At 71.8% G+C, this 56,657-nt stretch carries 49 protein-coding genes and 2 pseudogenes (2 of these 51 cut by a window edge); 31 read left to right on the top strand and 20 right to left on the bottom strand.

Going from position 1 to position 56,657, the window contains the following annotated elements; all coding sequences use genetic code 11:
• The 3 genes from IG90_RS0131765 to IG90_RS0131755 all read left to right on the top strand — a co-directional run.
• Positions 1-180, top strand: partial view of a hypothetical protein gene (locus IG90_RS0131765; RefSeq protein ID WP_030592366.1) — the end only. Its footprint begins 210 nt before the window's first position; only the last 180 of its 390 coding nucleotides appear in the window; the start codon falls outside the window, past its left edge; the stop codon is at positions 178-180.
• Between the two features lie 794 nt (positions 181-974).
• Complete coding sequence (locus IG90_RS46275; protein WP_411572656.1) at positions 975-2,450, top strand: protein phosphatase 2C domain-containing protein; 1,476 nt, start codon at positions 975-977, stop codon at positions 2,448-2,450.
• A gap of 111 nt (positions 2,451-2,561) precedes the next feature.
• Positions 2,562-4,304 carry a pyruvate dehydrogenase gene (locus tag IG90_RS0131755; RefSeq protein ID WP_030592362.1) on the top strand — a complete coding sequence of 581 codons (1,743 nt, stop codon included), beginning with the start codon at positions 2,562-2,564 and terminating at the stop codon, positions 4,302-4,304.
• Positions 4,305-4,639: 335 nt separating this feature from the next.
• Here IG90_RS0131755 and IG90_RS0131750 read toward each other — a convergent pair whose 3' ends face one another.
• Positions 4,640-5,071, bottom strand: coding sequence for a guanyl-specific ribonuclease (locus IG90_RS0131750; RefSeq protein WP_030592360.1), 432 nt, complete (start codon positions 5,069-5,071; stop codon positions 4,640-4,642).
• A 356-nt stretch (positions 5,072-5,427) separates the two neighbouring features.
• Here IG90_RS0131750 and IG90_RS0131745 point away from each other — a divergent pair, with 356 nt between their 5' ends.
• Entirely contained in the window at positions 5,428-5,793 is a 366-nt protein-coding gene (locus IG90_RS0131745) for an ATP-binding protein (protein ID WP_030592358.1), read from the top strand.
• Positions 5,794-5,817: 24 nt separating this feature from the next.
• On the opposite strand, the gene IG90_RS0131740 is transcribed toward IG90_RS0131745, so the two are convergent.
• On the bottom strand, positions 5,818-6,918 hold the full coding sequence (locus IG90_RS0131740; protein WP_030592355.1) for a DUF2637 domain-containing protein: 1,101 nt from the start codon (positions 6,916-6,918) through the stop codon (positions 5,818-5,820).
• Positions 6,919-7,110: 192 nt separating this feature from the next.
• Positions 7,111-7,959, bottom strand: a complete 849-nt coding sequence (locus IG90_RS0131735; RefSeq protein WP_030592352.1) for a (2Fe-2S)-binding protein — start codon at positions 7,957-7,959, stop codon at positions 7,111-7,113.
• A 146-nt stretch (positions 7,960-8,105) separates the two neighbouring features.
• Here IG90_RS0131735 and IG90_RS0131730 point away from each other — a divergent pair, with 146 nt between their 5' ends.
• Complete coding sequence (locus IG90_RS0131730) at positions 8,106-8,894, top strand: GntR family transcriptional regulator (RefSeq protein WP_030592349.1); 789 nt, start codon at positions 8,106-8,108, stop codon at positions 8,892-8,894.
• Between the two features lie 39 nt (positions 8,895-8,933).
• Here the strand turns inward: IG90_RS0131730 and IG90_RS0131725 are convergent, their stop codons facing one another.
• Together IG90_RS0131725 and IG90_RS0131720 are read right to left on the bottom strand one after the other, a co-directional pair.
• Positions 8,934-9,719 carry a hypothetical protein gene (locus IG90_RS0131725; protein ID WP_030592346.1) on the bottom strand — a complete coding sequence of 262 codons (786 nt, stop codon included), beginning with the start codon at positions 9,717-9,719 and terminating at the stop codon, positions 8,934-8,936.
• A gap of 173 nt (positions 9,720-9,892) precedes the next feature.
• Complete coding sequence (locus tag IG90_RS0131720; RefSeq protein ID WP_030592343.1) at positions 9,893-11,644, bottom strand: PucR family transcriptional regulator ligand-binding domain-containing protein; 1,752 nt, start codon at positions 11,642-11,644, stop codon at positions 9,893-9,895.
• 300 nt (positions 11,645-11,944) lie between these two features.
• Here IG90_RS0131720 and IG90_RS0131715 point away from each other — a divergent pair, with 300 nt between their 5' ends.
• From IG90_RS0131715 to IG90_RS0131695, 5 genes are all read left to right on the top strand, one after another.
• The gene (locus IG90_RS0131715) at positions 11,945-12,835 is read left to right on the top strand and encodes an FAD binding domain-containing protein (RefSeq protein ID WP_030592339.1); all 891 of its coding nucleotides are present in this window, start codon (positions 11,945-11,947) and stop codon (positions 12,833-12,835) included.
• Between the two features lie 2 nt (positions 12,836-12,837).
• Positions 12,838-13,437: a (2Fe-2S)-binding protein gene (locus IG90_RS0131710; protein ID WP_030592321.1), complete on the top strand. Its 600-nt coding sequence runs from the start codon at positions 12,838-12,840 to the stop codon at positions 13,435-13,437.
• Positions 13,434-15,869, top strand: a complete 2,436-nt coding sequence (locus tag IG90_RS0131705) for a xanthine dehydrogenase family protein molybdopterin-binding subunit (protein ID WP_030592319.1) — start codon at positions 13,434-13,436, stop codon at positions 15,867-15,869. Before IG90_RS0131710 ends, IG90_RS0131705 begins: the two co-directional genes overlap by 4 nt.
• A gap of 332 nt (positions 15,870-16,201) precedes the next feature.
• Positions 16,202-17,662 (top strand): NCS2 family permease, encoded by a 1,461-nt coding sequence (locus tag IG90_RS0131700; RefSeq protein WP_030592316.1) that lies wholly within the window; start codon positions 16,202-16,204, stop codon positions 17,660-17,662.
• Positions 17,663-17,701: 39 nt separating this feature from the next.
• Positions 17,702-18,844 carry an XdhC family protein gene (locus IG90_RS0131695; protein ID WP_030592313.1) on the top strand — a complete coding sequence of 381 codons (1,143 nt, stop codon included), beginning with the start codon at positions 17,702-17,704 and terminating at the stop codon, positions 18,842-18,844.
• Here the strand turns inward: IG90_RS0131695 and IG90_RS0131690 are convergent.
• The gene (locus IG90_RS0131690; protein ID WP_078585482.1) at positions 18,805-19,800 is read right to left on the bottom strand and encodes a DUF3626 domain-containing protein; all 996 of its coding nucleotides are present in this window, start codon (positions 19,798-19,800) and stop codon (positions 18,805-18,807) included. The two genes, IG90_RS0131695 and IG90_RS0131690, sit on opposite strands and share 40 nt — an antisense overlap.
• A gap of 74 nt (positions 19,801-19,874) precedes the next feature.
• Here IG90_RS0131690 and IG90_RS0131685 point away from each other — a divergent pair, with 74 nt between their 5' ends.
• The gene (locus IG90_RS0131685; protein ID WP_030592307.1) at positions 19,875-20,546 is read left to right on the top strand and encodes a hypothetical protein; all 672 of its coding nucleotides are present in this window, start codon (positions 19,875-19,877) and stop codon (positions 20,544-20,546) included.
• Positions 20,547-20,567: 21 nt separating this feature from the next.
• On the opposite strand, the gene IG90_RS0131680 is transcribed toward IG90_RS0131685, so the two are convergent.
• The 4 genes from IG90_RS0131680 to IG90_RS0131665 all read right to left on the bottom strand — a co-directional run bounded on the left by IG90_RS0131680 (position 20,568) and on the right by IG90_RS0131665 (position 24,116).
• Positions 20,568-20,939 carry a hypothetical protein gene (locus tag IG90_RS0131680; RefSeq protein WP_030592304.1) on the bottom strand — a complete coding sequence of 124 codons (372 nt, stop codon included), beginning with the start codon at positions 20,937-20,939 and terminating at the stop codon, positions 20,568-20,570.
• An 83-nt stretch (positions 20,940-21,022) separates the two neighbouring features.
• Entirely contained in the window at positions 21,023-22,576 is a 1,554-nt protein-coding gene (locus tag IG90_RS0131675; RefSeq protein WP_030592301.1) for a peptidoglycan-binding protein, read from the bottom strand.
• Between the two features lie 249 nt (positions 22,577-22,825).
• A complete protein-coding gene (locus tag IG90_RS0131670; protein WP_030592298.1) occupies positions 22,826-23,557 on the bottom strand; it encodes a nitroreductase family protein in 732 nt (243 codons plus the stop codon).
• A gap of 112 nt (positions 23,558-23,669) precedes the next feature.
• Positions 23,670-24,116, bottom strand: a complete 447-nt coding sequence (locus tag IG90_RS0131665) for a nitroreductase family deazaflavin-dependent oxidoreductase (RefSeq protein ID WP_030592296.1) — start codon at positions 24,114-24,116, stop codon at positions 23,670-23,672.
• Positions 24,117-24,359: 243 nt separating this feature from the next.
• Here IG90_RS0131665 and IG90_RS0131660 point away from each other — a divergent pair, with 243 nt between their 5' ends.
• From IG90_RS0131660 to IG90_RS0131650, 3 genes are read left to right on the top strand one after another with little or no spacing between them, the layout of a single operon-like run.
• Positions 24,360-24,593 carry an acyl carrier protein gene (locus IG90_RS0131660; RefSeq protein WP_030592293.1) on the top strand — a complete coding sequence of 78 codons (234 nt, stop codon included), beginning with the start codon at positions 24,360-24,362 and terminating at the stop codon, positions 24,591-24,593.
• Positions 24,590-25,855: a beta-ketoacyl-[acyl-carrier-protein] synthase family protein gene (locus IG90_RS0131655; protein WP_030592291.1), complete on the top strand. Its 1,266-nt coding sequence runs from the start codon at positions 24,590-24,592 to the stop codon at positions 25,853-25,855. The genes IG90_RS0131660 and IG90_RS0131655 overlap by 4 nt, the downstream gene beginning before the upstream one ends.
• Before the next feature lie 22 nt (positions 25,856-25,877).
• Positions 25,878-26,777, top strand: a complete 900-nt coding sequence (locus IG90_RS0131650) for an alpha/beta fold hydrolase (protein ID WP_030592290.1) — start codon at positions 25,878-25,880, stop codon at positions 26,775-26,777.
• A gap of 63 nt (positions 26,778-26,840) precedes the next feature.
• Here the strand turns inward: IG90_RS0131650 and IG90_RS0131645 are convergent, their stop codons facing one another.
• The 3 genes from IG90_RS0131645 to IG90_RS0131635 form a co-directional block, all read right to left on the bottom strand.
• Positions 26,841-29,273, bottom strand: coding sequence for an endonuclease/exonuclease/phosphatase family protein (locus IG90_RS0131645; RefSeq protein WP_030592289.1), 2,433 nt, complete (start codon positions 29,271-29,273; stop codon positions 26,841-26,843).
• Between the two features lie 769 nt (positions 29,274-30,042).
• Positions 30,043-31,137 (bottom strand): glycoside hydrolase family 5 protein, encoded by a 1,095-nt coding sequence (locus tag IG90_RS0131640; protein ID WP_030592288.1) that lies wholly within the window; start codon positions 31,135-31,137, stop codon positions 30,043-30,045.
• Between the two features lie 169 nt (positions 31,138-31,306).
• Entirely contained in the window at positions 31,307-31,702 is a 396-nt protein-coding gene (locus IG90_RS0131635) for a VOC family protein (protein WP_030592287.1), read from the bottom strand.
• Between the two features lie 156 nt (positions 31,703-31,858).
• Between IG90_RS0131635 and IG90_RS0131630 the strand changes: the two genes are divergently transcribed.
• From IG90_RS0131630 to IG90_RS0131605, 6 genes are all read left to right on the top strand, one after another.
• Positions 31,859-33,358 carry an MFS transporter gene (locus IG90_RS0131630; RefSeq protein WP_030592285.1) on the top strand — a complete coding sequence of 500 codons (1,500 nt, stop codon included), beginning with the start codon at positions 31,859-31,861 and terminating at the stop codon, positions 33,356-33,358.
• Positions 33,355-34,359 carry a glutathione S-transferase family protein gene (locus tag IG90_RS0131625; protein WP_030592283.1) on the top strand — a complete coding sequence of 335 codons (1,005 nt, stop codon included), beginning with the start codon at positions 33,355-33,357 and terminating at the stop codon, positions 34,357-34,359. Before IG90_RS0131630 ends, IG90_RS0131625 begins: the two co-directional genes overlap by 4 nt.
• Positions 34,360-34,441: 82 nt before the next feature.
• Complete coding sequence (locus tag IG90_RS0131620; RefSeq protein ID WP_030592280.1) at positions 34,442-35,596, top strand: right-handed parallel beta-helix repeat-containing protein; 1,155 nt, start codon at positions 34,442-34,444, stop codon at positions 35,594-35,596.
• Between the two features lie 106 nt (positions 35,597-35,702).
• Positions 35,703-36,227 (top strand): SigE family RNA polymerase sigma factor, encoded by a 525-nt coding sequence (locus tag IG90_RS0131615; protein WP_030592277.1) that lies wholly within the window; start codon positions 35,703-35,705, stop codon positions 36,225-36,227.
• The gene (locus tag IG90_RS0131610; protein WP_030592274.1) at positions 36,224-36,961 is read left to right on the top strand and encodes a hypothetical protein; all 738 of its coding nucleotides are present in this window, start codon (positions 36,224-36,226) and stop codon (positions 36,959-36,961) included. The genes IG90_RS0131615 and IG90_RS0131610 overlap by 4 nt, the downstream gene beginning before the upstream one ends.
• A gap of 169 nt (positions 36,962-37,130) precedes the next feature.
• A complete protein-coding gene (locus IG90_RS0131605; RefSeq protein WP_030592270.1) occupies positions 37,131-38,267 on the top strand; it encodes a winged helix DNA-binding domain-containing protein in 1,137 nt (378 codons plus the stop codon).
• Between the two features lie 19 nt (positions 38,268-38,286).
• Here the strand turns inward: IG90_RS0131605 and IG90_RS0131600 are convergent, their stop codons facing one another.
• Positions 38,287-39,129, bottom strand: a complete 843-nt coding sequence (locus IG90_RS0131600; protein WP_030592267.1) for a response regulator transcription factor — start codon at positions 39,127-39,129, stop codon at positions 38,287-38,289.
• Positions 39,130-39,259: 130 nt separating this feature from the next.
• On the opposite strand from IG90_RS0131600, the gene IG90_RS0131595 reads away from it, so the two are divergent.
• Together IG90_RS0131595 and IG90_RS0131590 are read left to right on the top strand one after the other, a co-directional pair.
• A complete protein-coding gene (locus tag IG90_RS0131595) occupies positions 39,260-40,936 on the top strand; it encodes an AMP-binding protein (RefSeq protein WP_030592264.1) in 1,677 nt (558 codons plus the stop codon).
• Positions 40,933-42,558, top strand: coding sequence for an AMP-binding protein (locus tag IG90_RS0131590; protein WP_030592262.1), 1,626 nt, complete (start codon positions 40,933-40,935; stop codon positions 42,556-42,558). Before IG90_RS0131595 ends, IG90_RS0131590 begins: the two co-directional genes overlap by 4 nt.
• Before the next feature lie 68 nt (positions 42,559-42,626).
• On the opposite strand, the gene IG90_RS0131585 is transcribed toward IG90_RS0131590, so the two are convergent.
• The 3 genes from IG90_RS0131585 to IG90_RS0131575 form a co-directional block, all read right to left on the bottom strand.
• Positions 42,627-42,824: a hypothetical protein gene (locus tag IG90_RS0131585; RefSeq protein WP_030592259.1), complete on the bottom strand. Its 198-nt coding sequence runs from the start codon at positions 42,822-42,824 to the stop codon at positions 42,627-42,629.
• A gap of 9 nt (positions 42,825-42,833) precedes the next feature.
• Positions 42,834-43,493 carry a GNAT family N-acetyltransferase gene (locus tag IG90_RS0131580; RefSeq protein WP_030592255.1) on the bottom strand — a complete coding sequence of 220 codons (660 nt, stop codon included), beginning with the start codon at positions 43,491-43,493 and terminating at the stop codon, positions 42,834-42,836.
• A gap of 88 nt (positions 43,494-43,581) precedes the next feature.
• On the bottom strand, positions 43,582-44,277 hold the full coding sequence (locus tag IG90_RS0131575) for a hypothetical protein (RefSeq protein WP_030592252.1): 696 nt from the start codon (positions 44,275-44,277) through the stop codon (positions 43,582-43,584).
• 261 nt (positions 44,278-44,538) lie between these two features.
• Here IG90_RS0131575 and gcl point away from each other — a divergent pair, with 261 nt between their 5' ends.
• Positions 44,539-46,323 carry a glyoxylate carboligase gene (gene gcl, locus IG90_RS0131570; protein ID WP_030592249.1) on the top strand — a complete coding sequence of 595 codons (1,785 nt, stop codon included), beginning with the start codon at positions 44,539-44,541 and terminating at the stop codon, positions 46,321-46,323.
• Between the two features lie 631 nt (positions 46,324-46,954).
• Here gcl and IG90_RS0131565 read toward each other — a convergent pair.
• The 3 genes from IG90_RS0131565 to IG90_RS0131555 form a co-directional block, all read right to left on the bottom strand.
• Positions 46,955-48,412, bottom strand: coding sequence for a catalase (locus IG90_RS0131565; protein WP_030592246.1), 1,458 nt, complete (start codon positions 48,410-48,412; stop codon positions 46,955-46,957).
• A gap of 186 nt (positions 48,413-48,598) precedes the next feature.
• Positions 48,599-49,492: a 2-hydroxy-3-oxopropionate reductase gene (locus tag IG90_RS0131560; protein ID WP_030592243.1), complete on the bottom strand. Its 894-nt coding sequence runs from the start codon at positions 49,490-49,492 to the stop codon at positions 48,599-48,601.
• 87 nt (positions 49,493-49,579) lie between these two features.
• Positions 49,580-50,419 carry a TIM barrel protein gene (locus IG90_RS0131555; RefSeq protein WP_030592240.1) on the bottom strand — a complete coding sequence of 280 codons (840 nt, stop codon included), beginning with the start codon at positions 50,417-50,419 and terminating at the stop codon, positions 49,580-49,582.
• Positions 50,420-50,779: 360 nt separating this feature from the next.
• On the opposite strand from IG90_RS0131555, the gene IG90_RS0131550 reads away from it, so the two are divergent.
• The 8 genes and pseudogenes from IG90_RS0131550 to IG90_RS0131515 form a co-directional block, all read left to right on the top strand.
• Positions 50,780-51,031 carry a YkoF family thiamine-binding protein gene (locus IG90_RS0131550; protein ID WP_078585477.1) on the top strand — a complete coding sequence of 84 codons (252 nt, stop codon included), beginning with the start codon at positions 50,780-50,782 and terminating at the stop codon, positions 51,029-51,031.
• Positions 51,028-51,465, top strand: a complete 438-nt coding sequence (locus tag IG90_RS0131545; protein WP_030592233.1) for a helix-turn-helix domain-containing protein — start codon at positions 51,028-51,030, stop codon at positions 51,463-51,465. The genes IG90_RS0131550 and IG90_RS0131545 overlap by 4 nt, the downstream gene beginning before the upstream one ends.
• Positions 51,466-51,629: 164 nt before the next feature.
• Complete coding sequence (gene uraD, locus IG90_RS0131540; RefSeq protein WP_030592230.1) at positions 51,630-52,166, top strand: 2-oxo-4-hydroxy-4-carboxy-5-ureidoimidazoline decarboxylase; 537 nt, start codon at positions 51,630-51,632, stop codon at positions 52,164-52,166.
• A gap of 20 nt (positions 52,167-52,186) precedes the next feature.
• Positions 52,187-52,576 carry a hydroxyisourate hydrolase gene (uraH, locus tag IG90_RS0131535; protein WP_030592227.1) on the top strand — a complete coding sequence of 130 codons (390 nt, stop codon included), beginning with the start codon at positions 52,187-52,189 and terminating at the stop codon, positions 52,574-52,576.
• Between the two features lie 7 nt (positions 52,577-52,583).
• Positions 52,584-53,507, top strand: a complete 924-nt coding sequence (gene pucL / locus IG90_RS0131530) for a factor-independent urate hydroxylase (protein ID WP_030592224.1) — start codon at positions 52,584-52,586, stop codon at positions 53,505-53,507.
• 90 nt (positions 53,508-53,597) lie between these two features.
• Positions 53,598-54,121, top strand: a pseudogene (locus IG90_RS39930) (solute carrier family 23 protein); the annotation flags it as partial.
• Between the two features lie 45 nt (positions 54,122-54,166).
• A pseudogene (locus IG90_RS0131520) lies at positions 54,167-55,435 on the top strand (8-oxoguanine deaminase); the annotation flags it as partial.
• Positions 55,436-55,616: 181 nt separating this feature from the next.
• Positions 55,617-56,657, top strand: the 5' portion of a protein-coding gene (locus tag IG90_RS0131515) for a nucleobase:cation symporter-2 family protein (RefSeq protein WP_030592202.1). 417 nt of this gene lie beyond the right edge of the window; the window shows 1,041 of its 1,458 coding nt (coding positions 1-1,041); the start codon lies at positions 55,617-55,619; its stop codon lies off the right edge, out of view.

The raw sequence follows: 56,657 nt of genomic DNA, 5'->3' as shown, positions 1-56,657 counted from the left end.
AGACACGACGGCAGCGAGACCTGGCACACGGCCACCACCGCGCGGCAGTGCGGCCGCTGGACCGCCACCGTCGATCACGCGGACGCCGCCGGCAAGTCCGTCACGCTGCGCACGGAACTGACCGACGCGAACGGCAACTCCGTCGTCCGGACCGTCAACGACGCGTGCGCCGTGCGCTGAAGCGCTGGCCCGGAGGGCCGCTGAACCGGTGATCGACTGGGCATACGAACGGCTGAAACACCGACATGTCGATCATTCCGAACGGTCCGCCGGGCGTCCTTCCCGTGGAGGGTGGGGCCGCCCGGCGGACCTTGTTCACGGGCCGTATTTTCCTGGTGCCCCGTTTTCGGGCCGCCTTCGCGGTGGACAATAAGGGCATGAGTCAGCAGGGGGAGAAGCCCGCCGCCCACGAGGACGACTGGTGGCGCAAGCTGTACGACGAGACCGCGCAGGACACCGGTCCCAGCACGGCGGCCGACAGCCTCGACGACCGCTTCGACTCCGTGTCGAACACGGTGAGCACGTCGGTGGACGACCTCCGGGACACCGTGCGCGAGACCGTCCGGGACCCGTACGCGTCAGCGTACGAGGACCCGTTCGAGGACCGGGACGAGGACCGCGACGCGGACCGGGACGAGGACCGCGACGCGGACCCGTACGCCGGTGCGTACCGGCCGCCGGAGCGGAGCCGGTCCGTGGTGGCGCAGCGAGGCCCGGACCGGGTCTCGGACCGGGGCCCGGATCCGGTCCCGGACGAGGGCTCGGCAGTGGCCCCGGCTCCGGCAGCGGCCCCGGAACCCGGCCTGGCAGAAGCCATGGGCCCGGTTCCGGCCCCAGGCCCGGACCCGGCTCCGGCAGCGGATCCGGACCCGGACCCGGGCCAGGCAGTGGGCCTGGGCCCGGTTCAGGCGGCGGCTCCGGCCCCAGGCCCGGACCCGGTTCCGCCGGCGGGCTCGGACCCGGCCCCGGAGCACATGCCGGACCCGCGGTCGGCCTGGGACCTGTATGTGAAGCGCGACCCGGAGACGGAGCTGGAGCCTGGACCGGCTGCTTCTGCCGTACCGGTGCCGGAGCCGGTGCCTGGGCGTGGGCCGGTGCCTGGGCTTGGGCCGACCGCCGGTCCCGACCGGGCTGCCGGTCCCGCCCCGGCTGCCGGTCCCGACCGGGCTGTTGGTCCCGCCCCTGCCGCCGGTGCCGACCGGGCTGTTGGTCCCGCCCCGGACGCCGGTCCCGCCTCGGTCGCCACACCGGTCCCGGCTGCCACCCTCGTACCGCCGTCGCCCCCGCCCGTATCGCCGCCCTCTGCCCCGCTCGCCTCTCCGCCCGCACCCCGCACCCCGGTCTTCCCCGCCCCCTGGGAGGCGCCCGCCGGGCAGCCGGGGCCCCGGACGTTCGCCGCGCCGCGCGCACCGGAACGGCCCGAGCCCGCCCTCGCACCCGGCCCCAGCGCCCTGCACGGACTTCCGCCGGACCTCGCCGCCGACGGCCGGCCGGCCGTGGGGCACCTCGGGGACCGGCCGCCCACCTACGACGCCGAGCCCGCCGCCCTGCCCTCCGCCACCTCGGAGAACCTGGAGGGCCTCGTCCCCGACACCGTCCTGGACGGCGCGCGGTACGGGACGTACACCCTGCGCTCCGCGTCCGTACGCGGCGACTCCGCCCGCTTCCGGGGCGAGCCCCGGCGCGACGGGCTGCTCACCGCCCGTTTCGGGGCCGCCGAGAGCGCCCTCGTCCTCGTCGCCGTGGCCGGCGGCAGGCGGGCCGGTGAAGCGGCGCACCTCGCCGCGGCCGATGCCTGCCGCTGGATCGGCGGGGCCGTCGCCCGCAGCCACGTCCGGCTCTCCGAGGACATAAGAGCGGGCCGCCGGGGCGACCTGAAGTCCGGGCTGCACCGGCTCACCGACCGAACGTACGGCAAGCTGCGCGCCCGCGCCGCCGAACTCGGCGTCGAACCGGACGCGTACACCGCGAACCTCCGCTGCCTCCTGCTGCCCGCCGACCCCGACTGCCGCACGCGAGTCTTCTTCGGCGGCGGCAGCGGCGGCCTCTTCCGCCTCCGCGACGGACTCTGGCAGGACCTGGAGCCCGTCATCCCGGAGAGCGGCAACCCGCAGCAGGGAGACGAGCGGGAGGAGGGCCCGGACGGGGACCGGCTGACCACGGATCTCCAGATCACCGCGGCGCCTTCCCCGTCCGCCGAAGGGCCCGCCCAGCCGCCCGCCGAGCCCTTCCGCTTCCGGGCCTCCGTGGCGCGACCCGGCGACACGCTGATGCTGTGCAGCGACGGACTCGCCGAGCCGATGCGCGGCGAGCCGGCACTCCCCGGCGAGCTCGCCGAGCGCTGGGGGAGTTCAGGACCGCCCGGACTGCCCGCCTTCCTCGCCGACACCCAGCTCCGGATCAAGGGGTACGCCGACGACCGCACCTGCGCCGCCGTCTGGGAGGCGTAACCACGCACGCCGTGGGTTGATGGATCCCGGAGCCCGGCGAAACGGTGTTTCGGGCTCCGGTCTCCGGACAACCGAAGTGCACGGAGCACGGGCAAGGAAGGGTGCGCACCCATGGCCAAGCAGAACGTGGCGGAGCAGTTCGTCGACATCCTCGCCAGGGCAGGCGTCAAGCGCCTGTACGGCGTCGTCGGCGACAGCCTGAACCCCGTCGTGGACGCCATCCGGCGTAACTCGGCCATCGACTGGATCCACGTCCGGCACGAGGAGACCGCCGCCTTCGCGGCCGGAGCCGAAGCGCAGGTCACCGGCTCGCTCGCGGCCTGCGCCGGCTCCTGCGGCCCGGGCAACCTGCACCTGATCAACGGTCTGTACGACGCGCACCGCTCCATGGCCCCGGTGCTGGCCCTCGCCTCGCACATCCCCTCCAGCGAGATCGGCCTCGGCTACTTCCAGGAGACCCATCCGGAGTTGCTGTTCCAGGAGTGCAGCCACTACAACGAGATGATCTCCAACCCGGAGCAGATGCCGCGGCTGCTCCAGACCGCGATCCAGCACGCCATCGGGCGCGGCGGCGTCAGCGTCGTCACCATGCCGGGCGACATCGCCTCCAAGCCGGCCCCCGAGAAGTCCATCGAGCACGCCCTCGTCACCGCGCGGCCGACCGTACGGCCCGGCGACGAGGAGATCGACAAGCTCTGCCGCATGGTGGACGAGGCCAAACGGGTGACACTGTTCTGCGGCAGTGGCACGGCCGGGGCGCACGCCGAGGTCATGGAGTTCGCCGAGAAGATCAAGTCGCCGGTCGGGCACGCGCTGCGCGGCAAGGAATGGATCCAGTACGACAATCCGTACGACGTCGGGATGAGCGGTCTGCTCGGCTACGGCGCCGCGTACGAGGCGACGCACGAGTGCGACCTCCTCATCCTGCTCGGCACGGACTTCCCGTACAACGCCTTCCTCCCGGACGATGTGAAGATCGTCCAGGTCGATGTCCGCCCCGAGCACCTCGGCCGCCGCTCCAAGCTCGACCTCGCGGTCTGGGGCGATGTGCGCGAGACCCTGCGCTGTCTGACGCCCCGGGTGAAGCCCAAGTCCGACCGCAAGTTCCTCGACCGGATGCTGAAGAAGCACGCGAACGCCCTGGAGGGTGTGGTCAAGGCCTACACCCGCAAGGTCGAGAAGCACGTCCCGATCCACCCCGAGTACGTCGCCTCCGTGCTGGACGAGATGGCCGACGAGGACGCCGTGTTCACCGTCGACACCGGCATGAACAACGTCTGGGCCGCGCGCTACCTGACGCCGAACGGCAAGCGGCGGGTCATCGGTTCGTTCAGCCACGGCTCGATGGCCAACGCCCTGCCGCAGGCGATCGGCGCACAGTTCACCGACCTGAACCGGCAGGTCGTCGCGATGTCCGGCGACGGCGGATTCTCCATGCTGATGGGCGACTTCCTCACCCTGGTCCAGTACGACCTGCCGGTGAAGGTGGTGCTGTTCAACAACTCCTCGCTCGGCATGGTCGAGTTGGAGATGCTGGTGGCCGGTCTCCCCTCGTACGGCACGACCAACAAGAACCCGGACTTCGCCGCCATCGCCCGTGCGGCCGGCGCCTACGGCGTACGCGTGGAGAAGCCCAAGCAGTTGCAGGGCGCGCTCAAGGACGCGTTCAAGCACAAGGGCCCCGCGCTCGTCGACGTCGTCACCGACCCGAACGCGCTCTCCATCCCGCCGAAGATCAGCGCAGACATGGTCACCGGCTTCGCGCTCTCCGCCAGCAAGATCGTGCTCGACGGCGGAGTGGGCCGGATGCTCCAGATGGCCCGCTCCAACCTCCGTAACGTGCCCCGCCCCTAGCTAGTGCCGCGTCAGCCAAGGTTCGCCCCGTCGCGACGCCCGGCACGCACTCTCGCCGCACCGGCCGAAAACCCGAGTACGTCCAGTACGAGGGCCTGGGGCCGGCACGCAGAGACCACGCACCTGACGCCGCGCGGCCGCCCTGCGGGCGACGACGGGAATCGACCCTAGGGCGCTGGCCCGGGCGGACGAACTGGTGGAGGGCCTCTCCGGGCGGCCCTCCACCAGGGTGCGGTCGTCGTGCATCACAGCTCCTCGGGAAGGTGTGGGGCCCTGGCGGTGCGGCTCAGGTTCCCTTCCCCGGAGCGTGCGGAACTTCCCTGGTCTTGAGGAGTTCAGCAGTCGTGGTCGACCAGGTCGAAGGAGGCGTAGTGGTCGGCGGTGTAGTAGTCCTCCGCCACCTGCTCACCGGTGACGATCCGGCGGGCGCCCCGGGTGGGGGAGCCGGGCGTGACGACCGTGTACTCGTGGTAATAGCCGGTGGACCGGTCGGGCAGCAGGCCCTCGCGGTTCTGGAAGACGGTGCCGTCCTGCTCGTACGGGAACGGCCCGCCCTGGTCGATGAGGTCGAGCGTGTCGTGGGCCTGGGGCGGCAGTGCGGAGTAGCAGATGCTGCCGACCGCGGCTGCCCGGAACGCGGTCGCGGAGTGGGCGGTGGGGGCGGCGGCCGGGGTCGCGGCCTGGGCCGTGACCGTGCCGGAGGCGAGGAGTGCGGACAGGAGGGCGGCTGTGCCGCCGAGCCGGATGACGCGTGGGGGGATGCGCATGCCGTCATGATGACGCGTGTAGAAGACGGGTCGTCAACGCCAAGTCGGCTGTGTTCGCGGGAAGTTAACCGGAGCTGCGCCTCTGTGGTGATGGCGTGCGCGGGTGAGATGTTCCGTGCGCCCCTCGCCGCTCCCGACCGTTCACCTATTGATGGCTCGGCAAGCGTGACCGTGTGCGTACAGGGGCATGCATCCCGTGAGGCTGTTCGACGGGCAGCCTGATCGGAGGAGGCCGGTGCACTGTGCGGGCGGGGGAAATGGCGAAGCGTCAGAAGAGGACCGCGGTTGTCGAGGGGCGCGGCCCTCGGGGCCGGAGGCCGGGTGAGGAACCGATGCCGGCCCGGATGCGCCGAAGGGTGGGCCACACCGAACGGTCGGCGGTGGGGGAAGTGCGCCGGGAGTTGCGGGAGTTCCTCCGGCATCGCTCCGGCCATGAGCAGACCGAGGCGGCGGAGCTGCTGGTGAGCGAGCTGGTGACCAACGCGCTCATCCACACCCGGCACGGGGCCGTGGTCACCGCCACGGCGACACCCGCCCGACTGCGGGTGGAGGTCCAGGACTTCGCGTCGGAGGACCTGCCCGCGCCGTACGTACCGAACGCCGACGACGGTACGCACGGCAGGGGCCTGATCCTGGTGCGAAGCCTGGCCGACGCCTGGGGCGTGGAGGCACAGGTCATGGGGAAGGTCGTCTGGTTCGAGCTGCACGGCGGAAGGTCCTGAGGGGCCCTCCGCCGCGAGGCGTGATCAGCCGAACTGCTGCTCCAGATCCTTCAGTTTCTGTTCCAGCGAGTCGAGCCGGGGGAGCGTCTGGGTGTCGTCCTCGGCGGTGAGGTCGACGGTACGCGGGTCACCTCCCTGAGTCGCCGCGTCCAGGCTCTTCGAGCTCGAACCGTCCGCCGCCTGCTTCGGGCCGACGGCTTGCAGGGATGGCCGGGGTCGCAGAGGCAGCTGACCCGGCTCCGCTATGGCGGGCTCCGCGACGGCCGGCGGGCCGCCCGAAGCCGGGGTGAGGGCAGGCACGTCCACCTGCTGCCCGCCCCGGCCGCCGCGTCCCCAGACCCGGTTCTGCCGGTTGAGGGCCTTGATGCGGGCCCGGTCCAGCTTCTCCTGGTCACGTCGGCGCAGCCGGTCCTGCTCGCGCTCCTTGCGGTCCTCCCGCACCTCGTCCACCGCCTCGTCCAGGGTGCGGACGCCCTCCAGGAGCATCAGCGACCAGGCGCCGAAGGTCTCCCGGGGCGCCCGCAGCCAGCGGACGATCCGGATCTGCGGCAACGGACGTGGTACCAGGCCCTGTTCGCGCAGCGCGGCGCGGCGGGTCTGCTTCAGCGCCCGGTCGAAGAGCACCGCGGCCGAGAGGGACATTCCCGCGAAGAAGTGCGGAGCGCCCGCGTGGTCCATGCCCCGGGGGGCGTGCACCCAGTTGAACCAGGCGGCGGCCCCGGCGAACGTCCACACCAGCAGCCGGGAGCCGAGAGCCGCGTCTCCGTGGCTCGCCTCCCGTACGGCCAGCACGGAACAGAACATCGCGGCGCCGTCCAGTCCGAACGGGACCAGGTACTCCCAGCCTCCGGTGAGGCTCAGGTTCTGCCGGCCGAAGCCGACGAGCCCGTGGAAGGAGAGCGCGGCGGCGACCGCCGCGCAGCAGAACAGCAGGACGTACGAGGCGGTCGCGTAGAGCGCTTCCTTGCGTCTGCGGCGGTCCTCGCTGCGTTCCCAGGAGTCGTCGGCCGCTGCCTTGCCGGCGGCGCGCTTGCCGCGTGCGACCACCGTCACCGCCGCCATGACCCCCACGAGCAGTACGGCGCCCGGAAGCAGCCAGTCAAGCGATATGTCGGTCAGTCTCATGCGCGGTCCCTTGCGTCACGTAGGGCGTTTCGTGCGCCATCGTGACGGAATTCCCGTCCCGCTCCGGTGGTTTCGGGACAAGAGCACGCCATGGGGGTGGGAGAGGCTATCGATGGGTGGAATCTTCTCGAACGGCCGCCCGATCAGGCTGCGTTGCGTTCGATTTCACATCATCCGGACGGGCGGTGTGGATCAGGAAGCCGCCGCGAGTTTCCGCACCCGGTCCGCGTCACAGGTACGCGGGCAGGTCACACAGGTGTCCTCGGGGCGCAGGGTGTAGAAGAGGCAGCAGCTCGCCCGGTCCCGGGTCGGCAGCGACCGGCCGTCGGGTCCGGTCAGCTCGCGGAAGCCCGCGGCGCCGACGTACGGCTTCGTCGTGCCGGGCAGCAGCAGCTCCAGCTCGGCCATCGCCCGGCGCTCCTCGCCCAGCAGATGGGCGATGTACCAGAGGCCCTCGACGATCTCGTCCGTCGCCATCCCCCACAGGGCCCGCTTCCCGCGCCGCATGCGCGGCCCGAAGCCCTCGAGGACCGGGCCGAGGTGCTCGGTCAGGGAAGCCAGGACCTCCGCCCGCAGCGCCGCCTCGTCCGCGACGACCCGGGCCCCGGGCAGGGTGGCGGCAGGGTCGTCCGGCAGGCAGGCGAATTCCCGGACCCGTACGGTCAGGTGCCCGAGCGCGCGCTGGAAGGCCACGTCCTCGACCGGGATCCGCGGCACGCGGCGCTGCAGGAACCACGGCGCCGTCACCAGCAGGCAGGCGGGCCAGGCGTACCGGTGCAGACCGAAGCTCGCCACCACGTCCGGGCGGGCCTGCCGGCCGTAGTCGCGCAGCACCTGGGCGTTGTCCCAGGCCAGGAAGGTGTCCACGGCGGGGCCGCCGGCCGCCAGCTCCGCCGCGCCGACCCAGCCCGCGCCGGACGGGGCGACGGCGTCGTCGTCGAGCACGTCTGCCCGCAGACCGGGGAACACCTCGGTCAGGCGGGTGTACGCGGCGGTCACGGGGGACGTCGCGGCACCGGTGAACGGCGGGGAGAGGGTCATGCAGGGGACCACCGAATCGGGATCGTTTGCAGGTAAGCCTTACCTTACCCGAACCCGTCGATGTTTGAACCGCGGCCTCCGCCCTCTATCGTGCACAGGAGGTCCGGCGCAGGCGAGTCGGCCCGCGGCAGGCGGAGGAGGTCCGGGTGGAGCAGGGCAGCGCGCGCGAGGGCGCACGTCCGGCGTACGCCCCCGGAGCGTTCCTGCGCACTCCGGCGGAGGGCTGGATTCCGGAGAGCCGGGTGCCGGAACAGGCCCGGGGCGAGCAGGCCCGGGGCGAGCACACCCACAGTGAGCCTCCCGCGCCCCGTGTCGTTCAGCGCCACTCCGTCCGCGGCCAGATCCTGGACGCCCTGCGCGCCGCCCTCGTCGCCGGCGAACTGGTGCCCGGTCAGGTCTACTCCGCCCCAGCGCTCGGCGCCCGCTTCGGGGTCTCCGCGACGCCGGTGCGCGAGGCCATGCAGCGGCTGGCCGTCGAGGGCGCCGTCGAGGTCGTGCCGAACCGCGGCTTCCGGGTCAGCGAGCGCGGCCCCCGCGAGCTGGCCGAACTGGCCGAGGTGCGGGCCCTGATCGAGGTCCCGGTGATGCTGAGCCTGGCCCGTACGGTCCCGGCGCACCGCTGGAGCGTCCTGCGCCCGCTGGCGGAGGCCACGGTCAGGGCGGCGGCCGTGGGCGACCGGGCCGCCTACGCCGAATCGGACCGGGCCTTCCACCGCGCGGTCCTCACGCTGTCGGGCAACGAGCAGCTCGTGGCCGTCGCCGACGAACTGCACCGGCGCTCCCAGTGGCCGCTGGTCTCGAACCCCGCCACCCGCCGGGCCGACCTGCTGGCGGACGCCTCCGAGCACACCGCCCTGCTCGACGCCCTCATCGCCCAGGACCTCACCGTCGTCCAGGCCCTGGTCCGCGAACACTTCACCGGCGCCGACGGCTGATCCGGACGGCCCGCGACCCAGGGCCGCGGGCCGTCCGGATCAGCTCGCCTCCGCCGTGCGCGGGGCCGGGGGACCCAGGTACGGGGCCAGCCAGGTGGGCACGCCGCCGAGGAGCCGGAACAGCCGGCCGGCCTCGGCGCGCAGCCGGGCCGCCGCCTCCGGTTCCGGCTCCGCCTCCGCGAGGGAGATCAACGCCGGGGCCGTACCGACCAGGAACCCCAGCTCCTCCCGGATCCGCAACGACTCCGCGAAACCGTGCCGGGCCTCGGCCAGCTCGCCCTCGCGCAGGGCGAGCGCGGCCAGATGCCGCCAGGTGGACGAAAGCAGCAGCTCGTCGCCCCGGGCCGCCGCACCGGCGTGCGCCCGGCGGAACGCGGCGCGCGCCGACTCCGGCGACTCCGCGATGTTCTGGGCGATCAGCCCGCGCCGGAAGTCAAGCAGCGGCCGGGCCGGGGACGCGGGGGCCAGCAGCGCCGCCGACCGGCTCAGCGCCACGCTCGCCTCGTCGGCCCGGTCCCGTACCGCCAGGAGGGTCGAGGCGTACGCCAGATGGCCTCGCTCCGAGGCGGCCGCGCCGCGCTCGTCGTCGCTGCGGGCGATGGCCTCCGCCGTACGCAGGGCGTCCTCGGCGTCGGTCCAGCCCTGTCCGGTGTAGAGGCACCGCTCGGTCAGCAGGGCGGTGCGCTGGAGCGCCGAGGCCGGATCGGTGCTCGCATGGTGCTCCAGCAGTGCGGCCGCGTCCGTCCAGCAGGCGCGTGACCGCAGCCGCCATACCGCGGTCTGGAGCGGCGGATCGTCATCTGCTGTCGTTCCGGAACCAGACATGGCGGTATGCGCCACATTGCCCTCCCCGAGCGCGCCATTGTGCTGTTGGGTACGGCGCATCTCAGCACGGAATGGCACGCCGGGCCAAGGGGTCCGGACAATGTCAGGTGAAAGATTTCACAATCGGCCGGAGTGCGACGGTGCCCCGCCGGGTCCCGTGCGCGGCCGGAAGATCAGCTCATGCGCAGGGCGAGGAAGAAGTCGAGCTTGTCCTCCAGGCGCGAAAGGTCACGCCCCGTCAACTGCTCGATTCGTCCGACGCGATAGCGCAGCGTGTTGACGTGGAGGTGCAGCCGGGCCGCGCAGCGGGTCCAGGAGCCGTCGCAGTCCAGGAAGGCTTCCAGTGTCTCGATCAGTTCCGCCCGGTGGCGCCGGTCGTAGTCGCGGAGCGGATCCAGCAGTCGGGCGGTGAAGGCGCGCCGGACGTCGTCGGGGACGAACGGCAGCAGCAGCACGTGCGAGGCCAGTTCGTGGTGACCGGCCGCGCAGACCCGCCCCGGACGGGCCGCGGCCACCCGGCGGGCGTGCCGGGCCTCCTCCAGTGCGCCGCGCAGCCCTTCGGCGGAATGCACGGCAGCGCTGACACCCAGTGTCAGCCGGCCGTCGTCGGCGAGTCCCGCCGAGAGCGGTTCGCGTACGGAGGCGAGCAGCGCGTCGGCGTGCAGTCCGGGGTCCGCGTCGAGGGCGTCGGCTTCCTCGACGCCCGCCCGCGCGGCGTCGCCCTCCGCATCCTCCCCGGAGTCCGCGGGCACGGTGGTGAGCGTCGGCAGCGGCACCAGGGCGATGGCTTCCTCGCGCGTGTGGGCGACGGCGATCCGGTCGGCGGAGTCGGGGCCGCCGACCGCCGGGTCGACGAGGATCTCCTCCAGCAGCGCCTGGGCCACCGGGCCGCTCGCGATGTCGCCCGCGGCGGCGGTCTGGCCCGAGGCGCTCCAGTCGACCCGGGCCACCACGACCTGCCACTGCGGGGCCACGCCCAGGCCGGGCAGCAGTACCGGTGCGGCGACCCGTAGCCGGGCCGCGATCTCGGCGGGGGCGGCGCCCGCCTGGACCAGCTCCAGGACCTCCTGGGCGAGCCTGCGGCGTACCGTACGGGCCGCGTCGCGGCGGTCGCGCTCGACCGCTATCAGCTGTGTGACGCCTTGGAGCAGGTCGAGCCGGGGGGCAGGCCAGTCGGAGGCGTCCGCCTCGACCGCCAGCAGCCAGTCGGAAAGCACCGACTCGCGTACGTCGCGGGCGGCCGGCACCGCGCCCCGGCCGGTGTTCCCGATCGGGAAGAGCGAATACGTGGTGCCGGCGACCGCGGCCCGGTGCGGACCCCGGCGGCCGGTCCGGGTCGCGGCCAGGTGGTGCCCGGCCAACGCGGCGCCCAGCGGTCCGGGCAGCGGCGCGCCCGCCCCGGCGATCTGGCGGCCGGTGGGGGACAGGACCCAGGCCCGCAGGTCCAGGTCGGAGGTGAGGAGGTCCAGGACCACCTCGGGGCCGCCGCCCGCCGGGCCCGAGGTCATCAGCCGGCGGTGCCGGTCGACCACGGCAGCCAGGTCGCCCGCGCGCTCGCCGGAGACCTGGCGTACGACGTGCTCGGTGATCGTCGCAAAGGCCACGGTCTCGTGCACGGCGAAGAGCGGGAGGCGGTGGTGCAGGCACGCCTCGACCAGATCGGCGGGGATGTCGCCGAGCTCCGCCTCGCCGGCCGCGAGACCGGCCACCCCGGCGGCCGCCAGGATCCGGACGAACGGTTCGGAGTCCGCCGCGTCCCGGCGCCAGGCGAGGCCCGTGAGCACCAGCTCACCGCCGGAGAGGTAGCGGCTGGGGTCGCGCAGGTCGGTCGTCATGACGCCCCGGACCGTGCGGTCCAGCTCGTCCTCGCCGCCGAGCAGCCGCAGGCCCAGCGCGTCGGTCTCCAGCAGTGCGCGCAGCCGCATCTCGTCGCCGCCGATCTTTCCGTAGAGGGAGGGGGTGAAGGAGGTCGTGGGGTGGGGGAGCCGTGGGGTGAACGGGTATCTGTGAATTGCGGTGAGGTTACTGATCCCCGCCATTCGTTCGAATCTACAAGACGAGGACGGAGACCAGCCAACTCCTTCGGTGTTTCGGTGACTGCACCGGCAGGACCGGGGCTTGTGTACTGGGTCACACATCACGTGAACACCACATGGACGAGTCAGTCGAGGGCCGGCCGTCCCCAGCCCGAGCGAACGATCCGATTGAGAAGAAGAGAGCCGCTCATGGACTTCCTTCGCCCCGCCAGCTGGGAGGAGGCGCTTGCCGCCAAGGCCGAGCACCCCACGGCTGTGCCCATCGCGGGCGGCACCGATGTGATGGTCGAGATCAACTTCGACCACCGGCGGCCCGAGTACCTCCTGGACCTGAACCGCATCGGTGAGCTGTCCGAGTGGGAGGTGGGCCAGGAGAGCGTACGGCTCGGCGCCTCCGTGCCGTACAGCAGCATCATGGAGCACCTGCGCACCGAGCTGCCCGGCCTGGCGCTCGCCTCGCACACCGTCGCCTCCCCGCAGATCCGCAACCGAGGCGGCGTCGGCGGCAACCTCGGCACCGCATCGCCGGCCGGTGACGCCCACCCGGCCCTGCTCGCGGCCGACTGCGAGGTCGAGGCCGAATCCGTACGCGGCACGCGGCTGATTCCCATCGACGCCTTCTACACAGGGGTCAAGCGCAACGCCCTGGAGCCGGACGAGCTGATCCGCGCCGTGCACATCAAGAAGGCCGACGGACCGCAGCAGTACTCCAAGGTCGGCACCCGTAACGCCATGGTCATCGCGGTCTGCGCGTTCGGTATCGCGCTGCACCCCGGGACCCGCACCGTGCGCACCGGCATCGGCTCCGCCGCCCCGACCCCGGTCCGGGCCAAGGAGGCCGAGGAGTTCCTGAACGCCGCACTCGAGGAGGGCGGGTTCTGGGAGAACGGCAAGATCATCACCCCCGCGATCGCCAAGCAGTTCGCCGCCCTCGCGTCCGGCGCCTGCAACCCGATCGACGACGTACGCGGCACGGCGAAGTACCGCAGGCACGCGGTCGGCATCATGGCCCGCCGCACGCTCGGCTGGACCTGGGAGCAGTACCGCGGCGCGGGCCGCACGCTGGAAGGAGCTGCGTAACCATGCGAGTCAATTTCACGGTCAACGGCCGTCAGCAGGAAGCCGACGACGTGTGGGAGGGCGAGTCCCTCCTGTACGTCCTGCGTGAGCGCATGGGCCTGCCCGGCTCCAAGAACGCCTGCGAACAGGGCGAGTGCGGCTCCTGCACCGTCCGCCTGGACGGCGTCCCGGTCTGTGCGTGCCTGGTGGCCGCCGGACAGGTCGAGGGCCGCGAGGTCCTCACCGTCGAGGGCCTGGCCGACTACGCCAAGCACCGCGAGGACGCCCACCCGGGCGGCGGCTGCGCCTCCGGCGCGTGCGGCACCACCCTGGACGCCGCCAAGCGCCGGCAGTCCGAGCCCACCGACGGCCGGACCGGCGAGGCCGTCGAACTGGCCCCGATCCAGCAGGCGTTCATCGACGCCGGGGCCGTCCAGTGCGGCTTCTGCACCCCCGGCCTGCTGGTCGCCGCCGACGAGCTGCTGGAGAACACCCCCTCCCCGTCCGACCAGGACATCCGTGAGGCGCTCTCCGGCAACCTGTGCCGCTGCACCGGTTACGAGAAGATCCTCGACGCGGTCCGCCTCGCGGCCGCCCGCCAGGGAGAGGCGGTCCAGTCATGACGACGCGCCCCGAAGCCACCACGCGCCCCGCGGCCCCGGCCGTACCGGCCGGCACGCCCACCAAGATCACCCAGGGTTCGCCCACCAAGGGCGGCATCGGCGAGTCCACGCTCCGTCCCGACGGCACCCTCAAGGTCACCGGCGACTTCGCGTACTCCTCCGACATGTGGCACGAGGACATGCTGTGGGGCCAGACGCTGCGCTCCACCGTCGCGCACGCCGAGATCGTCTCCATCGACACCTCCGAGGCCCTGGCGACGCCCGGCGTCCACGCGGTGCTGACCTACGACGACCTGCCCGCCACGATGAAGAACTACGGGCTGGAGATCCAGGACACCCCGGTTCTCGCCCACGGCAAGGTCCGCCACCACGGTGAGCCGGTCGCCCTCGTGGCCGCCGACCACCCGGAGACCGCGCGCCGCGCCGCCGCCAAGATCAAGATCGAGTACCGCGAGCTGCCGCTCATCACCGACGAGGCCTCGGCGACCGCCCCGGACGCCGTGCTCGTGCACGAGAGCCGCGACGACCACCACATCGGTCACGTCCCGCATCCGAACATCGTGCACCGCCAGCCGATCATCCGCGGCGACGCCGACGAGGCCGCCGGGCGCGCCGACGTCATCGTCAAGGGCGAGTACACCTTCGGCATGCAGGACCAGGCCTTCCTCGGCCCCGAGTCCGGTCTCGCGGTGCCCTCCGAGGACGGCGGCGTCGAGCTGTACGTCGCCACCCAGTGGCTGCACTCGGACCTCCGCCAGATCGCCCCCGTCCTCGGCCTGCCCGAAGAGAAGGTCCGCATGACGCTCTCCGGCGTCGGCGGGGCCTTCGGCGGCCGCGAGGACATCTCGATGCAGATCCACGCCTGCCTGCTGGCGCTCCGCACCGGCAAGCCCGTCAAGATCGTCTACAACCGGTTCGAGTCCTTCTTCGGACACGTGCACCGGCACCCGGCGAAGCTGTACTACGAGCACGGCGCCACCAAGGACGGCAAGCTCACGCACATGAAGTGCAAGATCGTCCTGGACGGCGGCGCCTACGCCTCCGCCTCCCCGGCGGTCGTCGGCAACGCCTCCTCGCTCTCGGTCGGACCGTACAAGATCGAGGACGTCGACATCGAGGCGATCGCCCTCTACACCAACAACCCGCCCTGCGGCGCGATGCGCGGCTTCGGCGCCGTCCAGGCGTGCTTCGCCTACGAGGCGCAGATGGACAAGCTCGCGGCGAAGCTGGACCTGGACCCGGTGGAGTTCCGGCAGCTCAACGCCATGGAACAGGGCACCCTGCTGCCCACCGGACAGCCCTGCGACTCGCCGGCCCCGGTCGCCGAACTGCTGCGCCGGGTCAAGTCCCGGCCGCTGCCGCCCGAGCAGCAGTGGCTGGCGGCGGGCAGCGAGGGCACCTCCATCGACGTCCGGGCGCTGCCCGGCGGGCTCTCCAACACCACCCACGGCGAAGGTGTCGTACGGGGTGTCGGCTACGCGGTCGGCCTGAAGAACGTCGGCTTCTCCGAGGGCTTCGACGACTACTCCACCGCCCGCGTGCGGATGGAGGTCATCAACGGCGAGCCCGTCGCGACCGTCCACACCGCGATGGCCGAGGTCGGTCAGGGCGGCGTCACCGTCCACGCCCAGATCGCCCGTACCGAACTCGGTGTCAGCCAGGTCACCATCCACCCCGCCGACACCCGGGTCGGCTCCGCCGGATCCACCTCCGCCTCCCGTCAGACGTACGTCACCGGCGGCGCGGTCAAGAACTCCTGCGAAGCCGTACGGGAGAAGGTCCTGGAGCTCGGCCGCACCAAGTTCGGCACCTACCACCCGGCCTGGGCCACCGCCGAACTCCTCCTGGAGGGCGGCAAGGTCGTCACCGACGGTGGCGAGGTCCTCGCCGACATGGCCGACGTCCTGGAGGACGAGGCGATCGACATCGAGCTGGAGTGGCGCCACCGCCCGACCGAGGCGTTCGACCTGCGCACCGGACAGGGCAACGGCCACGTCCAGTACTCCTTCGCCGCGCACCGCGCGGTCGTCGAGGTCGACACCGAGCTCGGCCTGGTCAAGGTCATCGAACTGGCCTGCGCCCAGGACGTCGGCAAGGCGCTCAACCCGCTCTCCGTCCTCGGACAGATCCAGGGTGGCACCCTCCAGGGCATGGGCGTCGCGGTGATGGAGGAGATCATCGTCGACCCCGAGACCGCGAAGGTACGCAACCCGTCCTTCACGGACTACCTGCTCCCCACGATCCTCGACACGCCGACGATCCCGGTCGACGTGCTCGAACTCGCCGACGAGCACGCCCCGTACGGGCTGCGCGGCGTCGGCGAGGCCCCCACCCTCTCGTCCACCCCGGCCGTCCTCGCGGCGATCCGGAACGCGACGGGTCTCGAGCTCGACAGGACACCGGTGCGGCCCGAACACCTCACCCGTACCTGAGGGCCTGCCGGGTGACCTCCCACCGGTCGTCGCCCGGCAGCCTCCGAGCGGTCCCCCCCCGAACTCTCCGGGCGGTGCGCAGAGCCGAGAACGTCACACTTTTCCGCACCCCGCACCGCCCGGAGACACCAAGTACCGCGCCGCTCGCGGTTCTTCGCCGTGCCCGACCGCACGGCAGCGCCTCACGGATCATCCGTGCCGCCGGCACATCCGTTCTGCTTCAACAGTCCGTCCCGGCCGTCCCCGGGTCGTGCAGCCGACGCAGTCATCCCAAATCCCGCACTCAGGAATCTCCAAGCGGGTGCCCCTGTGAACCTTGGGAGTCAGGCATCATGACCCAGCAGTCAGTGGAACCGAAGACCAGTCCGGAGGGAGCGGGGCCGGGCTCGCGCGTCCCCGCCGGAAGATCATGGCTCGACCGGTACTTCCACATATCCGAACGAGGATCCTCGGTCGCGCGCGAGGTGCGCGGCGGCGTCACGACCTTCATGGCCATGGCGTACATCCTCCTGCTCAACCCGCTGATCCTCGGCGGGGAGGACGTCAACGGCGACCTTCTCGGCCAGCCGGGCCTGATCACCGCGACCGCCTTCGCGGCGGCCGCGACCACCCTGCTCATGGGCTTCGTCGGCAAGGTGCCCCTCGCGCTCGCCGCCGGGCTCAGCGTCTCCGGTGTGCTCGCCTCGCAGGTCGCGCCCAGCATGACCTGGCCGCAGGCCATGGGCATGTGTGTGATCTACGGTGTGGTGATCTGTCTCCTGGTGGTCACCGGCCTCCGCGAGATGATCATGAACGCGATCCCGCTCGCGCTCAAGCACGGCATCACCATGGGCATCGGGCTCTTCATCGCCTTCATCGGCCTCTTCAAGGCCGGATTCGTCCACAAGGGCGCCGGCGCGACCCCCGTCTCGCTGGGACCGGCCGGTGAACTGGCCGGCTGGCCCGTCCTGATCTTCAGCGTGACCCTGCTCCTCATCTTCATGCTCCAGGCGCGCGACATCCCCGGCGCGATCCTGATCGGCATCGTCGTCGGCACCCTGGTCGCCATCGTCGTCAACGCGCTCGCCGACATCGACCCCAAGGCGTGGAGCAGCGGCCCGCCGGAGCTGGAGGGCAGCGCGGTCTCCGCCCCCGACTTCTCGCTCTTCGGGAACGTCGAGTTCGGCGGCTGGGGCGACGTCGGCGTGATGACGGTCGGCATGATCGTCTTCACCCTGGTGCTGGCCGGCTTCTTCGACGCGATGGCCACCATCATCGGCGTCGGCACCGAGGCCGGGCTCGCCGACGACAAGGGCCGCATGCCGGGCCTGTCGAAGGCGCTGTTCATCGACGGCGCCGGCGGTGTCATCGGCGGTGTCGCCTCGGGCTCCGGCCAGACGGTCTTCGTCGAATCGGCCACCGGCGTCGGCGAAGGAGCCCGGACCGGGCTCGCCGCCGCCGTCACCGGCCTCTTCTTCGCCGCCTGCCTCTTCTTCACCCCGCTCACCGCGATCGTGCCGACCGAGGTGGCCTCCGCCGCCCTCGTCGTCATCGGCGCCATGATGATGCAGAACGCCCGGCACGTGGACTGGGGCGACCGCTCGGTCGCCATCCCGGTCTTCCTGACCGTGGTCCTGATGCCCTTCACGTACACCATCACCACCGGTGTCGCCGCGGGTGTCATCGCCTACAGCGCCATCAAGCTCGCCCAGGGCCGGGCCCGCGAGGTCGGGGCCTTCATGTGGGGGCTGACGGTGATCTTCATCGTCTTCCTCGCCCTCAACCCGATCGAGAGCTGGCTGGGCGTCCACTGACGCGCCGGAGCCCTCCCCTTCCGTCCAAGGAGACACGCCATGCTGGACATCGCCGAAGAACTGCACCGGTGGGTCTCGCAGGGACGCGAGTTCGCCGTCGCCACCGTGGTGGCGGTCGGCGGCAGCGCGCCCCGGCAGCCCGGCGCCGCCCTCGCGGTCGACCGCGACGGCACGGCCATCGGGTCGGTGTCCGGCGGATGCGTGGAGGGGGCGGTGTACGAACTGTGCCAGCAGGCCCTCGAGGACGGGAAGTCCGTCCGCGAGCGCTTCGGCTACAGCGACGAGGACGCCTTCGCGGTCGGCCTGACCTGCGGCGGCGTCATCGACATCCTGGTGACACCGGTACGGGCGGACGACCCCGCCCGCCCGGTGTTCGCCGCAGCGCTCGCGGCCGCCGCGGAGGGGTCGGCGGCCGCGCTGGCACGGATCACGGACGGGCCCGAGGAGTTGCTCGGGCTCCCGCTCCTGGTCCGTGCCGACGGCAGTTACGAGGGCGGGCTCGGCGGCCACCCGGCGCTCGACCGGACCGCCGCCGCCGAGACCCGCGCCCTGCTGGACTCGGGCCGCACCGAGCCGCTCACCATCGGCGCGGAGGGTTCCCGCTGCGGCCGGCCCATCGAGCTCCTGGTCGAGTCCAGCGTCCCGGCGCCCCGGATGATCGTCTTCGGGGCGATCGACTTCGCGGCCGCGCTGGTCCGGGCCGGGAAGTTCCTGGGCTACCGGGTCACCGTGTGCGACGCCCGACCGGTCTTCGCCACCGCGGCACGCTTCCCCGAAGCCGACGAGATCGTCGTCGACTGGCCCCACCGCTATCTCGCCGGCACCACGACCGACGCGCGCACCGTGCTCTGCGTCCTCACCCACGACGCCAAGTTCGACGTACCGCTCCTTGAGGCCGCCCTGCGCCTCCCGGTCGCCTACGTCGGTGCGATGGGCTCGCGCCGCACCCACCTGGAGCGCAACGACCGGCTGCGAGAGGCCGGCGTCACCGACCGTGAACTGGCCCGGCTGCACTCGCCGATCGGCCTCGACCTCGGTGCCCGTACGCCGGAGGAGACGGCCCTGTCCATCGCCGCCGAGATCGTCGCGGTCCGGCGCGGCGGCAGCGGCGTACCGCTCACCGGGGCCCACACCCCCATCCATCACGACAGCAGCGGACAGCCCCTCGCCTCGGTGGCCTGAGGTGGCGTGAAAGACCCGTCCACGCCGGGCGGGTAGCCGCCACGGCGGTTTCCCGCCCGCCCGGAAAGCAGCGGTCGCCCCCGATCTACCGGTAGATCAGCTGCATGACTTCTCGGCGCCCGCCCGAACCGGGCCAGCAGATGCCAGACCTTCTTCAGGTCCTGCTCCGCATGGCACCCGGCGCGTGCCGCGTCGCCGATGATCCGGGCGTCCAGACACCCGTCGACGGCGAGGGCCTCGCCGAGTTCGACGTACTCCGACCCCCGGAAGCCGGGACGGCGGCGCAGCTCGTCGACGCCGAGCCGGAACCCCTCGTGCCACTCGACGGGGCACGGCAGCTTCTCGGCCGCGGCCTCCACCGCCGTCCCCCGGTACGCCGGGTCGAGCACCAGCGCCTCCACGTCCTGGTCCAGGCGGACCGGGACGTGGATCTGCGCCTCGATGTAGTCGTCCAGGGCGTCACGGCGGTCCGCCGCCGCCAGTTCGACGAGCCCCGACATCCGGGCCGCGACTCCGAACTGCACGGGCTCCGTGGCGCTGTCCGGATAACAGAAGGTGGCGGAGGCGAGGACATCCGCCGTCAGCCGGAAGTGCGCCGACCCGAACCGGGGCGCGGCGCCGAAGGAGGCGCGCCGGACGTCCAGCGCCCCGTAGACGGGCCGCTCGGCGGGCCCGGCCCCGTCGTAGGCGCCGCCGAAGATCCGGCTCTCCCAGCGCCACCGGTCACCGCCGGGGCGCGCGGTGAGCCCGCCGTTGCTGGTGCCCGTCACGAACTGGGAGACGTACAGGCCGTCCCCGCACAGCCGTTCCAGGATCGGCCGCCCCGCCACCGTACGGTCGGGGTGGAAGTTCAGGGTGATGCGTAGCTCGGCGTTCAGGGGCGCGCCCGAGGACAGTGAGGTGACGTGCTCCAGTGCCCGCCGACGGGGCGAGGCGAGCGGGTGGCCGGCGTTCATCAGGACAGTGTGCCCGGACGGCTCCCGGGGGTGCACGTGCGTATCGCCTCCTGCCAGTGCGGTTGGATGAGCCCATGAGCGTTCACGACGTGGCCCGCAGGCTGCCGGGCATACCCGTCCTCACCGGTCTCTGCCGTTCCCTGGCGATGCTCGACGCGATCCTGTGCCCGGAGTGGGACCACCGCTGGCACGCCTTCGACGCGCGGTGGTCGCCGACGGAGGAGACGGCCTCGATGCGGGACGGGTCGGGCGGGGAGTACTCCGTGGTCTTCTCCGCGGACGGCGCGTACGCCCGCGGCTTCGACCACGAGTCGCCGATGAGCCCGTACGTGGACGACGCCCCCTGGCCCGGGGTGCTCGACGAGGTGCCCGCCGTGTTCCGCCGCTACGTGGACGAGCCGTCGTTCACCGACGAGTTCGGCCTGCCCGTCGTCACCGCCTGCCTCTGGCGCGAGAGCGGCGACGACCGCTGGCGGGCGGGCGGTATCGAGTTCCCGGAGGACGGTGAGGACTCCGACGGCGCGGACTGGCTCTTCCAACTCCTCGTCACGGGCACCCCGGAGTCGTACCAGGAGTGGGCCGAGGACTACTTCGAAGTCCCCGTCGACCTCGAAGCCGTACGGCATGTCTACGCGCTGCGGCCGCTCACCGACGAGGTGATCGCCGCGCTCAACCCCGAGCGCGTGCCCGCCGAACTGGCCGAGGACGTCAAGGAGATCGGGTACCCGGTCGGCGTGGGGCAGTGAGAGCGGGGGAGTGACGCGGGGTCAGTCCGCCTCCGGGATCGCCGGATCACGCCGTGCAAGCGCCTCAGCCACCGGTACACCGGTCCGGGCCGCCACGGTCAGGCGGGCCCGGACCTCCGCGCCGGTGCGCGGGCGGAAGCGCGGCTGCTTGCCGCAGCCGCACGCTTCCAGACCTTCGTAGCGCAGCCCCGCCCCCAGCACGGCCCCGACCGCGCTCCAGGCGTCGGTGTCACGGCGCGGCGGGGGCGCGAAGTCGTGGCCCGCGCAGACGAGAGCACGGCCGCAGTTCGGGCAGGGCGGATCGCCGCCGTCCAGGGCAAACCGCTTGAAGCTGACGCGGCAGGGGACGCAGGCGTAGTGCAGCTTGTAGTGGACCATCGCGTAGAAGCACACACGACGACGCTACCGGGCCGGGCAGGTGCCCGACAGGCCCGGGCGGTCTCTCCGTGCGCGGGAGAGACCGCCCGGGGCCGCGCTCACTTACCGCTCTGCAGGGCCTTCCACGTGGCCGGGCCCACCTCGCCGTCGACGCCCAGCTCGCGGGTGGTCTGGTAGCTGCGGACCGCCGTGTCCGTGGCCGGGCCGAAGCTGCCGTCCACGCCCACGGTGGTACCGAGCGCCGCCGTCAGGGCCCGCTGGAGCCGCTTCACCGCCTCGCCCGAGCTGCCCTGCTTCAGCACCGGGGTCGTGCCGGCCGACAGCAGGGCCGTCCAGGTCTTCGGGCCGACGATCCCGTCGGCGTCGAGGGAGCGGGCCCGCTGGAACGCCTGCGCGGCGCTCTTCGTGCGGGTACCGAATTCACCGTCCTCCGCGCCCGCATCGTATTCCTGCTCGTTGAGCAGTGTCTGGACGGCCTTCACCTGCGGGCCCGACGAGCCGTACTGCTGGGTCGTGTACGCGGGGAAGGTGATGCCGTCGCTGCCGTTGCCCGGGTCGCCGCCGATCAGCTGCATGTAGTAGTCCCAGTCCCAGTGCACGCCCGGGTCGGTGTGGTCGTTGCCGGGCACCTCTTTGTGGCCGACGATGTGCGCCCGGTCCTTCGGGATGTCGAACTTCGCGCTGAGATGGGAGGTCAGCGCGGCCGACGAGCGGTACATCGCGTCGGTGAACCAGGCCGGGTTGTCGACGAAGCCCTCGTGCTCGATCCCGACGGACGAGGCGTTGGCGCTGCGCGCGTGCCACGCCGTGTCCTTGTCCCGGACCGTCTGGGTGACCTCGCCGTCCGAGGAGCGGATCACGTAGTGGGCGCTGACCTGGGAGTCCGGGTTCTGGAACCAGCTGATGGAACCCGCGTACGAGCCCTGCGTGACGTGGACGACCACCTTGTCGACGGTGGCCGTGCGGCCGGTGGCGAAGTTCGCGGAGTGGGCGGGCACCCAGCGCGCCGAGGGGTAGTCCTCGCTCTGGACGTAGACGTCGGACGCGGACAGCTCGCCCTTGTCCGGGGCGACCGGGCGGGAGGGCACACGCACCTCCTCGCCGCCGGACACCTTCGCGGCCACGCCCTCCGCGAGGAACGTGAAGACCGCGTCCGCGTAGAGCGCCGCGGCCGGCCCCTCGGCGGCGCTGTAGCGGGCCACCGCCGGATACCAGGCGTCGACGTCCCGGCGCTCGGCGGCGTCCAGGCCCAGCGCGTCGGCGTGGTCGCGCAGGACGGCCGCGCCGCCGAGGATGTTGGCCGTCGTGTCCCGGCGCAGCCGTGCCGCGCTCTCGCCGGTCAGCTCGGACGCCTTCTCCAGGGAGCGGTTGACGGGGTTGCTCGCCAGGTGCATCACGCCGTAGCCGTTCGCCTGGCTGGGCTCTCCGCCGTGACCGTTCAGCCGGGACTCGCCGTAGCCGACGGCGGCCAGCAGATCGCGCGGTACGCCGTACTCGTGCGCCGCCTCGGCGAAGGCGCGGTTCATCGGGTCGGCCGTGTCCGCCCGTGGGGCGGCGCTCGCCGGGTGCCCGGTCGCGAGGAGGGCCGTGGCGGTGAGGACGGCCAGGGCGCCGACGCGGGCCCGGGTTCGGGCGGCGATGCGTAGGGACATGAGGGCTCCTGCTCTGTGGCGGGAAATCTGTGGCGGGAAGGAAGAGAAAAGCCCTCGGGCCGGGATCGGCCAGAGGGGCGTGGAGCACCGCAAGACTAACCAGATGAGGTGGGCATGACAACGTTGCGCGCCGAGGGGTGCGTTGGCAACTTCACGCAAAATCAACAGAGTTGGCGGTTCCGCTGAGCCTGCCGGGTGACGGTGAACATCACCCGGCAGGGGAGTCCGCGCCGGTTGACGAGGCCTCGGCTACCAGCGGTCGCGGTGGATGACGTCCGCCACCGGCCGCCGCCGGACGGGACCGAAGTTGCCCGCGGGCCACCCCACCGGGACGGCGGCGAACGTCGCCATGTCCTCCGGGATGCCCAGCTCCCGCTTCCACTCCTGCTCCAGCATCAGATGCCAGATGGTGATGTTCGCCGCGAGCCCCAGCCCCCGGGCCGCGAGCAGCAGGTTCTGCACCCCCGGATAGACGCAGGAGCCCTCGGCCAGCGCCTGGAAGCGTGTCTGCGTGTCCATCATGTGCTGCGTGCCCGCCGGGCCGAGCGCCCGCGCCGAGGCCGCGAGACCCTCCTCGTCCAGGCGGGGCTCCGGGAACCGGTAGCACGGCACGATCAGCACCGGGGTGTCGGCGAAGTGGTCGCGCTGATGCTCGATCGCCGCGACCATCCGGCCGTACGCCGCCTCGTCCATGCCCTCGGGGGCGTACTTCCCGGTCGTCGCCAGATACGCGTCCACGCATCGCTTCCACAGCGGGGCGAGCCGCGCCATCACCTGGCGGTCGGTGACCACCACGTACTCGTAACACTGCATGTTGCCGCCGCTGGGTCCCCAGACGGCGGCCTGTATCAGCTGCTCGACCGTCTCGTCCGGCACCGGGTCCGGCTTGAGGCGGCGCATGGCGCGCATCGTGGACATGGTGTCGAAGAGAGCGGGGCCGCCGAGGGCGGAGGGGTCGGCCTGAACCGTTTCCATGGTCATGATCGCGGAGTTTACGGTTCGGACCGGCACACCATAAGGGCCCCCCGGCGGCCGGTCCGGGTGGCCTCTTCACAGCCGCCCTTCCGGGGCCCGGCGTCACCCCGCCGGCGCCTCAGCGCCGCGTCAGCCGGACGACCGGGATGTCCCGCTCGGTGCCCGCCTGATACTGCCCGTAGCGCGGGAACAACTCCACCAGACCCGGCCAGACCCGCGCCTTCTCCTCGGCCGGCAGCGTCGCCGCGACCGCCCCGAACCGCTCGGTGTTCACCCGGAGTTCGACCTCCGGGTTCGCCTGAAGGTTCAGGTACCACAACGGCGGCCGGTCCGAGCCGCCGTTGGAGGCCACGATCAGGTAGTCCTCGCCGTCCCGCCCGTACATCAGCACCGTGCGCCGCACCGTCCCGCTGCGCCGCCCCACGTAGTCCATCAGCAGACACGGCACACCGAGCTGCGTCGTGCCCTTCGTGCCGCCGGAGGACTCGTAGAGCTCGGCCTGCCGGGCCACCCAGTCGGCGGGGCTCAGCGCGACCTCCGCGTTGCCGTCCTGCTCGGCCGTCATGGGTTTCTCCTTCTCTCGTGCCGTCCCGTACGGGCTCCGCCCCCATCCTGGCATCCACCCGCGCCGCGCCTCGGATTCGTACACCTGGACACCCCTCCCACCGCACGGGGGAACGCGGACCGGGAACCCGCCCGCGAAGGCGTATAAAGGGTCCTTCCGGAGCAGCCGGCGTCCCCCGATGGCCCCTCCCCTCCCTCCCCTCACGCGGCCGGCGTCACCGCGTCACCGATCCCAGGAGCGCCAATGAGCACTTCGGAAGAGATCAGCGCCCTGCTGGTAGCGAAGTTCGGAACCGACCCCGGGGCCATCCGCCCCGATGTGCCGCTGCACCGGCTGCGGCTGGACTCCCTCGCGCTGGAGGAGCTGCGGCTGCTCATCGAGGACCGGCTGGACGTGGACCTGGAGGACGTCGCCCTCACCTCGCGGGACACCGTGGGCCGCCTCGTCGAGGCCGTCCACGGGAAGGTCTCCGCATGAACGCGGCCACCGCACCGCCCTACCGCCGGGCGCCGCTCGCCCCGTTCGCCGCCGCCGTCACCGGCGTCGGCCTGGTCACCGCGGCCGGTACGGGAGCGGACGCCGCCTGGCACGGTGTCACCGAGGGCCTCGTGCCGTCCGCCGCCCCCCGGCCCGAACTGGCCGACCTGCCCTGCGACTTCTTCTACTCCGTCACCGACTGCGACCCGGGGGCCGTCCTCGGGGTGGCCACCCAGCGGCTGATGGACCGCTTCTCCCAGCTCGCCGTCATCGCCGCCCGCGAGGCCGTCGCCGACGCCGGACTAGACCCGTCGGTCTGGGACAGCGGCCGCGTCGGCATCGTCATCGGCTCCGCCCACGGCGGGCTGCCCTTCTACGACGAACAGCACGCCGCTCTCGCCGGGCGCGGCCCCCGCCGGGTCTCCCCGAAGCTTGCCCCGCTCAGCGTCGTCAACGGCGCGGCCAGCAGCGTCAGCCTGGACCTCGGCGTCCACGGGCCCAGCCAGGCCGTCTCCACCGCCTGCTCCTCCGGTACGGTCGCCATCGGCACCGCGCACCAGATGCTCCGCTCCGGGGCCTGCGACATCGTCATCGCGGGCGGCGCCGAATCCACTTGCACCCGCCTCCTGATCGCCAGCGCCTGCAGCCTCAAGGCCGTCTCCACCCGCCGCGAGGACCCCTCGGCCGCCTGCCGCCCCTTCGACACCCACCGCGACGGCTTCGTCGTCGGCGAGGGTGCCGGGCTCGTGGTCCTGGAACACCCGGAGCACGCCCGCGCCCGGGGCGCCGCCGTCCGCGCCCACGTGAGCGGCTACGGAGCCTCCAGCGACGCCCACTCCGCCGTCGCCCCGGACCCCGAGGGCCTCGGCATCGAACGCGCCCTGCGCACCGCGCTCGCCGACGCGGACCTCTCCCCGGCCGACGTCGGGCACGTCAACGCGCACGGCACCTCGACGCTCTCCAACGACCTGATCGAGGCGACCATGCTCCGCCGGGTCCTCGGCGAGAGCCCCCTGGTGACCTCCACCAAGGCGATGACCGGCCACACCCTCGGCGCGGCGGGCGGCATCGAGACCGCGCTCACCGTGCTCGCCCTCCAGCACCAACTGGTCCCGCCCACCGTCAACCTGGACACACCAGACCCGCGGATCCCGATCGACGTGGTGGCCAAGGAAGCCCGCGGCGCCTCCTTCGACTGCGCCGTCAAGACCTCGCTGGGCTTCGGCGGCCACAACGCGGCACTCGTCCTCACCAGGGCCTGAGCGGAAGGGAACGCAGGAGTTCATGCCCGAGGAGATCATCCGGACCCTGTCGGTCGACGAAGTGCGCTACAGCTACCGCGTCCTGCCACACTCCTGCTCCGGCGGCGCCCCCGCCACCGAACCGACGCTCGTTCTCGGCGGCGCGCTCCAGGGCATGTTCGGCTGGCCCCAGATGGACGACCACCTGGGGCCGGCCACCGACGTCGTCACCGCCGACCTGCCCGGCATGGGCAGCGCCGACCCGCTCCCGCCAGGACCCAGCGCCGATCTGCTGCGCCGGGCCGTCCTCGGCATCGCCGACGACCTCGGCGCCCCCCGGCTCAACGTCTTCGGCTTCTCCTACGGCACCGCCATCGCCTTCGGCTTCGCCCGCCGCCACCGGGAGCGGGTGGCGCGCCTGGCCCTCGGCGGCGTCCCGGTCCACATCGACGACGCCCAGGTCGCCTGCTGGGAGCGGGCCCGGGAGCAGTTGGCCGCCGGGGACCGTGAGGGGTTCGCCGCGACGGCGGCGGACGCGCTGATGTGCCTGGATCCCGAACGGCCCGTACACCGACGTGAGTTGGCCCGCCGCTATGTCCGGCGCTCGTTCCTGCACGCGCTCACCCGCTCGCCGCACGCGGCGGACTCCCTCTACCGGGCGCTGGCCGACCGGCCCGACTTCTCCGGCGGTCTCACCGGCGTACCGGCGCTGGTCTTCGCCGGGGAGCACGACACGGTGACCTCGCCCGCGCGGCAGCGGGAGTTCGCCGCGACGATCGAGGACAGCCGGTTCCTGACGGTCGAGGAGTCCGACCACTGGGTGGTCCTGGAGCGGGCGGACGAGGTGGCCTCGCTGGTCTCCCGGTTCTTCACCGAGCGGGAGCCGGTGGCCGGCGCGGTCACGCTGCCGCGCCAGGCGGGCGCCCCGGTGGGCCGGACCTGAACGTCCGGTCCGGCCCACCGGGTCCCGGCCTCAAAGCCTGTCGGGTGGCCGCCCGATCAGGGGTCACCCGAGAGGCTCTCCGTGCCCGTGGCCGTGCGAGCCCCTGACCTTGATCCGTACCACCTGCGGGTCGTGGTCGCTCGCCTGGTCCGCGAACTCGGCGTTGATGTGCACCACGTCGTAGTCGAGGCGCCGGATGCCGGGGCTCGTCAGGATGTGGTCCAGCGTCTGCGAGTTGCCGTCGTAGACATAGCTGTACCGCTCCGACGCGGGCAGCGTCGTGATCAGCGGCTTGAGCACCTTGCCCTTGGTCAGGGCCTTCATCGTCGCGGAGAACTCGAAGTCGTTGATGTCCCCGAGCGTGACGACGTGCGCCGACCTGTCCGCCTTCAGCAGCGAGGCGACGAAGGTGTTGACCTCCGTGGCCTGCTGGATCCGCTGCGTCTCCGAGGACCGCGTCGGCTCCTGATAGCGGCCGTGCAGCGGCTGGTCGCCGCCCTTGGACGCGAAGTGGTTGCCGATGACGAAGACCGGCTCGCCCCGGAAGACGAACTCGCCCACCAGTGGCTTGCGGCTGTTGTCCCACGCGGGGCTCACCGGGTTGATCCGGGCCGGGGACGCGGAGAGCTTCACGCCCTTCCACGTGTCCACGGCACGCACCGGCGTGGTGGCGTCGCCGCCCGCGCGGTCGGTGAAGGAGACCCGCTCCGGGTTGAAGAGGAAGACGTTGCGGATGTTGCCGCCGGGCTGACCGCCGTCCCTGTTGTTCTCGGGGGCGATGTAGCGCCAGGCGTAGCGCGGCCCGCCCTGCGCGACGATCGCGTCCGTGAACCGCTTCAGTGTGGCCTCGGAGCCCGTCGTGCCGTCGTTCACCGCACCGTTGTCGTCCTGGATCTCCTCCAGCGAGACGATGTCGGGGGAGGAGAGGTTGACCGCGACGCCCTCGGCCAGGGTGTCGAACTTGGTCTGGTCGTCGCCCGCGTCGAGGTTCTCCACGTTGTACGTGGCGACCGCCAGCTCGTCCTTCTTCTGCTTGCGGGTCACCTCGCGCCGCAGCTTCTTGTCGACGATCGTGCCCAGCTCGGTGGCCTGCACGTTGTAGCCGCCGTAGGAGGCGTAGTCGAGCACACCGGTGGTGCGGCCCGTGAGGACGTCGCCGACGTTCGCGGTCGGCACCGGACGCGCCGGGTCCAGCGACATCACCTTGAGCCGGCCGGTGTTCTGGTCCTCGTACGAGGCGTAGACCGTGCCGCCGCGCCGGGTGCGGTTCTCCCGGGGCTTCACGGTCACCCAGATCTCGTCGTACGCGGTCGTCGCCCCGGTCACGCGGGTGTCGGCGATCCGGACCAGGGAGCCCTCCAGGGCCTCGTACAGGTCCAGTGCGTAGCGGGACGGGTTCAGGGGCAGCGCGTCGATCGCCCCGCCGTCCGCCGAGGGCACGTAGCGGCCGGGCACCGAGCGGGCGTCGAGGACGACCGGGGCGGGCAGCGCGTTGCCGGAGGAGACCACGGTGGTGCGCGGTGCGGTGATCTGGGTGAGCGACTGGGCGCCGGCGGCGGGGTAGTACTCGGCGACCTTCCCGCTGACCAGGACCGCGTCCCCGACCGCCACGGCCGGGGCGGTGGAGCCGGTGTAGACGAACAGGCCCTCGCTGGTACGCGGGTCGCTGTCGGGCGCGGTGTCCTGGATCCAGAAGCCGCGCGAGCCGCTGGTGCGCACGCCGGTCACGACGCCCGGCACGCCGGTGACCGTCGCGCCGTCGAGCGGGGAGATACGGGTGGTGCCCTGGATGTCGTGGATCCGTACGTCGCCGGGCTCGGTGGGGCCGGGCTCCTCCGGCTCCTGCCCGCCGCCGGACGTCTCGCCCTTCGCGTTGACCGGGCTCGGGGCGCCCGCGGCGAGGTCGGCGGCGTTGTCGTCGGTGTCGGCGAGCGAGGTGCCCCGCGCGACCGACGCGGTGGCCGAGGCGCCGGGGACCGGGCCGCTGCCCTCCCGGACGACCGCGGAACCGTAACCGACCAGATCGACGATCCGGGTGTCCGCCGCACAGTCCGCCGCCGACTTGCAGGTGAGCGGGGCCGTCCCGGAGACCAGGGCGACGGTGCCGCTGCCCGCCGCCATGGCGACCGTGCCGGTGGAGTCGGCGGTGGGCAGCGCGACCGTGCCGCCGGTGCCCGCGGCCTGGGCGACCAGGTAGCGCCCGCCGGGCGCGATCGCCCCGGACAGCTCGGAGACCTGCCACTGCGAGCCGGCCGACGGGCTGCCCGGCAGGTACTGGACGCTGAGCCCGCCGACCTCGAAGGGCGCGGAGCCGGCGTTGGCCAGCTCGACGAAGTCCCGGGTCAGCGTCGCGCCGGAATTGCCCCCGCCGCCGTACACCTCGGAGATGACGGCGGTGGCGGACGGGGCCGCCTGGGCGGCGGGCAGGGCGGTCACCGCGAGAGCGACGGCGACGGCGCCGGTCAGCAGGACGGAACCGGATCTGTATATCTGCACGGGAGGTGCCCCCAACTGAACTGAGTAGTAGGGGCAAAAGCTATGCGCGTAGAACGGGGCATGACAAGGGATCATCGGTTAATTCCCGGCATCTTCCGGATGGAGGGCAGGTCTCCCCGCCCGGAGCGGTCCGCCGCCGGCCGCTCGCACGCCCGCCGCAGACCTGCTTCGCGCGCCCGTCATGCGCCTGTCACATGCGGCAACAGCGGGCAACACGTCGAGCTGAGACCGCCGTCCATCATGCGGCTCCGTTGCGCGCCATGCAGCGATCCGCATACCTGACGACGGGAGGTCATGTCGACCTGAAGCGCGTGTGCTCCGCGGCGTGTCACCGGGCCTGAACGCGCCCCTCCTGACGAAACGCCGCCGGAGCCCTTCCGGTCTGCGCCTCGGGGCAACCGTTCCCCGGGACAGGCCGAACCGCTCCGGCCCGGCGCCGGCCCTGCTGCGCGACCCCGCCGACCGGCCGCGGACCGTGGCCAGTTCCGAACCCGCGGGAGAGCTTTTCTCGGGAGCTCCGCCGCCGGGCACGAAACTGACGCACCCGGCCGTCACCTCGGCGATCATCGGGCCGCGCACCTTCGAGCAGCTGGAGAGCCGGCTCGGCGCCGACGAGGTGAGGCTGAGCCGGGACGCTCTCGACCGGATCGACGAGATCGTCCCGCCGGCGTCAACCTGTCGGCGCGGGAGGCCGGTCAGGCCCCGGCGGTCCTCACCGACGCCTCCCCGCGCCGCCGTCCGGTCTGACGGTGAAGGGAGCGGGCCGGGGTCACTGGCGGATGCGGTCGCGGATCCAGACCCCGGCCTCCTTCAGGACCCCGGTCCCCGTCCAGTTGCTCCCGCTGCAGGTGCCGGTCCTGAAGACGGCGCCGGAGCGGTGGTCGTCGGAGTAGTTCCAGTTGGTCCAGGAGATCTTCTTGCGCTTCATCAGGTCGAGGTAGCGCTGCGACATCGTGAAGTCGTTCGCGCCCTCGCCCGCGTAGTTCTGCGTTCCGAACTCGGTGACGAAGACGGGGAGTCTGTCGGAGGCCCGGTCGAGCGCGCTCAGGTACGCCTCGCGGTGCGAGGCCGCGTAGAAGTGGAAGGTGTACATGATGTTCGAGGCGCGGACGGGGTTGTTCACGACCTCCGACTCGTCGGAGCCCTCGGACACCCCGAAGGAGGACCAGGCGCGGGTCCCGACCAGCACCACCGCGTCGGGGTCCTGGGCGCGGATCACCGGGATGATCTGCTCGGCGTACGACTTGATGCCCGACCAGCTCACCCCCGAGGGCTCGTTGGCGATCTCGTAGAGCACACCCGGGTGGTTCCTGTACTTCTTCGCCATCGCCGTGAAGAAGGTCTTCGCCCGCGACAGGTTCGCGTTCGGGTCGCCCGGGGAGAGCATGTGCCAGTCGATCACCGCGTACATGCCGCGGGCGTGCGCCGCGTCGACGAACTTCTGCGCACGGGCGGTGAATCCGGCCGGGTCGGTCTCGTACCCGCCCTCCTGTACGTAGGTGGAGACGCGCAGTACGTCGGCGCGCCAGTCCTGGGCCAGGGCGTCGAGCGAGCCGTCGGTGACGCACTGCGCGTACCACTGGGTGCCGTGCGTGCTCATCCCGTTGAGGGCGACCGCCCGGCCCGAGGCGTTGCAGAGCTGACGGCCGCAGACGGACAGCTGGCCGTTGGCGGCGAGCGGCGTGGCGGCGGAGGGGGAGGCGCCGGTGGGAGCGGCGGGGGCCGGTGCGGCGCCCGCCCGGACCGGAGCCATGAGTGCGGTGACGACACCGAGCGCGGACGCGGCGAGCAGGGCCTTGCGGGCCATCCCGCGACGGCCCGTCGTGGGGGCGGAACCGGTGGGGGGACTGGTGCGCTGGTGCATGGTGGTGCTCCCTTCGGAGGGGGTGGGAGGCGCCATGTCGGCAGGACTGAAAGTAAAGGTTCCTTCCAATTGCCGTCAACAGTGTTGGGAAACTTTCCTGTCTGTTAACGCGCGTGGCGGAAGGGCCCGTTGGGACCCTTCCGCCACCCGCCCGTACCCTCCGTGCTGCTCAGCCCCCCGGCAGCGGATGGACCGCCAGCGAGAACGAGTGGCCCGCCGGATCCGCGTACACCCGCACGTCCCGGGGCCCGCTGTTGCTGTCGCCGGTGTCGACGGGCCTGGCACCGAGACCGATCGCCTCCCGCTCGGCCTCGTCGAAGTCCTCGCGTCCCACCAGGATCCGCAGATGCGCCTGCTGCGAGTCCTCCGGACGCGGCCAGCTCGGCGGGGCGTAACCGTGGTCGCGGCGGATCGCCAGCCGGACGCCGTGGTTGCCGACGATCTCCACGAAGTCGGGGTCGGTGCCGATCCGTGTCTCCGCGCCGAGCAGACCGGCGTAGAACTCGGCCAGCTCCACGGGCTCGGCGCAGTCAAGGACGAGGACGCTCGTTTTCTCCACAGTCATGCGGGAACGGATACCCCCGGTGGCCCCGGACACGCCGAGCCGGACCAGGCCCGGGCACCCGGGCCGACGCCGTGCCCGGATGCGGCCGGAATCCGGGCGACCGCGGCGGACGCGTCCCGGGTGAGGAAACACCCGCTGCGACCTAAGGTGCGAACCATGGCACGGAGCGCTGCGCATCCCGGGCCGACCGCGGGCGACGCAGCCCCCGGCGGACCCGACCCCCGGCGTTGGCAGGCACTCGCCGTCTGCCTGGTGGCGGGCTTCATGACCCTGCTGGACGTCTCCATCGTCAATGTCGCCCTCCCCTCCATCCGGGAGGGCCTGAACACCCCCGAGTCCGACCTCCAATGGGTGCTCTCCGGCTACGCCCTCGCCTTCGGCCTCTTCCTCATCCCCGCCGGACGCCTGGGCGACGCGCGGGGCCGCCGGGCGGTCTTCATGACGGGACTCGCCCTCTTCACCCTGGCCTCCGCCGCCTGCGGAGCCGCCCAGTCCAGCCTGTGGCTGGTGATCGCCCGGCTGGTACAGGGCATCGCGGGCGGCCTGATCTCCCCACAGATCTCCGCCCTGATCCAGCAGATGTTCTCCGGACGCGAGCGCGGCCGGGCCTTCGGCATGTTCGGCACCGTCGTCGGCATCTCCACGGCGGTCGGCCCGCTGCTCGGCGGTCTGCTCATCCAGGCCGCCGGACCCGAACACGGCTGGCGCTGGGTCTTCTACGTCAACCTCCCGCTCGGCGCCGTCTGCCTCCTGCTCGCCCACCGACTGCTCCCCGACACCCCATCCGCCGGCCGGGTGAGGCCGCGCGACCTGGACCCGGTGGGCGTCGTCCTGCTCGGGGCCGGGGTGCTGGCCCTGCTGCTGCCGTTCGTCCAGGCCCAGCAGTGGCCCGGCAACGCCAAGTGGCTCCTGCTCGTCCTGGCCGCGGCCCTGCTCACCGCGTTCGTGGCCTGGGAGTCGCGGTGCACGGGCGGACCCACCCACCCGGTCCTGGACCTGTCGCTGTTCCGGCTGCGCTCCTACTGGCTGGGCTGCCTGCTGATCCTGCTCTACTTCGCCGGGTTCACCTCGATCTTCTTCGTCACGACCCTCTACCTCCAGTCCGGCCTGGGCTACTCCGCCCTCCAGGCCGGACTCGCCATCACCCCCTTCGCCCTCGGTTCCGGCGCCGCCGCGTCCATCGGCGGCCGGCTCGTCGGCCGCTTCGGCCGCCCGCTGGTGGTGGCGGGCCTGGCCATGGTCGCCCTCGGCCTCGCGGGCACCGCCCTCGCCGTCCACCTGGTCCCCGGCGACGGAGCGGGCTGGGCCATGGCCGCCCCGCTGCTCCTCGCCGGTCTCGGCAGCGGTCTGGTCATCGCCCCGAACCAGACGCTGACCCTCGCGGAGGTCCCGGTGCACCGGGCCGGAAGCGCCGGGGGCACCCTCCAGACCGGCCAGCGGGTGGGCTCCGCGGTCGGGATCGCCGCCGTCGGCGCGGTGTTCTTCGCCCAGGTCGGCCCGGACGGCTGGGCCGACGCCTACGACGACGGGCTCATCGTGTCCGTCGCCTTCGTGCTGGCCGCGCTGATCGTGGCGCTGGCCGAGGTCGGAGCCGACCGACGGGGCAGACGACGTACAGCGGACCGATCCACCGACGCAACGAGGAGCGTGGCATGAGCGACACGACAGCGGACAGCGCGGGGACCAAGAGCAACGATTCCTACGGCCACAAGCCGTTCAAGCGTTCCCGGAGCCACTTCGCCGACCGGATCACCGCGGACGGACGCGACGGCTGGCCCGTCGAGCCGGGCCGCTACCGCCTCGTCGTCAGCCGCGCCTGCCCCTGGGCGAGCCGAGCCCTGGTCTCCCGCCGGCTCCTCGGCCTGGAGGACGCCCTCTCGCTCGCCGTCGCCGACCCGATCCAGGACGACCGCAGCTGGCGCTTCACCCTCGATCCGGGCGGCAAGGACCCGGTCCTCGGCATCCGCTATCTGAGCGAGGCCTACGACGCCCGGGAGAGCGGCTATCCCGGCGGCGTCAGCGTCCCCGCGATCGTGGACGTACCGAGCGGCAAGCTGGTCACCAACGACTTCCAGCGGATCACCCTCGACCTCGCGACCGAATGGACCGCCCTGCACCGGCCCGGCGCCCCCGACCTCTACCCCGAACCGCTGCGCCCGGAGATCGACGAGGTCATGGAGGGCATCTACGAGGACGTCAACAACGGCGTCTACCGCGCGGGGTTCGCGAGCTCCCAGGAGGAGTACGAGGCGGCGTACGAGGCCCTCTTCGCCCGCCTCGACCAGGTCTCCGACCGCCTCACCGACCGCCGCTACCTGGTCGGCGACACCATCACCGAGGCCGACATCCGCCTCTTCACGACCCTCGTCCGCTTCGACGCCGTCTACCACGGCCACTTCAAGTGCAACCGTACGAAGCTGACCGAGGACCCCGTCCTGTGGGCGTACGTCCGCGACCTCCACCAGACGCCCGGATTCGGCGACACGGTCGACTTCGACCACATCAAGCGGCATTACTACCAGGTGCACACCGGCATCAACCCCACCGGCATCGTCCCCGCCGGCCCCGACCTCTCCGGCTGGACCACCCCGCACCACCGCGAACAGCTCGGCGGCCGACCCTTCGGAGACGGCACACCACCGGCGGCAACCTTCTGAGCCCCGGCGGCGACAAGGAGTCGTCCGGCCGCACAGGCCCGGACGACTCCCGACCGCCGACCGAGCGAAGGAACCCCCTCACGTGAGCACCAGCAGAGGACGACACCGCAGGACGCGTACGCTCCAGGCCGCCGTGGCCGTCGCCGTGACCGCAGGCCTCGCGGGCGTCTGGCTGACCAGCACGCCGGACGACGCGCGCGCCGCCGGCACGGTCCTCGTCTCCACCACGCCGGAGCTGGAGAAGGCGTTCGCGAACGCCGGCCCCGGCACCACCATCCAACTGCGCGGCGGCACGTACCGCCCGGCCAAGAGCCTCAAGAGCCAGGCGGACGGCACCGCGCGGAGCCGGATCACCGTCACCGCGTACAAGGCGGAGAAGGCCGTCGTCGACGGCTCCGCGCTGCCCGAAGGCGACTGGCTGGTCGCGATAGGCGGCGACCACTGGACGCTGTCCGGCCTGACGTTCCGCAACTCCCGCGCGCACGGCGTCGTCGTCACCTCGTCCACCGGCGGAATCTTCCGTAACCTCACCACGCACGGCAACGGCGACTCCGGCTTCACGCTGCGCGGCGAGGGCACGACGGACAACCTCGTCGAGAACCTCGACTCCTACGACAACTACGACGCGAAGAACCACGGTCAGAACGCCGACGGCCTCGCGATCAAGTTCGGATCGGGCACCGGAAACCGGATCGTCGGCGCACGGCTCTACAACAACGCCGACGACGGCGTGGACCTGTGGCAGTGGGCGAGCCCCGTCCGCATCGAGCGCAGCTGGGCCTACGGGAACGGCGTGAACCGCTGGAAGGACCCGGCCTTCGAAGGCAACGGCAACGGCTTCAAGCTCGGCGGCGGCGGCGCGAGCGCCGCACACGTCATCACCGGCAACGCCGCCTGGGACAACGAGAAGCACGGCTTCACGGACAACAGCAACCCGGGAGCCCTGCGCCTGCACCGCAACACCGCCTACGCCAACGACGCCTCCGGCTACTACGCCGCCTCCTCGCCCTCCCGTCTCTCCCGCAACTACGCGCTCGACAACGCCACCGGCGCGGCGAAGCTCGGCCGGCGCGTGGTGTCGGCCGCCAACACCTGGGACGCGGACGGGGCACCGGTCGTGGGCCGGGTCAGCACCGATCCGGCCACGGCGTACGGGCCGCGGCGCGCGGACGGTTCGCTGCCGGCGACGGACTTCCTGGCCACCGGCACACCGGACATCGGCGCTCCGATGCCGTAACCGTCGCACGACCGGGTCCCGGGGCCGGTGGCCGGCCGCCCCGGGACCGGCACATATGATCCGGCGCTCAGGCCGCAACGGCGCGCACGACGGAGGGGTACCCGGCATGGCCGACGACGCATCGGCGCAGTTCCACGAGTTCTTCGACCGCCATTACGCCGAACTGTCGCGCCTGGCCTTCCTTCTGACGGGCGAGGCGGACGCGGCCGACGACCTGGCCGCCGACGCCTTCGTCGCGCTCTGGGACCGCTGGGACCGGATGTCCGCCGCCGAGCATCCGGTGGCGTACGCCCGCGGAGTCGTCGCCAACCTGGCGCGCAGCCGGATCCGCGGTGCGGTACGCGAGCGCCGGCGCATCGCGCTGTTCTGGTCCCGGCGCGCGGAGCGGACGGACGGCCCGGACGTGGCCGCCGTGCTCGACGTGCGGCAGGCGCTGCGAAGACTTCCCTTCCGCAAGCGGGCGTGCGTCGTGCTGCGGCACGCGCTCGATCTGTCGGAGAGGGACACCGCTCTGGCGCTCGGCATCTCCGTCGGCACGGTGAAGAGCCAGACCTCCAAGGGAATGGCGGAACTCGAACGGCTGCTGGGCGACCGTACCGGCCTCGAAACCGTGGGAAGTGGACGACGATGAGCGACCTGCGCAGGCAGTTGGAAGAAGCCGCCGCGTCACATCGGCCCGACCGGGCGCGCATGCTGGCCCGGGTCGAGCGGGCGCGGGACCTCGCGGCGACCGGTGCGGAGCCCCGGGGCGCGCGTGCCCGCCGCACCCGTCCCGCCTGGCCGCGGGTGGCCCTCGCGGCGGTGGCCGCCGCCGCGGTGTGCGCGATCGGCGCGACCGCCGTCACCTCACTCGTACAGGAGGAGGCGACCGGTCCGCAGAAGGTGTCCACCGGAGGGCTGCCGGAGACCTCCGCCGCCACGCCTCCCGCGACCGGCGACCGCCGGCCGCCGCAGCCGGGCCGGAGCCGCACCACCGACGGTCCGCTGTGGGCGGACGGCTCCGTCGCCCCGGACGACAACGTCCACTGGGCACAGAGCAACGTCACGCTCAAGACCCAGGAGCCGCTCACCGCGCTCACCGTCGAACTGTTCGTGGCCCGGACGGACCGGTTGCGGAGCACCGGACGGTGGGAGACACGGCCCACGGCGGACTTCGACCTGTCCGTGCACGAACGCGACGGCATGCTCGTCTACCGCTGGACGCTCAGGTCCGGACGGACGGTGCCGGCCGGGACGCACGTCTTCGCCGGACAGTACGACCACGCCTCCGGCGGCCGCGACGCCGGCGCGGACGTGTACCGGGCCACGGCGAAGGCGGCGAGCGGCACCTACGAGGTCCACGGCGACTTCGCGCCCACCACCTGACCCGGGCGCTCACCCTGGTGCGAGCGTGCCTCTGGCCGGCGTACGGGCCATGCGCCCCGCCGTCGGGCACCCGCATCACTGCCCGGCGCTCGGACCCGGTGGGCGTACCCCACGTACCCCACCCGCTTGCGGACCACAGCTGTCCGCAAGCCCCGGTAGCGTGCGGACCATGGCCGCGAAGACGCACCGCACCGCCGCACACCCCGCCGTCCTGCCCGCCCGGGCGCTGAACCGGGCGACCCTGGACCGGCAGCTCCTGCTGCGCAGGTCACCGATGTCCGCGAAGGACGCGGTCGCCCACCTCCTCGGGCTCCAGGCGCAGAACACCAAGCCCCCGTACTTCCAGCTGTACTCCCGGCTCGCGGACTTCGACCCCGAAGAGCTGTCCGCCCTCATGGAGTCCCGCGAGGTGGTCCGGATCGTCACCCTGCGCTCCACCCTCCACACCCATACGGCGGACGACGCCCTCACCCTGCGCCCCCTGGTGCAGGCGGCACGCGAGCGGGAGCTGAAGAACTTCCGGCGCGGGCTGGCGGGGGTGGACCTGGACCGGCTCGCGGCGGTGGCCGGGGAACTGGTCGAGGAGCGACCGAGGCCGGTCAAGGAGCTACGCGGGGAACTCCTCGCGCGCTGGCCGGACGCCGACCCGCTCGCGCTCACCGTCGCCGCCCGCTGCCTGCTGCCACTGGTCCAGGTCACCCCGCGCGGACTGTGGGGCCGCAGCGGGCAGGTCGCCCTGACCACCGTGGAGCACTGGCTCGGCAGGCCCGCCGAACCCGTACCCGCGCCCGACGCCACCGTGCTGCGCTACCTGGGCGCGTTCGGTCCCGCCTCGGTGATGGACTTCCAGTCCTGGGCGGGCCTCACCCGTACGAAGGAGGTCTTCGAACGGCTCAGGCCCCGGCTGCTCACCTTCCGGGACGAGCGGGGCGTCGAGCTCTTCGACCTCCCCGAGGCCCCGCGACCCGACCCCGACACCCCGGCCCCGCCGCGCTTCCTGCCCGAGTTCGACAACGTCCTCCTCGGCCACGCCGACCGCACCCGCGTCATCCCCGCCGTGAACAAGGGACGCAACGGGGTGGGCAACCAGTCATACGGATCCGTGCTGATCGACGGGTTCCTCGACGCGGTCTGGCACATCGAACGCGAGGGCGGCACGGCGGTCCTGACCGCCCAGCCGCTCCGGAGCCTGACCCGCGACGAGCGAGCGGAGATCACCGAGGAGGCGGCGCGGATGCTGGCCGTGATGACGGACGCGACGGACCACGACGTCCGGTTCGGCACGTTCCTGGACCACGGAGACTGACGGCGTCGCGGCCCACGGATCAGGGCAGCAGCCCCGCCCGGCGGGCAGCCACCACCGCCTCCAGCCTCGTGTGCGCCCCCAACTTCCGCATCGCGGACCGCAGATACCCCTTCACCGTCTCGGGCCGCAGCCCCAGCCGCTCGGCCGCCGCCGCGTTCGTCGCGCCCGCCGCCACACACGCCACCACGTCCACCTCGCGCGGCGCGAGGCGGACCTCCCGGGCAGCGGGCACCTTGGCGCCCGACGCCGAGGCCAGCCGCCCGCAGACGTCCAGGAGCTCGTCGCGCAGTGCCGGGTCGACGACCCTCGGGACCAGGGCCCGCAGTTCACGGTGGGCCTCGCGCACGTCCTCCCAGGCTCCGGGCACCGTGTCCGGATCGCAGACCTGCTCCCGGCCCGCCGCCAGCAACCGCCGCACCTCGTCCCGTACCGCGAGCGACTGCTCCACATCACGGGCCGCCGCCACCACCGCGTCGAACATCCGGTCGCCGAGCGTGACCGGCGTGCGCAGCGCCCCGTACAGCACGCCCCGCACCGCACGCCGTACGACGACGGGGACCGCGACCACCGAGCGCAGCCCCTCCGCCGCCACCGCCGCGTCGTACTCGTGGCTGATGTGGCGCGAGGAGGCGTAGTCCGTCACCGCACAGGGCCGGGACAGCGCGATGGCCTTGCCGCCCAGGCCGCTCCCGGCGGAGACGACCAGGCCCCGCAGCGCGCTGGTCTGCGCCCCGTTCAGCTCGGCGATCCGCGCATGGCGCGCATCGGACAACAGGCCGCCGAACACCACGGGAAGCCCGCTCGTGCGGCGCAGCCTCAACAGCGCTGCCTGCATCTCGACCGCATCGACCGGTTCCGGCACTCCGACGCCCTTCCACCCGGCCCGCGCGCCTCCCCCGGACGGGGGAGAGGACCACCCCCGTCCGGGGGTGGTGAGACCTGGGTCACTGTTTACATGATGTTAAGCGACCGGTCCGTAACGAGGAGGGCACATGTCGGCAACCAGCGCGACCGAGACGTTCCGGGCCGCCCGGGACTTCCTGCTGGAACACCGCGAGGACTACGAAACCGCGTACGCGGGTTTCCGCTGGCCCCGGGCGGACCACTTCAACTGGGCGCTGGACTGGTTCGACGTCATCGCCGAGAACAACGACCGCACCGCCCTGCACATCGTGGAGGAGGACGGCCGGCGCACCGAGGTGTCCTTCGCGGCGATGTCGGAGCGCTCCGGCCGGGCCGCCAACTGGCTGAAGGCGCAGGGCGTGCGGGAGGGCGACCGCATCCTCGTCATGCTCGGCAACCAGGTCGAGCTGTGGGAGACCGCCCTCGCCGCGATGAAGCTGCGCGCCGTCGTCATCCCCGCCACCCCGCTGCTCGGCCCCGCCGACCTGCGCGACCGGGTGGAGCGCGGCCGGGTGCGCCATGTGCTGGTGCGGGACGCGGACACCGCGAAGTTCGACGAGGTCCCCGGGGACTACACCCGGATCGCGGTGGGCGACGAGGTGCCGGGCTGGCTGCCGTACGCAGGGGTGGCCGAGGCGCCCGCCGCGTTCACACCCGGCCGGGAGACGGACCCGGACGAGCCGCTGATGCTCTACTTCACCTCCGGCACCACCGCCAGCCCGAAGCTGGTCGAGCACACCCATGTGTCCTACCCCGTGGGCCACTTGTCGACCATGTACTGGATCGGGCTCAGGCCGGGCGACATCCATCTGAACATCTCCTCGCCCGGCTGGGCCAAGCACGCCTGGTCGAACCTCTTCGCCCCGTGGACCGCCGAGGCCACCGTCTTCATCTTCAACTACACCCGCTTCGACGCGGGCCGCCTGATGGCCGAGATGGACCGCTCGGGCGTCACGAGCTTCTGCGCCCCGCCCACCGTCTGGCGGATGCTCATCCAGGCCGACCTGAGCCAGTTGAAGGCCCCGCCGCGCGAGGTCGTGGCGGCCGGGGAGCCGCTGAACCCGGAGGTCATCGAGACGGTCCGGCGGGCGTGGGGTGTCACCATCCGGGACGGCTTCGGTCAGACGGAGACCGCCGTCCAGGTCGCCAACACCCCCGGCCAGCTCCTCAAGACCGGCTCCATGGGCCGCCCGAGCCCCGGCTTCACCGTCGAACTGCTCGACCCGGTCACCGGCCGGCCCGGGGCGGCCGAGGGGGAGATCTCCCTCGATCTGGCCGACCGCCCCGTCGGCCTGATGACCGGCTACCACGGCGACCCGGACCGCACCGCCGAGGCGATGGCCGGCGGCTACTACCGCACCGGCGACATCGGCGCACGCGACGCGGACGGTTACATCACCTACGTGGGCCGCGCCGACGACGTGTTCAAGGCCTCCGACTACAAGATCTCCCCGTTCGAGCTGGAGAGCGCCCTGCTGGAGCACGAGGCGGTCGCCGAGGCCGCCGTCGTGCCCGCCCCCGACCCGCTCCGCCTCTCCGTCCCGAAGGCGTACGTCGTGCTCGCGGAGGGCTGGGAGCCGGGGCCGGACACCGCCAAGATCCTCTTCGAGCACTCCCGGGCGGTCCTCGCCCCGTACAAACGCATCCGCAGGCTGGAGTTCGCGGACCTGCCCAAGACCGTCTCGGGCAAGATCCGCCGCATCGAGCTCCGCGAACGCACCGCCCTGGGCGCCGGCACCGAGTTCGACGAGGGGGACCTGAAGTGAGCGGCGAGCCGGCACACGAGAAGCTGTCCTACGCGCACGGCACCGGTGACACGGAGCTGCTCGGCGATACCATCGGCCGCAACCTGGACCGGACGGCCGCCGCGCACGGCGACCGCGAGGCACTGGTCGACGTGGCGTCGGGCCGCCGCTGGACGTACACGGAATTCGCCGCGGACGTCGATGTGCTGGCCCGCGCCCTGATGGCGTCGGGGGTGGCGAAGGGCGACCGGGTCGGCATCTGGGCGGTCAACTGCCCCGAGTGGGTGCTCGTCCAGTACGCCACGGCCCGGATCGGGGCCGTCATGGTCACCATCAACCCGGCCTACCGCGCCCACGAGGTGGAGTTCGTCCTGAAGCAGGCCGGCATCTCCCTGCTGGTCGCCTCCCTCTCCCACCGCACCAGCGACTACCGCACCCTCGTCGACCAGGTCCGCGCCGACTGCCCGGACCTGCGCGCCGTCCACTACATCGGCGACCCGTCCTGGGACGAGCTGACCGCCGCCGCGCACGCCGTCACCCAGGAGCAACTGGCCGCCCGCGAGGCCGAGCTGTCCTGCGACGACCCGATCAACATCCAGTACACCTCGGGAACCACGGGCTTCCCCAAGGGGGCGACGCTCTCCCACCACAACATCCTCAACAACGGGTACTTCGTGGGCGAGACGATCGCCTACACCGAGGCGGACCGGGTCTGCCTCCCGGTGCCCTTCTTTCACTGCTTCGGCATGGTGATGGGCAACCTCGCCATCACCTCGCACGGTGCCTGCATCGTGATCCCGGGCCCGTCCTTCGAGCCCGCCGCCGTGCTGGCCGCCGTCCAGCAGGAGCGCTGCACCTCGCTGTACGGCGTGCCCACCATGTTCATCGCCGAACTGAACCTGCCGGACTTCGCCGCATACGACCTCTCCTCGCTGCGCACCGGGATCATGGCCGGTTCACCCTGCCCGGCCGAGGTGATGAAGCGGGTCGTCGCCGAGATGCACATGGCCGAGGTGTCCATCTGCTACGGGATGACGGAGACGTCGCCCGTCTCGACCCAGACCCGCCGCGACGACGACCTGGAGCGACGCACGGGCACGGTGGGCCGCGCGCTGCCGCACATCGAGGTCAAGGTCGTCGACCCGGTCACCGGCGTCACGCTGCCGCGCGGCAGCGCCGGCGAACTGCGCACCCGGGGCTACAGCGTGATGCTCGGCTACTGGGACCAGCCCGACCGCACCGCCGAAGTCGTCGACGCCGGGCGGTGGATGCACACGGGAGACCTCGCGGTGATGCGCGAGGACGGATACGTCCAGATCGTCGGCCGGATCAAGGACATGATCATCCGGGGCGGCGAGAACGTGTACCCACGGGAGATCGAGGAGTTCCTGTACAGCCATCCGAAGATCGCCGACGTCCAGGTGGTCGGGGTGCCCGACGAGCGATACGGCGAGGAGATCCTGGCCTGCGTCATCCCGCGGGACCCGGCCGACCCGCCCACCCTGGATGAGGTCACCGCGCACTGCCGGGAGCGGCTCGCGCACTACAAGATCCCGCGCAGACTGCGGATCCTGGAGACCTTCCCGATGACGGTCAGCGGGAAGGTCCGCAAGATCGAGCTCCGCGAGACGTACGCGGACTGAGCGGAGTGCGCCTGGGACGTGAGCGGAGTGCGCCTGGTGTACGCGGACCGAGCGGGAGGGGCGCCGGGTCAGGCGGCTTCGATGACGTCGGGGTCGCCCCGGGTCGCCGCCGCCCACTCGATGAGCAGCACCTCGTACGTCGCCGCTTCCACCTCGGACCAGTCCTGCCCGGAGGCGTCGACGAGTGCGCGGATGGCCTCGTTGGCCTGCTCGGCGGCGGGCGCGGGGCGGTCTGCGGGGAGGGAGCTGTCCGGGAGTAAAGCCATGCGCACAGCTTACGCGCCACCACTGACAGCCACGGCTTCCGAAGCGTCCGGGGCCCCCGAGGTGTCCGGAATCCGCGGAGCCTTCGCGGTCCCCGGAGCATCCGACGGCCGGGTATCCGGCATCCGGGCATCCGACGGCCGGACGACGGGCGCCAGTTCGCGCCGCATGCAGACCCGGGGCCAGCGGTCGAGGCCGTGCTGGGCCTCCTCGGCCCGGATCGCCCGCAGCCCGTCGGTGAGTTCGCCCTCGGTCAGGGTCCGGAAGCCGATACGGCGGTAGTACGGGGCGTTCCACGGCACATCGGTGAAGGTGGTCAGGGTGAGGGCCGCCATGCCCCGGGCCGCGGCCAGGGCGGCCAGGTGGGCGATCAGTCCCCGGCCGATGCCCCGGCGGGCGGCGGAGGGATCGACCGAGACCTGCTCGATGTGCAGGGCGTCGTCGACGGGGTCGGCGAGCACATAGCCGAGCGGCCGGTCGCCGGTGGCGGAGAGGGGGTCGGTGGCCACCCAGCAACGTCCTGCCTGCCGGTAGCTCTCCAGCAGGTCGAGCGGGGGCGGATCGTCGTCGGCCACGAAGGCCATGCCCAGGGCGCGGAACGGTTCCCCTGCGGCGCGCTCGATGTCCTGGAGAAGCGGGAGATCCGAGCGTCTGGCGGAGCGGATACGCATGTACTCAGTGTGCCGCGCCGGACGGCGGACCGGTACGTGGTGGCCGGATCCACTCCCTGGACGGCGGTGCCCGGGCTGTCGTCCTGCTTCAGGCGCCCGTGCTGACCAGCTCGTCGGCGGGGCTGTTCACCGGCTGCGGGGTTCCGGTGAGGTCCATGACGAAGAGCGGGAGTCCGACGCCGTCCGCGCGGGCCCGGGCGTCGGCCGCGTATCCCGCGAGGGAGAAGAACACCCCGGTCGCCGAGGCTCCCAGCGCGTTGAGCCAGAGGGTCTCGACCGCGCGGAGCGACGCGGGCCGGGTGCTGGAGTCGACCCGCGCGATCATCCCGTCGGCCCGCAGGTCGATCCCGGAGGCCGGGCCCGCCCCGGGCCGGCCGACGTCGCGGTAGCCCAGCCAGGTCAGATACAGGCCGGCCGCGCTCACCGCGTCGTGGCCCGTGCGGATCGTCATCGGCCGGAACGTCGGACGCGGGTGCGCGGCGGTGCGCGGCAGGGGGATGTGCGCGGGGGAGCCCGGCGCGGCGGCCACCGGGCGCACCGGTATCCGCAGGACGGTCCCGCACGGGCAGCACAGCTCGGGCTGCGGCCACTGGTCCTCCCGAGCGCAGGACGTGCAGCGGACGGTGACCCAGGCGTCCTTCCAGCTGCGGTGGGTGACCTGGACCGCCGGGGCGTCCGGCAGCAGCGGCGGGGCGGTGGGCGTCCCGCACGGGCAGGGGTAGGCCGGTGTGCTGTAGGCGTGGTCGCGGCTGCAGACAGGGCACCGGACCGGCACGGACTCCACGAACGTCTCCCTCCGGCACGGACGCGCGGGCGACTGCGCTCCGTGTCTCCCTCGTCACCCCCATCGTCCACCAGGAGCGAGGCTCCGGGGAGGGAATCGACGCACTTCGTACGGGCGAGCGGCACTGCGGGCCCTTGACGAAGGTCGCCCCACCTTTTAGATTGCTTCCGTATAGCAGAACCAGAATTCCGTAATGCGGAATTGGTGCTCTCAGGTGGCGCGACAGAGCCCGACTCCACCAAACCCGAGCAGGAGCACTCAATGCCTCGTATGACCGCTGCCCGAGCGGCAGTTGAGATCCTCAAGCGCGAAGGCGTCAGCAACGCGTTCGGGGTGCCGGGTGCGGCGATCAACCCCTTCTACGCGGCCCTCAAGGCCTCCGGTGGGGTGCGGCACACGCTGGCCCGGCACGTCGAGGGCGCCTCCCACATGGCCGAGGGCTACACCCGGGCCAAGGCCGGCAACATCGGCGTCTGCATCGGCACGTCGGGCCCGGCGGGCACCGACATGATCACCGGTCTGTACTCCGCCATCGCCGACTCCATCCCGATCCTGTGCATCACCGGCCAGGCCCCGACCGCCGTCCTGCACAAGGAGGACTTCCAGGCCGTCGACATCGCGTCGATCGCCAGGCCGGTCACCAAGGCGGCGACCACCGTCCTGGAGGCCGCGCAGATCCCCGGCGTCTTCCAGCAGGCCTTCCACCTGATGCGCACCGGCCGCCCCGGCCCGGTCCTCATCGACCTGCCGATCGACGTCCAGCTCACCGAGATCGAGTTCGACCCCGAGCTGTACGAGCCCCTCCCGGTGCACAAGCCGGCGGCCTCCCGCAAGCAGATCGAGCGGGCGGTCCAGATGCTGAACGGCTCGGAGCGCCCGGTGCTCGTCGTGGGCGGCGGCATCATCAACGCCGACGCCTGCGAACTCCTGGTGGAGTTCGCCGAGCTGACCGGTGTCCCCGTCATCCCGACGCTGATGGGCTGGGGCATCCTGCCCGACGACCACGAGCTGAACGCCGGCATGGTGGGCCTGCAGACCTCGCACCGCTACGGCAACGCGAACTTCCTGGAGTCCGACTTCGTCCTCGGCATCGGCAACCGCTGGGCCAACCGGCACACCGGCAAGCTGGGCGTCTACACCCGGGGCCGTACCTTCGTCCACGTCGACATCGAGCCCACCCAGCTCGGCAGGATCTTCGCTCCGGACCTGGGCATCGCCTCCGACGCCAAGGCCGCGCTGACGCTCTTCGTCGAGGTGGCGCGCGAGCTGAAGGCCGCGGGCGAGCTGAAGGACCGCTCGGCCTGGGCCGCGTCCACGCAGGACCGCAAGGCGGCCCTCCAGCGCCGCACCCACTTCGACAACGTGCCGCTCAAGCCGCAGCGCGTGTACGAGGAGATGAACCGGGCGTTCGGCCCCGAGACCCGTTACGTCACCACGATCGGGCTCTCACAGATCGCCGGCGCGCAGATGCTGCACGTCTACAAGCCGCGCCACTGGATCAACTGCGGCCAGGCGGGCCCGCTCGGCTGGACGATCCCGGCCGCGCTGGGCGTCGCCACCGCGGACCCGGAGGGCACGGTCGTCGCCCTCTCCGGCGACTACGACTTCCAGTTCATGCTGGAGGAGCTGGCCGTCGGCGCGCAGCACCGCATCCCGTACGTCCACGTCCTGGTGAACAACTCCTACCTGGGGCTCATCCGCCAGGCGCAGCGCAACTTCGACATCGACTTCCAGGTGAACCTGGAGTTCGAGAACCTCAACTCCCCGGAGCTGGGCGTCTACGGCGTCGACCACGTCAAGGTCGTCGAGGGTCTCGGCTGCAGGGCGATCCGGGTCACCGAGCCGGACCAGCTGCTGCCTGCCTTCGAGGAGGCGAAGAAGCTTGCTGCGGAGTTCCGGGTCCCTGTCGTCGTCGAGGCGATCCTGGAACGGGTCACGAACATCGCGATGAGCGGCACCGACATCGCGTCGGTCAACGAGTTCGAGGACATCGCCACGGACGCGTCGCACGCGCCCACCGCGATCCGCCTCCTGACGACGTCCTGACCCACCCACCCCACCGAGCAGGCCCCCGACCCGGATTCTCCCCGGGCCGGGGGCCTGCTCCTGTATGCGGCGCCCCTTGGGCCCGCACCAAAGACGTCCTCAATCGCCGGACGGGCTGGCTATCCCCACCGCCGTCCGGGCACCCCAGCCCGTCCGGCGCTTGAGGACGGAACCCTGGGGCTGGCAGGCCCGCGCTCCGCAAGCAGGCGTGAAACCGCGTCCCCCACGCAGGAAGCGACCCGCTCCAGAGCCACGCTTCCGTCCTCGGACGCCGGACAGGCTGGGTGGTGGCGTGCCCGGGCACGGAGAAGGGCGCGGAGTACGGGACCGTATCCGTACTCCGCGCCCTCGTTCAGGGAGCGACAGAGGTGTCGCCGGGCGACAGGGACCGCGGCGGCGGCGATCGGCCCGGGGGAGGGCGTCTCCTTCAGGTCAGGAGACGGTCCCCGGGTCCTTCACCACCGCACTGGCATCGCTCGACCGCCGCGGCCTCGTCGTCCTGTCCGTGCCGCGCGGCACCCCTCATCCGGGTGCGCGGTACGGGCAGGGTTCAGGGGATGGCCTAGGGAGTGTTTCGAAAGTAGCGCCGTCCGCCCGGAGGGCCGAGCAGGCGGGACCTTCGAAACACGCCCTAGTCCTCGCGCAGGGCGCGGACGGCCCCCTCCACGCGCTTGCCGTAGTCGGCGTCGGCGGCGTGGAAGTGGGCGAGGTTCTTCTCGATCACGTCGTCGCGGGTGACCTGCGAGAGGCCTCCGGCGATGTTCGCTACCAGGCGGCCCTTCTCGTCGTCCGACATGAGGCGGAAGAGTTCGCCCGCCTGGAAGAAGTCGTCGTCCTTGGTGTGGGTGGGCGCCTCGTGCGTGCCCGTCCAGCCGTGGATCGCCAGCGGGGCGGCGAGCGCCGCGTCGGTCTGCGACGGACCGGCGTACGAGTTGGGCTCGTAGTTCTTGTCGTGGCGCGAGCCGTTGCGGGTCGCGTGGCTGCCGTCGCGCCCGTAGTTGTCGACGACGGCGGTCCGCGGCGCGTTCACCGGCAGCTGGGTGTGGTTGACGCCCAGGCGGTAGCGGTGCGCGTCCGCGTAGGCGAACAGCCGGCCCTGGAGCATCTTGTCCGGGGACGGACCGATGCCGGGCACGAAGTTGTTCGGGGAGAACGCGGCCTGCTCGACCTCGGCGAAGACGTTGTCCGGGTTCCGGTCCAGGACCAGGCGGCCGACCCGCTGGAGCGGGTAGTCGCCGTGCGGCCACACCTTGGTGAGGTCGAACGGGTTGAACCGGTAGTCCACGGCCTCGGCGGCCGGCATCACCTGGACGTACAGCGTCCAGGACGGGTTGACGCCGCGCTCGATGGCCTGGAGGAGGTCCGTCTGGTGCGAGTTGGCGTCCTTGCCGACCAGCTCGGCGGCCTGGTCGGCGGAGAGGGACCGCACGCCCTGGTTCGTCTTGAAGTGGTACTTGACGAAGAAGGCCTCGCCCTCGGCGTTCGTCCACTGGTAGGTGTGCGAGCCGTAGCCGTTCATGTGGCGGTACGAGGCGGGGATGCCGCGGTCGCCCATCAGCCAGGTGATCTGGTGCGTCGCCTCGGGGGCGTGCGCCCAGAAGTCCCAGACGTTGTCCGGCTCCTGCCTGCCCGTGAACGGGTCGCGCTTCTGTGAGTGGATGAAGTCGGGGAACTTGATCGGGTCCTTGATGAAGAACACCGGGGTGTTGTTCCCGACCAGGTCGTAATTGCCCTCGTCCGTGTAGAACTTGAGGGCGAAACCGCGCGGGTCGCGCACCGCGTCCGCGCCGCCGAGCGAGTCGGCGACGGTCGAGAAGCGGATGAACGTCTCGGTGCGCTTGCCCACTTCGGAGAGGAAGCCGGCGCGGGTGAAGCCGGTGACGTCGTCGGTGACCTCGAAGTAGCCGTACGCGCCGGAACCGCGGGCGTGGACCACGCGCTCCGGGATGCGCTCACGGTTGAAGCGGGCGAGCTTCTCCAGGAGGTGCTGGTCCTGGAGGAGGATCGGTCCACCGACACCGGCGGTGGCGGAGTTCTGGTTGTCGGCGACCGGGGCGCCTGACTCGGTCGTGAGCACACGCTTAGCCATGGGGCGGGATGACCTTTCGTACGAGCTGCTGACGGCTTGGGGAGCGTAGATTCGCCGCGAGGCAACGTCAACAGTTTGTTGAATTCGAAGGGTTGATTCCGGGCCGCGGCAGCGCCTGGGCGCGACAGGACAGGTGTCAGCGCCGCCGCGACCCGGAGTTCGTGGGCCCCTCGCGGGGCGGAGGGATCAGACCGGGGAGCCGGACAGCCGCTCGACCGAGCGCAGCAGCGCCGAGTGGTCCAGGCCGCCGTCGCCCTGGGCGCGCAGCGAGGCGACCAGCTGGGCGACCACCCCGCCGACGGGCAGCGCCGCGCCGACGTCGCGGGCGGCGTCCGTGACGATGCCCATGTCCTTGTGGTGCAGGTCGATCCGGAAGCCGGGGGCGAAGTCCCGGTTCAGGAAGTTGTCCTTCTTGCGGGTCAGCACGGTCGAGCCCGCGAGACCGCCGCCCAGGACGTCGAGCGCGGCGGCGAGGTCGACCCCGGACTTCTCCAGGAAGACGACGGCCTCGGCGCAGGCCTGGATGTTGACCGCGACGATCAGCTGGTTGGCGGCCTTCACCGTCTGGCCGGAGCCGTGCGGGCCGCAGAGCACGATGGTCCTGCCGAGCGCCTCCAGGAGCGGCTTCGCGGCGTCGAAGTCAGCCTGCTCGCCGCCGACCATGATGGACAGGACCGCCTCGATGGCGCCGGCCTCGCCGCCGGAGACCGGTGCGTCCAGGACCCGGACGCCCTTCTCGGCCGCGTTCTCGGCGAGGTCCACGGAGGTCTGCGGGGTGATGGAGGACATGTCCACCAGCAGCGCGCCGCGCCTGGCGTTCTCCAGGATGCCCTCGGGGCCGTAGGCGATGGCCTCGACCTGCGGAGAGGCGGGCACCATCGTGATGACGACATCCGCGTCCTCGACCGCGTCCGCGATCGAGGAGGCGCCGGTGCCGCCGGCCGCGACCAGCCGGTCGATCTTGTCCTGCTCCAGGGTGTATCCGGTGACGTCGTAACCGGCCTTGATCAGGTTCTCGGACATGGGGGAGCCCATGATGCCGAGACCGATCCACGCAACCTTGGGGAGGTTGTTGCTCATGAGGGTGCCTGTGCCTTCCTGGAAAACGTGTGCACGTATGAGGGGGGCGGGCGCGACCGAGGGTCGGCCCGGCCTGTCCGCGGCCGGTCAGCCGGCCGCTCGGGCCGACGCCGGGAGCCAGTCGAAGGACTCCGCGCTCGGCCGGTCGCCCGGCTTGTACTCCAGGCCGACCCAGCCCGCGTACCCGGCGTCCTTCAGCTCGCCGAGGAGCCGCTCCAGGGGGAGCGAGCCGGTGCCCGGCGCGCCGCGTCCCGGGTTGTCGGCGATCTGGACGTGGCCGGTCTTCGCGGCGTACGCCTTGATGGCCTGGCTCAGGTCCTCGCCGTTCATCGAGAGGTGGTAGAGGTCCAGCAGGAACTTGGCGTTCCCGAGGCCCGTCGCCGCGTTGACCTTGTCGACGACCTCGATCGCGGCCGGTGCGCTCACCAGCGGATAGAGCGGCGACTCCGGCTTGTTGAGGGTCTCGACGAGCAGGATCGCCCCGATGCGGTCCGCCGCGCGGGCGGCCGCCACCAGGTTCTCCAGGGCGAGGGTGTCCTGGACCCGCGGGTCCGTGCCCTCGACGCGGTTGCCGTACAGCGCGTTGAGCGCCGTGCAGCCGACCGAGGCGGCGAAGTCGGCCGCCACCTCGATATTGGCCCTGAAGCGGTCCGACTCCGGGCCGGGCACGGAGAGCGCGCCGCGGTCGGGGCCGGGCAGCTGTCCGGCGTAGAGGTTCAGCCCCACCAGCCGGGTGCCGGCGCCGTCGAGCGCCTTCTTGAGGGCGTCGAGCTCCGCCTGCGGCGGGGTGGGGGTCTCGATCCAGGGCCACCACAGCTCGACCGCGGTGAAGCCCGCCGCGGCGGCTGCCGCGGGACGCTCCAGGAGCGGGAGTTCCGTGAAGAGGATCGAAAGGTTCACATCGAAGCGCTGGTCCGGGTATCCCATGAGGATGTCGGCGCTCCTTCCGTATTGCGGAAGTTAGTTTCTACTTAACGGAAGATTGCCCGGAGGGTGGCGAGGCTGTCAAGGGGGTGCCGGAAAACTCGCCCCGGTCAGCGGCGTACGGAATCGGTGGTGCGGATGCCTCCGGGCATACGGAAGCGGGGCGGGGGCCGCCGTCGGCCCCGACGGCTTCCGACCGGTGCGGGCGACCCCTTCCCGGCTCCGGTCGCGGTCTGTGTGCCGCCGCTTCCGTGACCACCGCCGACGGGGTCCCGCGCGCACGGAGCGGGGCCCCGTCCAGCGGTTACAGTCGTGGCCGAGCCGCGGGAGCCCGCACCCGGGCGAGGACACCATGGAGGCACAGTGCGCTTGAGGGTGGAATTCACCACCGAGCCGTTCGATCTCGACGAGGCGCCCACCCATGCGGTGGTGGCCCGCGAGGTGATCCAGGACGCCGAGCTGGACGCCGTCGACGTCGGCCCCTTCGGCAACACCGCCGAAGGCGGCGCGGACGAGGTGCTCACCGCCGTCGACGCCCTGCTGCGGCGGGCCCTGGCCTCGGGCGCCACCCGGGTCTCGCTCCAGGTGAACGTGATCGAGGGGGACGCGTCGTGACCGAATCCGCCGATCACCCCCCCGCGGCGGCTCGCCCCCCGGCGACCGTCGACAGCACCTCGGCAACGGCCGATCACCCCCTCGTCTCCGCGGTCAAGCCGCTCGTCGACGCGATGGGCGCGGAACTGCTGCTCCCCGAGCAGGCCCAGCAGGACGATGTGGTGCTCGCCTGGGAGGGTCGAAACGTCATAGCCGTACGCCTGCCCCAGCTCTCCGACTCGCTGGACCACATCCTCGCCGCGATGGAGCGACGGCACGGGATGCCGCTCGCCGACCTGGACCGCAAGGTCAAGCAGAGTGTCGTCCGGACGCTGGAGGCACGCGGTGCCTTCTCCGTACGGCACGGGGTGGAGACGGTGGCCGGCGCCCTGGGCGTCTCCCGGTTCACCGTGTACAACTACTTGAACCGGGAACATGCGGCCAAGGGTGAGTAGTTGGCCGAACACACCGAACACGCGGGTAAGCCGCCGTCCGCATGCCGGGACGGCGGCTTTCTTCGTTCGCGAGATTTCAACAAAGTGTTGACGTCGTGTTGTGGAGGGCGTTAGCTATCCGCAGCCCGACCAACGCACAGCGAAGAACAGCCACGGAGGCTCCCGTGACTTCGAGCTCCACGCCGGGCCTCACCCGGTTCAACAGCCTGGCGGACGGCGAGGCCACTCCCGCACTGCACGAGGTGTGTGCCAGTGCGACCTGGGGAGACACCATCCTCGCCGGGCGTCCGTACGCCACCGAAGAAGCCCTGCTCTCCGCGAGCGACGCCGCCATGGCGGAGCTCACCGCGGAGGATCTGGCCGAAGCGATGGCGGGCCACCCGCCGATCGGCCGCCCGAAGCCCGGCGACCCGACCTCCTCCCGCGAGCAGCGGGGGATGGCCGGAGCCTCCGAGGAGCTCAAGACCGAGATGCTCGAACTGAACCTGGCCTACCAGGAGCGGTTCGGACATGTCTTCCTGATCTGCGCCACCGGCGCCACCGGTGAGCAGATGCGCGACGCGGTGAAGTCCCGGATCGGGAACTCGCCCGAGCAGGAGCAGGAGATCGTGCGCACCGAACTGGGCAAGATCAACCGCATCCGGCTGACCCGTCTCGTGACGGAGACCCTCGCAGGGGGCGCTCCCGCACAGGACTCTTGAGATCTAGGAGAGTGACGGTCTTGAGTACCGACACGACCGCATCGGTGTCCACCCACATCCTGGACACCAGCATCGGCCGCCCCGCCGCGTCCGTCGCCGTCTCGCTCGCCGCCCGCAGCGGAAGCGACGCGCCGTACGTGACGCTCGGAGCCTCCACGACCGATGCGGACGGGCGCTGCAAGGACCTCCCGGCACTGCCGGAGGGCATCACCCATGTGCGTCTCGACTTCGACACCGAGACGTACTTTTCGAAGAAGCAAGCCGAGGCGCAGCAGGACGCCCCCCGCGTAAGGGACAGCGGCGCGTTCTTCCCGGAGGTGACCATCGCGTTCGCGGTCGCCCCGGGCGAGCACTATCACGTACCGCTGCTGCTCAACCCGTTCGGCTACTCCGTTTACCGAGGGAGCTAGCACCGACATGCCCACGATTCTCGGCCAGAACCAGTACGGCAAAGCAGAGAACCGCGTCGTCAAGATCACGCGGGACGGCGACACCCACCACATCAAGGACCTGAACGTCTCGGTCGCCCTCTCCGGCGACATGGACGACGTCCACTACTCCGGCTCCAACGCCAACGTCCTGCCGACCGACACCACCAAGAACACGGTGTACGCGTTCGCCAAGGAGCACGGGATCGAGTCCGCCGAGCAGTTCGGCATCCACCTCGCCCGGCACTTCGTCTCCTCGCAGGCGCCGATCCACCGCGCCCGGATCCGGATCGAGGAGTACAGCTGGGAGCGCATCGCGACCTCCGACGGCAACTCCAGGTTCATCGGCGCCGACGAGGTCAAGCACTCCTTCGTCCGCAAGGGCCAGGAGACCCGCGTCTCCCAGATCACCTACGACGGTGAGAGGTGGGAGGTCATCTCGGGCCTCAAGGACCTGACGGTGATGAACTCGACCAACTCCGAGTTCTGGGGTTACGTCAAGGACCGGTACACGACGCTCAAGGAGGCGTACGACCGCATCCTGGCGACGGACGTCTCGGCCCGCTGGCGCTACAACTGGACCAGCGACGAGCATCGCATGCCGAACTGGGAGAAGTCCTACGAGCAGGCGCGCAAGCACATGCTCCACGCCTTCGCCGAGACCTACTCCCTCTCGCTCCAGCAGACCCTGTACCAGATGGGTTCGCGCGTCATCAACAGCCGGAGCGAGATCGACGAGATCCGCTTCTCACTGCCGAACAACCACCACTTCCTGGTGGACCTCGAACCGTTCGGCCTCAAGAACGACAACGAGGTCTACTTCGCGGCGGACCGTCCCTACGGTCTGATCGAGGCCACCGTGCTCCGGGACGGCGTCGAGCCGAAGATCCCGGTCGACATGACCAACCTCTGACGCGGCACTGAACCCGCCCCCGTCCGCGTAACGACGGACGGGGGCAGGTCATCCCGGAGGAAACACCCATGGCACAGCCTGCAACGGGGCCGCCGCACCGCCGGCCGCACGATCACCCGCGGACTGCGCACGGACGGCATCGCCACCCTGCTCGGCCCGGTCTTCGGCTCCTTCCCGACCAGCGCCTTCGCACAGAGCGTCGGCGTCGTCCCGCTGACCCGTGTACGCAGCCGGTACGTCGTCGCGGCCGCGGGCGGCGCCCTGCTGGTCCTCGGGCCTTCCCGGTGCTCGGCGCGGTCGTCCCGCTCGTCCCGATGCCCGTCCTCGGCGGCGCCGGCATCGTCCTCTTCGGCTCCCCGTCCCGGTCAGCGGCATCCGCACGCTCTCCGAGGGGCCTGGATGACAGCTCCACCATCATCCTGGTCGCGGTGGCGCTCGGCGTGGGCATCATCCCGCTCGCCGCGCCCACCGCCCACGCCGGTCTCCCGGCCTGGGCGCAGACCGTCCTCGGCTCCGGGAGCAGTGCGGGAGCACCGGTCGCGGTCGTGCTCAACCTGTTCTCCCACCATCTCGGCACCCACAGCCGCACCGCTGTGGCACTCAAATCCTCCTAGGGTCCTGCCGTGCCCACATCGCCACAGAGAGAAGAAGGAAGCACCATGGCAGCTTCGGCGGACCCTCAGCGCATCATCATCGAGAACTGTTCGATCGCCACCGTCGACGCCCACGACACGGAGTACGCGTCCGGGTACATCGTCGTGGCGGACAACCGCATCGAGTCCGTCGGCGCCGGCAGGGCACCGGAGGGCCTGACCGGAGTCGTCCGGCGCATCGACGCCACCGGGCACCTCGCGACGCCCGGTCTGGTCAACACCCACCACCACTTCTACCAGTGGATCACCCGGGGCCTGGCCACCGACCACAACCTCTTCAACTGGCTGGTCGCCCTCTACCCGACCTGGGCGCGCATCGACGAGCCGATGGCCCGCGCCGCCGCGCAGGGCTCGCTCGCCATGATGGCCCGCGGCGGCGTCACCACCGCCATGGACCACCACTACGTCTTCCCGAAGGGTTCCGGCGACCTGTCCGGCGCCATCATCGGGGCCGCCCGCGAGATGGGCGTACGGTTCACCCTCGCCCGGGGCTCCATGGACCGTAGCGAGAAGGACGGCGGCCTGCCCCCGGACTTCGCCGTCGAGACCCTCGAAAGCGCGCTCGCCGCCACCGAGGCGACGATCGACGCCCACCACGACACCTCCTTCGACGCGATGACGCAGGTCGCCGTCGCACCCTGCTCGCCCTTCTCGGTGTCCACCGAACTGATGCGCCAGGGTGCCGAGTTGGCCCGCCGCAAGGGCGTACGGCTGCACACCCACGGGTCGGAGACCCTTGAGGAGGAGCAGTTCTGCAAGGAACTGTTCGGGATGGGCCCGACCGAGTACTTCGAGTCGACCGGCTGGCTCGGCAACGACGTGTGGATGGCCCACTGCGTCCACATGAACGACTCCGACATCGCCGCCTTCGCCCGCACGGGAACGGGCGTCGCCCACTGCCCGTCCTCCAACGCCCGCCTCGCTGCCGGCATCGCGCGGGTCCCCGACATGCTCGCCGCCGGTGTCCCGGTCGGCCTCGGCGTGGACGGCACGGCCTCCAACGAGTCCGGCGAACTGCACACCGAGCTGCGCAACGCACTCCTCATCAACCGCCTCGGCCCGCACCGCGAGGCCGCCCTGAACGCCCGTCAGGTCCTGCGCCTCGGGACCTTCGGCGGAGCCCGGGTCCTGGGCCGCGCCGACCAGATCGGCTCCCTGGAGGCCGGCAAGCTCGCCGACCTCGTCCTGTGGAAGCTGGACACCCTGGCCCACTCCTCGATCGCCGACCCGGTGACCGCGCTCATCTTCGGCGCGGCCGCCCCGGTGACCCTCTCCCCCGCCGGACCGGTGAAGAACGCTGCCCGCACACACCCCCAGTGCGCACCCCCCGCACCCCCTCCTGTGCACGACCTGCACGACCTGCACCACCTGAGAGAGCCGCACCACCGCACCACCTACGCACCACCTCCCTGGACCCCACGTCGCCGACGACGTGTAACCGACCGGAGGAATCGCCGTGGCCGCTGAGCCCAGGTTTCGCAAAGACGCAGACGCAGCCGCCCCCGACGCGACGGCCGATGCCGCCGCGGAGGCGGGAGGCGACCGGAAACACCCGGTCGACGAGACCCTCCCCCCGCTGAAGATGATCACCAGCGGCCTCCAGCACGTGGCCGCCATGTACGCGGGCGTGGTGGCCCCGCCGCTCATCGTGGGGCCGGCCGTCGGCCTCACCGCCAAGGAGACCGCCTTCCTGATGGGGGCGAGCCTGTTCACCGCGGGGATCGCCACCCTGCTCCAGACCATCGGCTTCTGGAAGGTCGGCGCCCGACTGCCCTTCGTCAACGGCGTCTCGTTCGCCGGGGTCGCCCCGATGATCGCGATAGGCAAGGACCGGGGACATGACGGGATAGCCGTCATATTCGGGGCGATCATCGTCGCGAGCATCCTCGGCTTCGTCCTCGCCCCGTACTTCTGCAAACTGGTCCGCTTCTTCCCGCCCGTCGTCACCGGCACCGTGATCACCCTGATCGGCGTCTCCCTCCTCCCGGTCGCCTTCAACTGGTCCCAGGGCGGCAACGCCACGGCCGACGACTACGGTTCGATGACCAACATCACGATGGCCGCCGTGACCCTGGTGACCGTGCTGGCCCTGCGCAAGCTGCTGCGCGGCTTCCTCCAGCAGATCGCGATCCTGCTCGGTCTGGTCATCGGCACCCTGATCGCCGTCCCGGCCGGCATCACCGACTTCGGCGCCGTCAAAGACGCCGACGTGGTCGGCTTCCCGACGCCGTTCGCCTTCGGCGCCCCGCAGTTCGAGATCGCCGCCATCATCTCGATGTGCATCGTGATGCTGGTCTGCATGACCGAGTCCACCGCGGACATGCTGGCCCTCGGCAAGATCGTCGGCCGCCCGGCCGACGAGAAGGTCATCGAGGGCGGTCTGCGCGCCGACACCCTCGGCAGCGCCATCAGCCCGCTCTTCAACGGGTTCATGTGCAGCGCCTTCGCCCAGAACGTCGGCCTCGTCGCCATGACCAGGATCCGCAGCCGCTTCGTC

Origin of the sequence: Streptomyces anulatus, assembly GCF_000721175.1 — a bacterium.
In the GTDB taxonomy this organism is placed as follows: Bacteria; Actinomycetota; Actinomycetes; order Streptomycetales; family Streptomycetaceae; genus Streptomyces; species Streptomyces anulatus_C.
Note: the sequence above shows the minus strand (reverse complement) of the source record. Positions and strands in the feature narration are given on the sequence as shown.

Excerpts from the sequence above, each read along its gene's own strand:
- IG90_RS46275 (WP_411572656.1), top strand. The coding sequence starts at position 975 with ATGCCGGACCCGCGGTCGGCCTGGGACCTGTATGTGAAGCGCGACCCG.
- IG90_RS0131755 (WP_030592362.1), top strand. The coding sequence starts at position 2,562 with ATGGCCAAGCAGAACGTGGCGGAGCAGTTCGTCGACATCCTCGCCAGG.
- IG90_RS0131750 (WP_030592360.1), bottom strand. The coding sequence starts at position 5,071 with ATGCGCATCCCCCCACGCGTCATCCGGCTCGGCGGCACAGCCGCCCTC.
- IG90_RS0131740 (WP_030592355.1), bottom strand. The coding sequence starts at position 6,918 with ATGAGACTGACCGACATATCGCTTGACTGGCTGCTTCCGGGCGCCGTA.
- IG90_RS0131735 (WP_030592352.1), bottom strand. The coding sequence starts at position 7,959 with ATGACCCTCTCCCCGCCGTTCACCGGTGCCGCGACGTCCCCCGTGACC.
- IG90_RS0131725 (WP_030592346.1), bottom strand. The coding sequence starts at position 9,719 with ATGTCTGGTTCCGGAACGACAGCAGATGACGATCCGCCGCTCCAGACC.
- IG90_RS0131720 (WP_030592343.1), bottom strand. The coding sequence starts at position 11,644 with ATGCGGCTGCGCGCACTGCTGGAGACCGACGCGCTGGGCCTGCGGCTG.
- IG90_RS0131715 (WP_030592339.1), top strand. The coding sequence starts at position 11,945 with ATGGACTTCCTTCGCCCCGCCAGCTGGGAGGAGGCGCTTGCCGCCAAG.
- IG90_RS0131710 (WP_030592321.1), top strand. The coding sequence starts at position 12,838 with ATGCGAGTCAATTTCACGGTCAACGGCCGTCAGCAGGAAGCCGACGAC.
- IG90_RS0131705 (WP_030592319.1), top strand. The coding sequence starts at position 13,434 with ATGACGACGCGCCCCGAAGCCACCACGCGCCCCGCGGCCCCGGCCGTA.
- IG90_RS0131700 (WP_030592316.1), top strand. The coding sequence starts at position 16,202 with ATGACCCAGCAGTCAGTGGAACCGAAGACCAGTCCGGAGGGAGCGGGG.
- IG90_RS0131695 (WP_030592313.1), top strand. The coding sequence starts at position 17,702 with ATGCTGGACATCGCCGAAGAACTGCACCGGTGGGTCTCGCAGGGACGC.
- IG90_RS0131690 (WP_078585482.1), bottom strand. The coding sequence starts at position 19,800 with ATGAACGCCGGCCACCCGCTCGCCTCGCCCCGTCGGCGGGCACTGGAG.
- IG90_RS0131685 (WP_030592307.1), top strand. The coding sequence starts at position 19,875 with ATGAGCGTTCACGACGTGGCCCGCAGGCTGCCGGGCATACCCGTCCTC.
- IG90_RS0131675 (WP_030592301.1), bottom strand. The coding sequence starts at position 22,576 with ATGTCCCTACGCATCGCCGCCCGAACCCGGGCCCGCGTCGGCGCCCTG.
- IG90_RS0131670 (WP_030592298.1), bottom strand. The coding sequence starts at position 23,557 with ATGACCATGGAAACGGTTCAGGCCGACCCCTCCGCCCTCGGCGGCCCC.
- IG90_RS0131665 (WP_030592296.1), bottom strand. The coding sequence starts at position 24,116 with ATGACGGCCGAGCAGGACGGCAACGCGGAGGTCGCGCTGAGCCCCGCC.
- IG90_RS0131660 (WP_030592293.1), top strand. The coding sequence starts at position 24,360 with ATGAGCACTTCGGAAGAGATCAGCGCCCTGCTGGTAGCGAAGTTCGGA.
- IG90_RS0131655 (WP_030592291.1), top strand. The coding sequence starts at position 24,590 with ATGAACGCGGCCACCGCACCGCCCTACCGCCGGGCGCCGCTCGCCCCG.
- IG90_RS0131650 (WP_030592290.1), top strand. The coding sequence starts at position 25,878 with ATGCCCGAGGAGATCATCCGGACCCTGTCGGTCGACGAAGTGCGCTAC.
- IG90_RS0131640 (WP_030592288.1), bottom strand. The coding sequence starts at position 31,137 with ATGCACCAGCGCACCAGTCCCCCCACCGGTTCCGCCCCCACGACGGGC.
- IG90_RS0131635 (WP_030592287.1), bottom strand. The coding sequence starts at position 31,702 with ATGACTGTGGAGAAAACGAGCGTCCTCGTCCTTGACTGCGCCGAGCCC.
- IG90_RS0131630 (WP_030592285.1), top strand. The coding sequence starts at position 31,859 with ATGGCACGGAGCGCTGCGCATCCCGGGCCGACCGCGGGCGACGCAGCC.
- IG90_RS0131625 (WP_030592283.1), top strand. The coding sequence starts at position 33,355 with ATGAGCGACACGACAGCGGACAGCGCGGGGACCAAGAGCAACGATTCC.
- IG90_RS0131615 (WP_030592277.1), top strand. The coding sequence starts at position 35,703 with ATGGCCGACGACGCATCGGCGCAGTTCCACGAGTTCTTCGACCGCCAT.
- IG90_RS0131610 (WP_030592274.1), top strand. The coding sequence starts at position 36,224 with ATGAGCGACCTGCGCAGGCAGTTGGAAGAAGCCGCCGCGTCACATCGG.
- IG90_RS0131605 (WP_030592270.1), top strand. The coding sequence starts at position 37,131 with ATGGCCGCGAAGACGCACCGCACCGCCGCACACCCCGCCGTCCTGCCC.
- IG90_RS0131595 (WP_030592264.1), top strand. The coding sequence starts at position 39,260 with ATGTCGGCAACCAGCGCGACCGAGACGTTCCGGGCCGCCCGGGACTTC.
- IG90_RS0131585 (WP_030592259.1), bottom strand. The coding sequence starts at position 42,824 with ATGGCTTTACTCCCGGACAGCTCCCTCCCCGCAGACCGCCCCGCGCCC.
- IG90_RS0131580 (WP_030592255.1), bottom strand. The coding sequence starts at position 43,493 with ATGCGTATCCGCTCCGCCAGACGCTCGGATCTCCCGCTTCTCCAGGAC.
- gcl (WP_030592249.1), top strand. The coding sequence starts at position 44,539 with ATGCCTCGTATGACCGCTGCCCGAGCGGCAGTTGAGATCCTCAAGCGC.
- IG90_RS0131565 (WP_030592246.1), bottom strand. The coding sequence starts at position 48,412 with ATGGCTAAGCGTGTGCTCACGACCGAGTCAGGCGCCCCGGTCGCCGAC.
- IG90_RS0131560 (WP_030592243.1), bottom strand. The coding sequence starts at position 49,492 with ATGAGCAACAACCTCCCCAAGGTTGCGTGGATCGGTCTCGGCATCATG.
- IG90_RS0131555 (WP_030592240.1), bottom strand. The coding sequence starts at position 50,419 with ATGGGATACCCGGACCAGCGCTTCGATGTGAACCTTTCGATCCTCTTC.
- pucL (WP_030592224.1), top strand. The coding sequence starts at position 52,584 with ATGCCCACGATTCTCGGCCAGAACCAGTACGGCAAAGCAGAGAACCGC.